Source organism: Halomarina oriensis, from assembly GCF_009791395.1.
Classification (GTDB): Archaea; Halobacteriota; Halobacteria; order Halobacteriales; family Haloarculaceae; genus Halomarina; species Halomarina oriensis.
Window position 1 is genome coordinate 1 of sequence record NZ_WSZK01000017.1, and the last position, 53960, is coordinate 53960.

62 protein-coding genes (1 of these 62 running past the window's edge) are annotated in these 53960 nt (G+C 68.4%); 28 read left to right on the plus strand and 34 right to left on the minus strand.

The features are described from left to right. Positions 1-108: cold-shock protein (locus GQS65_RS11140; protein WP_158204725.1), on the plus strand; the 108-nt coding region annotated here is incomplete at its 5' end. Positions 109-238: 130 nt separating this feature from the next. Then, a complete protein-coding gene (locus GQS65_RS11145; RefSeq protein WP_158204726.1) occupies positions 239-634 on the plus strand; it encodes a DUF5778 family protein in 396 nt (131 codons plus the stop codon). A 380-nt stretch (positions 635-1014) separates the two neighbouring features. Here the strand turns inward: GQS65_RS11145 and GQS65_RS11150 are convergent, their stop codons facing one another. After that, entirely contained in the window at positions 1015-1173 is a 159-nt protein-coding gene (locus GQS65_RS11150) for a hypothetical protein (protein ID WP_158204727.1), read from the minus strand. Positions 1174-1279: 106 nt separating this feature from the next. Here GQS65_RS11150 and ahbB point away from each other — a divergent pair, with 106 nt between their 5' ends. From ahbB to GQS65_RS11170, 4 genes are all read left to right on the plus strand, one after another. Then, positions 1280-2341: a siroheme decarboxylase subunit beta gene (gene ahbB / locus GQS65_RS11155; protein WP_158204728.1), complete on the plus strand. Its 1062-nt coding sequence runs from the start codon at positions 1280-1282 to the stop codon at positions 2339-2341. 87 nt (positions 2342-2428) lie between these two features. After that, positions 2429-3067, plus strand: a complete 639-nt coding sequence (locus GQS65_RS11160; protein WP_368280098.1) for an NAD(P)-dependent oxidoreductase — start codon at positions 2429-2431, stop codon at positions 3065-3067. After that, the gene (gene hemA / locus GQS65_RS11165; RefSeq protein WP_368280078.1) at positions 3064-4407 is read left to right on the plus strand and encodes a glutamyl-tRNA reductase; all 1344 of its coding nucleotides are present in this window, start codon (positions 3064-3066) and stop codon (positions 4405-4407) included. Before GQS65_RS11160 ends, hemA begins: the two co-directional genes overlap by 4 nt. 90 nt (positions 4408-4497) lie before the next feature. Beyond that, positions 4498-5763 (plus strand): DNA double-strand break repair nuclease NurA, encoded by a 1266-nt coding sequence (locus GQS65_RS11170; RefSeq protein ID WP_158204729.1) that lies wholly within the window; start codon positions 4498-4500, stop codon positions 5761-5763. 213 nt (positions 5764-5976) lie between these two features. On the opposite strand, the gene GQS65_RS11175 is transcribed toward GQS65_RS11170, so the two are convergent. Beyond that, positions 5977-6318 carry a DUF7113 family protein gene (locus GQS65_RS11175; protein ID WP_158204730.1) on the minus strand — a complete coding sequence of 114 codons (342 nt, stop codon included), beginning with the start codon at positions 6316-6318 and terminating at the stop codon, positions 5977-5979. Positions 6319-6447: 129 nt separating this feature from the next. On the opposite strand from GQS65_RS11175, the gene GQS65_RS11180 reads away from it, so the two are divergent. The 3 genes from GQS65_RS11180 to GQS65_RS11190 all read left to right on the plus strand — a co-directional run bounded on the left by GQS65_RS11180 (position 6448) and on the right by GQS65_RS11190 (position 11125). Then, positions 6448-8310: an ATP-binding protein gene (locus tag GQS65_RS11180; RefSeq protein ID WP_158204731.1), complete on the plus strand. Its 1863-nt coding sequence runs from the start codon at positions 6448-6450 to the stop codon at positions 8308-8310. 72 nt (positions 8311-8382) lie between these two features. Next, positions 8383-8802 carry a universal stress protein gene (locus GQS65_RS11185; RefSeq protein WP_158204732.1) on the plus strand — a complete coding sequence of 140 codons (420 nt, stop codon included), beginning with the start codon at positions 8383-8385 and terminating at the stop codon, positions 8800-8802. A gap of 172 nt (positions 8803-8974) precedes the next feature. After that, positions 8975-11125, plus strand: coding sequence for a right-handed parallel beta-helix repeat-containing protein (locus GQS65_RS11190; RefSeq protein ID WP_158204733.1), 2151 nt, complete (start codon positions 8975-8977; stop codon positions 11123-11125). 67 nt (positions 11126-11192) lie between these two features. Here the strand turns inward: GQS65_RS11190 and GQS65_RS11195 are convergent, their stop codons facing one another. After that, positions 11193-12149: an EamA family transporter gene (locus GQS65_RS11195; protein ID WP_368280079.1), complete on the minus strand. Its 957-nt coding sequence runs from the start codon at positions 12147-12149 to the stop codon at positions 11193-11195. Positions 12150-12279: 130 nt separating this feature from the next. On the opposite strand from GQS65_RS11195, the gene GQS65_RS11200 reads away from it, so the two are divergent. Next, positions 12280-12915, plus strand: a complete 636-nt coding sequence (locus GQS65_RS11200; protein WP_158204734.1) for a ribonuclease H — start codon at positions 12280-12282, stop codon at positions 12913-12915. Positions 12916-13101: 186 nt separating this feature from the next. Here the strand turns inward: GQS65_RS11200 and GQS65_RS11205 are convergent, their stop codons facing one another. The 3 genes from GQS65_RS11205 to GQS65_RS11215 form a co-directional block, all read right to left on the minus strand. Continuing rightward, positions 13102-14112, minus strand: a complete 1011-nt coding sequence (locus GQS65_RS11205) for a hypothetical protein (RefSeq protein ID WP_158204735.1) — start codon at positions 14110-14112, stop codon at positions 13102-13104. 197 nt (positions 14113-14309) lie between these two features. Beyond that, entirely contained in the window at positions 14310-15266 is a 957-nt protein-coding gene (locus tag GQS65_RS11210) for a beta-ribofuranosylaminobenzene 5'-phosphate synthase family protein (protein ID WP_158204736.1), read from the minus strand. Between the two features lie 89 nt (positions 15267-15355). Then, on the minus strand, positions 15356-16078 hold the full coding sequence (locus GQS65_RS11215; RefSeq protein WP_158204737.1) for a glycosyltransferase: 723 nt from the start codon (positions 16076-16078) through the stop codon (positions 15356-15358). A gap of 147 nt (positions 16079-16225) precedes the next feature. Here GQS65_RS11215 and GQS65_RS11220 point away from each other — a divergent pair, with 147 nt between their 5' ends. After that, positions 16226-17602 carry an NAD-dependent succinate-semialdehyde dehydrogenase gene (locus GQS65_RS11220; RefSeq protein ID WP_158204738.1) on the plus strand — a complete coding sequence of 459 codons (1377 nt, stop codon included), beginning with the start codon at positions 16226-16228 and terminating at the stop codon, positions 17600-17602. 69 nt (positions 17603-17671) lie between these two features. Here the strand turns inward: GQS65_RS11220 and GQS65_RS11225 are convergent, their stop codons facing one another. The 3 genes from GQS65_RS11225 to GQS65_RS11235 all read right to left on the minus strand — a co-directional run bounded on the left by GQS65_RS11225 (position 17672) and on the right by GQS65_RS11235 (position 19326). Continuing rightward, positions 17672-18526, minus strand: a complete 855-nt coding sequence (locus GQS65_RS11225) for a DUF2182 domain-containing protein (protein WP_158204739.1) — start codon at positions 18524-18526, stop codon at positions 17672-17674. 223 nt (positions 18527-18749) lie between these two features. Beyond that, entirely contained in the window at positions 18750-18854 is a 105-nt protein-coding gene (locus tag GQS65_RS11230; protein ID WP_158204740.1) for a rubrerythrin-like domain-containing protein, read from the minus strand. Between the two features lie 7 nt (positions 18855-18861). After that, a complete protein-coding gene (locus GQS65_RS11235; protein WP_158204741.1) occupies positions 18862-19326 on the minus strand; it encodes an SRPBCC family protein in 465 nt (154 codons plus the stop codon). A 113-nt stretch (positions 19327-19439) separates the two neighbouring features. Between GQS65_RS11235 and GQS65_RS11240 the strand changes: the two genes are divergently transcribed. Continuing rightward, on the plus strand, positions 19440-21089 hold the full coding sequence (locus GQS65_RS11240; protein WP_158204742.1) for a thiamine pyrophosphate-binding protein: 1650 nt from the start codon (positions 19440-19442) through the stop codon (positions 21087-21089). A 24-nt stretch (positions 21090-21113) separates the two neighbouring features. Here the strand turns inward: GQS65_RS11240 and GQS65_RS11245 are convergent, their stop codons facing one another. The 4 genes from GQS65_RS11245 to GQS65_RS11260 form a co-directional block, all read right to left on the minus strand. Then, positions 21114-21377: a hypothetical protein gene (locus GQS65_RS11245; RefSeq protein ID WP_158204743.1), complete on the minus strand. Its 264-nt coding sequence runs from the start codon at positions 21375-21377 to the stop codon at positions 21114-21116. Positions 21378-21472: 95 nt separating this feature from the next. Next, positions 21473-21961, minus strand: a complete 489-nt coding sequence (locus GQS65_RS11250) for an amphi-Trp domain-containing protein (protein ID WP_158204744.1) — start codon at positions 21959-21961, stop codon at positions 21473-21475. A 51-nt stretch (positions 21962-22012) separates the two neighbouring features. Beyond that, complete coding sequence (locus tag GQS65_RS11255) at positions 22013-22363, minus strand: hypothetical protein (protein ID WP_158204745.1); 351 nt, start codon at positions 22361-22363, stop codon at positions 22013-22015. Continuing rightward, the gene (locus GQS65_RS11260; RefSeq protein WP_158204746.1) at positions 22356-23402 is read right to left on the minus strand and encodes a zinc-binding dehydrogenase; all 1047 of its coding nucleotides are present in this window, start codon (positions 23400-23402) and stop codon (positions 22356-22358) included. The genes GQS65_RS11255 and GQS65_RS11260 overlap by 8 nt, the downstream gene beginning before the upstream one ends. A gap of 96 nt (positions 23403-23498) precedes the next feature. Here GQS65_RS11260 and GQS65_RS11265 point away from each other — a divergent pair, with 96 nt between their 5' ends. Continuing rightward, positions 23499-24122 carry a MogA/MoaB family molybdenum cofactor biosynthesis protein gene (locus GQS65_RS11265; RefSeq protein ID WP_158204747.1) on the plus strand — a complete coding sequence of 208 codons (624 nt, stop codon included), beginning with the start codon at positions 23499-23501 and terminating at the stop codon, positions 24120-24122. Next, positions 24119-24934 (plus strand): NAD-dependent epimerase/dehydratase family protein, encoded by an 816-nt coding sequence (locus GQS65_RS11270; RefSeq protein WP_158204748.1) that lies wholly within the window; start codon positions 24119-24121, stop codon positions 24932-24934. Before GQS65_RS11265 ends, GQS65_RS11270 begins: the two co-directional genes overlap by 4 nt. On the opposite strand, the gene GQS65_RS11275 is transcribed toward GQS65_RS11270, so the two are convergent. From GQS65_RS11275 to GQS65_RS11285, 3 genes are all read right to left on the minus strand, one after another. Further along, positions 24915-25352, minus strand: a complete 438-nt coding sequence (locus GQS65_RS11275) for a hypothetical protein (RefSeq protein WP_158204749.1) — start codon at positions 25350-25352, stop codon at positions 24915-24917. The genes GQS65_RS11270 and GQS65_RS11275 overlap by 20 nt on opposite strands. 67 nt (positions 25353-25419) lie before the next feature. Continuing rightward, positions 25420-25734: a cupin domain-containing protein gene (locus GQS65_RS11280; protein ID WP_158204750.1), complete on the minus strand. Its 315-nt coding sequence runs from the start codon at positions 25732-25734 to the stop codon at positions 25420-25422. Between the two features lie 26 nt (positions 25735-25760). Further along, positions 25761-26582: a hypothetical protein gene (locus GQS65_RS11285; protein ID WP_158204751.1), complete on the minus strand. Its 822-nt coding sequence runs from the start codon at positions 26580-26582 to the stop codon at positions 25761-25763. Positions 26583-26680: 98 nt separating this feature from the next. On the opposite strand from GQS65_RS11285, the gene GQS65_RS11290 reads away from it, so the two are divergent. From GQS65_RS11290 to GQS65_RS11300, 3 genes are all read left to right on the plus strand, one after another. Beyond that, positions 26681-27499, plus strand: a complete 819-nt coding sequence (locus GQS65_RS11290) for an aldo/keto reductase (RefSeq protein ID WP_158204862.1) — start codon at positions 26681-26683, stop codon at positions 27497-27499. Between the two features lie 65 nt (positions 27500-27564). After that, positions 27565-28419 carry an MBL fold metallo-hydrolase gene (locus tag GQS65_RS11295; RefSeq protein ID WP_158204752.1) on the plus strand — a complete coding sequence of 285 codons (855 nt, stop codon included), beginning with the start codon at positions 27565-27567 and terminating at the stop codon, positions 28417-28419. Between the two features lie 114 nt (positions 28420-28533). Then, complete coding sequence (locus GQS65_RS11300; protein WP_158204753.1) at positions 28534-28866, plus strand: hypothetical protein; 333 nt, start codon at positions 28534-28536, stop codon at positions 28864-28866. A 9-nt stretch (positions 28867-28875) separates the two neighbouring features. Here GQS65_RS11300 and GQS65_RS11305 read toward each other — a convergent pair whose 3' ends face one another. From GQS65_RS11305 to GQS65_RS11315, 3 genes are read right to left on the minus strand one after another with little or no spacing between them, the layout of a single operon-like run. Then, positions 28876-29205, minus strand: a complete 330-nt coding sequence (locus tag GQS65_RS11305) for a DUF7126 family protein (protein ID WP_158204754.1) — start codon at positions 29203-29205, stop codon at positions 28876-28878. Positions 29206-29210: 5 nt separating this feature from the next. Further along, a complete protein-coding gene (gene guaA, locus GQS65_RS11310; RefSeq protein WP_158204755.1) occupies positions 29211-30128 on the minus strand; it encodes a glutamine-hydrolyzing GMP synthase in 918 nt (305 codons plus the stop codon). After that, complete coding sequence (locus GQS65_RS11315) at positions 30128-31771, minus strand: CTP synthase (protein WP_158204756.1); 1644 nt, start codon at positions 31769-31771, stop codon at positions 30128-30130. Before GQS65_RS11315 ends, guaA begins: the two co-directional genes overlap by 1 nt. Positions 31772-31934: 163 nt before the next feature. On the opposite strand from GQS65_RS11315, the gene GQS65_RS11320 reads away from it, so the two are divergent. After that, positions 31935-32411: a group I truncated hemoglobin gene (locus tag GQS65_RS11320; RefSeq protein ID WP_158204757.1), complete on the plus strand. Its 477-nt coding sequence runs from the start codon at positions 31935-31937 to the stop codon at positions 32409-32411. Between the two features lie 49 nt (positions 32412-32460). Here GQS65_RS11320 and GQS65_RS11325 read toward each other — a convergent pair whose 3' ends face one another. Continuing rightward, positions 32461-32859: a DUF5788 family protein gene (locus GQS65_RS11325; protein ID WP_158204758.1), complete on the minus strand. Its 399-nt coding sequence runs from the start codon at positions 32857-32859 to the stop codon at positions 32461-32463. A 104-nt stretch (positions 32860-32963) separates the two neighbouring features. On the opposite strand from GQS65_RS11325, the gene GQS65_RS11330 reads away from it, so the two are divergent. Next, positions 32964-33374 carry a hypothetical protein gene (locus tag GQS65_RS11330; RefSeq protein WP_158204759.1) on the plus strand — a complete coding sequence of 137 codons (411 nt, stop codon included), beginning with the start codon at positions 32964-32966 and terminating at the stop codon, positions 33372-33374. Positions 33375-33718: 344 nt separating this feature from the next. Here GQS65_RS11330 and GQS65_RS11335 read toward each other — a convergent pair whose 3' ends face one another. Further along, positions 33719-34306, minus strand: a complete 588-nt coding sequence (locus tag GQS65_RS11335) for an alpha/beta hydrolase (RefSeq protein ID WP_158204760.1) — start codon at positions 34304-34306, stop codon at positions 33719-33721. 118 nt (positions 34307-34424) lie between these two features. Between GQS65_RS11335 and GQS65_RS11340 the strand changes: the two genes are divergently transcribed. The 3 genes from GQS65_RS11340 to GQS65_RS11350 all read left to right on the plus strand — a co-directional run bounded on the left by GQS65_RS11340 (position 34425) and on the right by GQS65_RS11350 (position 36896). Then, positions 34425-35291 carry a PspA/IM30 family protein gene (locus GQS65_RS11340; protein WP_158204761.1) on the plus strand — a complete coding sequence of 289 codons (867 nt, stop codon included), beginning with the start codon at positions 34425-34427 and terminating at the stop codon, positions 35289-35291. Between the two features lie 77 nt (positions 35292-35368). Beyond that, a complete protein-coding gene (locus GQS65_RS11345; RefSeq protein WP_158204762.1) occupies positions 35369-35791 on the plus strand; it encodes a hypothetical protein in 423 nt (140 codons plus the stop codon). A 49-nt stretch (positions 35792-35840) separates the two neighbouring features. Further along, complete coding sequence (locus GQS65_RS11350) at positions 35841-36896, plus strand: hypothetical protein (RefSeq protein WP_158204763.1); 1056 nt, start codon at positions 35841-35843, stop codon at positions 36894-36896. 138 nt (positions 36897-37034) lie between these two features. Here the strand turns inward: GQS65_RS11350 and thrS are convergent, their stop codons facing one another. From thrS to GQS65_RS11380, 6 genes are all read right to left on the minus strand, one after another. After that, on the minus strand, positions 37035-38960 hold the full coding sequence (gene thrS, locus GQS65_RS11355; protein ID WP_158204764.1) for a threonine--tRNA ligase: 1926 nt from the start codon (positions 38958-38960) through the stop codon (positions 37035-37037). Between the two features lie 187 nt (positions 38961-39147). Further along, positions 39148-40188, minus strand: a complete 1041-nt coding sequence (locus tag GQS65_RS11360; RefSeq protein WP_158204765.1) for a dipeptide epimerase — start codon at positions 40186-40188, stop codon at positions 39148-39150. Next, positions 40185-41192 (minus strand): DUF1611 domain-containing protein, encoded by a 1008-nt coding sequence (locus GQS65_RS11365; RefSeq protein ID WP_158204766.1) that lies wholly within the window; start codon positions 41190-41192, stop codon positions 40185-40187. Before GQS65_RS11365 ends, GQS65_RS11360 begins: the two co-directional genes overlap by 4 nt. A gap of 58 nt (positions 41193-41250) precedes the next feature. Beyond that, positions 41251-41697 carry a universal stress protein gene (locus GQS65_RS11370; RefSeq protein ID WP_158204767.1) on the minus strand — a complete coding sequence of 149 codons (447 nt, stop codon included), beginning with the start codon at positions 41695-41697 and terminating at the stop codon, positions 41251-41253. 42 nt (positions 41698-41739) lie between these two features. Next, the gene (locus tag GQS65_RS11375) at positions 41740-42624 is read right to left on the minus strand and encodes a Vms1/Ankzf1 family peptidyl-tRNA hydrolase (RefSeq protein WP_158204768.1); all 885 of its coding nucleotides are present in this window, start codon (positions 42622-42624) and stop codon (positions 41740-41742) included. A gap of 22 nt (positions 42625-42646) precedes the next feature. Then, entirely contained in the window at positions 42647-43012 is a 366-nt protein-coding gene (locus GQS65_RS11380) for a DUF5802 family protein (protein WP_158204769.1), read from the minus strand. Between the two features lie 142 nt (positions 43013-43154). Between GQS65_RS11380 and GQS65_RS11385 the strand changes: the two genes are divergently transcribed. The 3 genes from GQS65_RS11385 to GQS65_RS11395 all read left to right on the plus strand — a co-directional run bounded on the left by GQS65_RS11385 (position 43155) and on the right by GQS65_RS11395 (position 45459). Continuing rightward, a complete protein-coding gene (locus tag GQS65_RS11385; RefSeq protein WP_158204770.1) occupies positions 43155-43823 on the plus strand; it encodes a DUF1405 domain-containing protein in 669 nt (222 codons plus the stop codon). A gap of 106 nt (positions 43824-43929) precedes the next feature. Beyond that, on the plus strand, positions 43930-44715 hold the full coding sequence (locus GQS65_RS11390) for a hypothetical protein (protein WP_158204771.1): 786 nt from the start codon (positions 43930-43932) through the stop codon (positions 44713-44715). Between the two features lie 63 nt (positions 44716-44778). Further along, positions 44779-45459, plus strand: a complete 681-nt coding sequence (locus GQS65_RS11395; RefSeq protein WP_158204772.1) for an ArsR/SmtB family transcription factor — start codon at positions 44779-44781, stop codon at positions 45457-45459. A gap of 34 nt (positions 45460-45493) precedes the next feature. Here the strand turns inward: GQS65_RS11395 and GQS65_RS11400 are convergent, their stop codons facing one another. From GQS65_RS11400 to GQS65_RS11410, 3 genes are all read right to left on the minus strand, one after another. Next, positions 45494-46366 (minus strand): rhodanese-like domain-containing protein, encoded by an 873-nt coding sequence (locus tag GQS65_RS11400; RefSeq protein WP_368280084.1) that lies wholly within the window; start codon positions 46364-46366, stop codon positions 45494-45496. Positions 46367-46453: 87 nt separating this feature from the next. Continuing rightward, a complete protein-coding gene (locus GQS65_RS11405; protein WP_158204773.1) occupies positions 46454-46936 on the minus strand; it encodes a hypothetical protein in 483 nt (160 codons plus the stop codon). Positions 46937-46977: 41 nt separating this feature from the next. Beyond that, positions 46978-47253: a hypothetical protein gene (locus GQS65_RS11410; RefSeq protein ID WP_158204774.1), complete on the minus strand. Its 276-nt coding sequence runs from the start codon at positions 47251-47253 to the stop codon at positions 46978-46980. A gap of 205 nt (positions 47254-47458) precedes the next feature. Between GQS65_RS11410 and gatD the strand changes: the two genes are divergently transcribed. Next, positions 47459-48742 (plus strand): Glu-tRNA(Gln) amidotransferase subunit GatD, encoded by a 1284-nt coding sequence (gene gatD / locus GQS65_RS11415; RefSeq protein ID WP_158204775.1) that lies wholly within the window; start codon positions 47459-47461, stop codon positions 48740-48742. After that, positions 48739-49656 carry a GNAT family N-acetyltransferase gene (locus tag GQS65_RS11420; protein ID WP_368280087.1) on the plus strand — a complete coding sequence of 306 codons (918 nt, stop codon included), beginning with the start codon at positions 48739-48741 and terminating at the stop codon, positions 49654-49656. The genes gatD and GQS65_RS11420 overlap by 4 nt, the downstream gene beginning before the upstream one ends. Positions 49657-49699: 43 nt before the next feature. Here the strand turns inward: GQS65_RS11420 and GQS65_RS11425 are convergent, their stop codons facing one another. The 4 genes from GQS65_RS11425 to GQS65_RS11440 form a co-directional block, all read right to left on the minus strand. Then, positions 49700-50164 (minus strand): hypothetical protein, encoded by a 465-nt coding sequence (locus tag GQS65_RS11425; RefSeq protein ID WP_158204776.1) that lies wholly within the window; start codon positions 50162-50164, stop codon positions 49700-49702. Positions 50165-50234: 70 nt separating this feature from the next. Further along, positions 50235-50513, minus strand: coding sequence for a ubiquitin-like small modifier protein 1 (locus tag GQS65_RS11430; protein ID WP_158204777.1), 279 nt, complete (start codon positions 50511-50513; stop codon positions 50235-50237). Positions 50514-50573: 60 nt separating this feature from the next. Beyond that, the gene (locus GQS65_RS11435; RefSeq protein ID WP_158204778.1) at positions 50574-51743 is read right to left on the minus strand and encodes a hypothetical protein; all 1170 of its coding nucleotides are present in this window, start codon (positions 51741-51743) and stop codon (positions 50574-50576) included. After that, a complete protein-coding gene (locus GQS65_RS11440; protein ID WP_158204779.1) occupies positions 51740-52945 on the minus strand; it encodes a cation:proton antiporter regulatory subunit in 1206 nt (401 codons plus the stop codon). The genes GQS65_RS11435 and GQS65_RS11440 overlap by 4 nt, the downstream gene beginning before the upstream one ends. A gap of 97 nt (positions 52946-53042) precedes the next feature. Here GQS65_RS11440 and GQS65_RS11445 point away from each other — a divergent pair, with 97 nt between their 5' ends. Beyond that, a protein-coding gene (locus GQS65_RS11445) for an NAD-binding protein (RefSeq protein WP_158204780.1) crosses the window boundary here: on the plus strand, positions 53043-53960 show its 5' portion. The gene runs 261 nt beyond the window's last position; 918 of the gene's 1179 nt are visible here — the first part of the coding sequence; the start codon lies at positions 53043-53045; its stop codon lies off the right edge, out of view.

Here is a 53960-nt window from a genome sequence, read left to right on the forward strand (position 1 = left end):
CACATGGAGGACGTCGGCGGCCCGGACCTCGAAGAGGGCCAGGAAGTCGAGTTCGACATCGAGCAGGCGGACAAGGGTCCGCGTGCGACGAACCTCACCCGTCTGTAAGGCCGTCGTTCACACGACGAACAACGATTCCCGGTTTATCACGCCACCCAGCGGCGCACCTCGGCGGGCCGGCACCGCGACGGCGTCAGCAGACCGTGAGAGGTAACACCGTCGGCAGTGAGTGGGATGTATGGAAACCGTCGATAAGGACCTCTACGAGCGGACGAAGGCGCTGCTCGAACCCGGTGACATCCGGTTGAACGGCGTCGTCGTCCATACCGGACTGGGCGACGACGACGAGGCACGCCTCCACCAGGCGACCCTCGACATCGGCGACGTCGTCGCCGAGGAGTCGAGCAAGGGCGAGTGGTACGTCTACTCGGGCAACGACGACTCGCGGTTCGGCCTCAACCAGCACCAGGGGCTGACCATCGCCGAAGACGAGTTCGTCTGGGAGTGTCAGCAACTGCTCCGGGAGGGGACGTTCAAGATCGTGTTCTACTACGAGGCCGACGCCGACCAGGAGGCGGTCGTCGCCGGCATCGAGGACCTCGGGTTCCGCGCCGACAGCGTCGAAGGCGAGTAGGAAGCGGAAAACACCCCGACAGCGCCGCTGTTGCCGGATGTGGTGTATCGTTCCCGGCTATCCAACGCTGAGATACGGCACCGAGGTGAAGTCCGTGAGCCACCGACGAGAACGTGACAGTAGGAGTGAACCCTCGGTGCGGAGTCGGTCGAACGAACGGGCGTCGTCTCCTCGCTGACGCACACCCACCTTCCGGGCCGCGCGGACGCCGGTGTGGTGACGCACCACCGCGAGACGGGCGTGGTGCCGGGGACGCCCGAGACCGGACGGCTGGCGGAACTGCTGGCGTCGGTCTCGGCGTACCGTCCCCACGGTGTCGTGCTCACGTCCCGTTCGTTCGCCACACGCGCCGAGCGGAGCGACTCCGAACCGTCGAGGGTTCAGGCGTGGTCCGGACAGCACCCACGGTACTCCGACTGGTCGGCCGGGCCGACGACGCCGTCGATGCTCAGGTCCGCCCACCCGTCGGCGCGGGCGGCGTGCTCGTCGTCGTACATCTCGCTTCTCGAACAGCGTTCGCAGGAGACGAAGACGCTCATGGCTGGTGCTAGCTCGTCGGGGCATATCAAGCCGCCGCCGGCACGAGAGTCCGGGCTCGCGGCCGCGAACGCGGTTCTTATCACCCGGTGGGCCCGACCGACTGGCATGAACGCGGCCGCGCAGTTGGACCGGCTCGACCGGGCCGTCGTCAACGCCTTCCAGGGGGGGTTCCCCGTCTGTGAGCGACCGTTCGACCCCGCCAGCGAGGCGCTCCGCGAACGCGGTGTCGACGTCACCGCCGAGGCGTTGCTCGAACGGGTCCGAACGCTCGACGAGGAGGGCGTCCTGACGCGCTTCGGAGCGCTCGTGAACGCCGAGGCCATCGGTGGGACGGCGACGCTCGTCGCCATGCACGCACCGCCCGAACGCTACGACGAGGTGGCGGAACTGGTCAACGCCCACCGCGAGGTGGCGCACAACTACGAGCGCGAACACCCCCACCTCAACATGTGGTTCGTCGTCTCGGTCGCCGAGGAAGACGAGGTCGAACGTGTCCTCGCCGACATCGAAGCCGAGACGGGCCAGGAGACGTACGACATGCCCAAAGAACGAGAGTTCCGCGTCGAGGCGAAGTTCCTGCTCGACGGCCCGATTCCCGACGGCGACGTGGACCTGTCGCATCTCGGCCCCGAGGTGACGCCGACCGAACGGACGACGCTCACGCCCGCCGAGCGCGACCTGGTGGTGGAGATTCAGGGTGGCCTGCCCATCACCGGGACGCCGTACGCCGACGTGGCCGACGCTATCGGGCAGGACACCGGGTGGGTCCTCGAGACGATCAAGCGCTTCGACGTGGAGGGGAAGGTTCGCCGCGTCGGCGTCATCCCGAACCACTACGCGCTTGGCTACACCGAGAACGGGATGACCGTCTGGAACGTCCCCGACGAACTGGTCGAGGAGGTGGGGCCGGCCGTCGCCTCGCTGGACTTCGTCACGCACTGCTACCAGCGCCCGCGCCACGAACCCGTCTGGCCGTACAACTTCTTCGCCATGACCCACGGGCGCAGCGAGGCCGAGAGTCGCGAGCGTATCGAGCAGGTCCGCCAGCGCATGAGCGAGTTCTGGGTGGTGGGCGACGACGACTGGGACTCGCTGTTCTCGACGCGTATCCTGAAGAAGACCGGTATCCGGATGACCGAGCGTGCGGACGCGAATACCGAGCAATAGCGATGTACGTCCAGTCGAGAGTCGTCGGACGTGATGGGAGGTGCGGCCAGCGAGGCGTGCGGGCCGGCCGTCGGGGGCGCTGAGACCGTGCTTCCGCTCCTCCACGACCTGGCCGGCGAGTCCGTCCTCGTCTTCGGTGGTGGTCGCGTCGGTGCCCGCCGTGCCCGGACGTTCGCCGTCGAGAGCGACGTCGTCGTCGTGAGTCCGACGTTCTCCGAGCACGGCTTCGGCGACGCGCGACGGGTGCGGGCGGCCCCGTCTCCCGACGCGGTGGCCGAGTGGGTCGACCGGGTCGACCCCGTCCTCGTCGTCGCCGCGACGGACGACACGGCTGTCAACGCCACGGTCGAACGAGTCGCCGCCGAGCGAGGCCTGCTCTACAACCGCGCCGACCGGGCGGGAGCGCGCGACCCGTGTCACGTGGCGATCCCCTCGATGGTCCGGGACGGCGACGTGGTCGTCGGCCTCTCGACGGGCGTGCCGGCGCTGACGAAGGTGCTCCGACAGCGAATCGAGGCCGACGTCGACGGTGCCGGTGAACTCGCCGCGCTCACGGCCGAACTCCGCCGAGAACTGCGCGACGTGCACCCTCCGGAACGACGGCGAGCGGCCCTGCGTGCGGTGGTTCGTTCGGACCGGGTTTGGAAGGCTTTAGGTGATGGAGTCGCTAACCCCAGACAGATAGTGGACGAAATCGTCTCCGAGGAGTTGGGTGAGTCGCCGTGACGACCGCGAGTGTCATCTCCGGTGTCAGCGTCGCCCACCAGCACGCGGACCTCGACGCCATCGACGCCGCGGCGGCCGAGGACGCCCGGACCCTCGTCGCGGACCTGCTCGCCGTCCCCGAGGTCGACGAGGCGTTCGCGCTCCAGACGTGCAACCGCGTCGAGGCGTACGTCGTCACCGACGACGAGGCCGACGGCCGGACCGCACTGGCCGGCGTCGTCGCCGACGTCCCTGCCGAGGGCGTGGTGCCGATGGACCACGAGACGAGTCTGCGCCACCTCATGCGCGTCGCCTGCGGCCTCGAATCGCTCGTCGTCGGCGAGGACCAGATTCTCGGCCAGTTCCGCGACGCCTACCTCGCCTCGCGGGCGGCCGGTGGGGTCGGTCCGGTCCTCGAAGAGGCGTTGACGAAGGCCATCCACGTCGGCGAACGCGCCCGCACCGAGACGGCCATCAACGAGGGCGTCGTCTCGCTCGGGAGCGCGGCCGTCCGACTCGCCGAGACGGACCTCGACGCCCTCGACGACGCGACGGCACTGGTCGTCGGCACCGGCGAGATGGGGACGCTCGCCGCACGGTCGCTCGCCGACCGTGTCGCACACGTCGTCGTCGCCAACCGGACGCTCGCCACCGCCGAACACGTCGCACGAACGCTCGACGGCGTCGAGTCCAGCGCCGTCGGTCTCGGTGCGCTCTCGCCGGCGCTCGAAGCCGCCGACGTCGTCGTCTCGGCGACCGGCGCGCCGACGACGGTCATCGACGCCGGCCACCTCTCGACGGCCGGCGAGACGTACCTCGTCGACCTCGCGCGACCGCGTGACGTCGACGCCGGGGTCGAGTCGCTGGCGGACGTGACCGTCGTCGACCTCGACACGCTGGAGGACGTCACCGACGCCACCGCCGAACGGCGAGCGGTCGCCGCCCGCGAGGTGGAGGCGATGATCGACCGCGAGTTCGAGAACCTGCTGGCCCAGTACAAACGTAAGCGTGCCGACGAGGCCATCGGCGCGATGTACGAGGGCGCAGAGCGCATCAAGACCCGAGAGGTCGGGAAGGCGCTCTCACGGCTCGACGCGGCGGAGAGCGACGAGGAGCGCCACGAAGTGGTCGAGTCGCTCGCGGACGCGCTGGTCGGGCAGTTGCTCGCCGCGCCGACCAAGAGCCTCCGTGACGCCGCCGAGCGCGACGACTGGTCGACCATCCACACCGCGTTGCGCCTGTTCGACCCGAGCGAGGACGCCGGGGCCGTCCCGCCGATTCCCGCCAACGCCGCCGAGGACATCCCCGAATCCGTCCGCGACGGGATGCCAAACGCCGTGCTCGAACAGCTCGACGACTGAACCGGGAGACGTCTCACAGTCGAGGCCGCGTCGCTCCCGTGGACGGCCGCGCCACGATGCCTTTTTGCCGACACGCTCACGTCCTCCGGTATGACACTCGACCCGGTGCACTTCGAGGGCATCACCCGTCTCGCCGGCCGCATCCGGCAGGACGTGGACGCGAGCGACCACCGGGCGTTCGCCCAGGAGGTGTGGGCCGACTGGCTCGACCCCCTACGTCTCGACGGCGACGTGGTGCTCGAACCGCTCGACGAGCACCGCCGCCGGATGATGCCCGTCGACGAGGCCGCCCTCCAACCCGACCGTTTCGAGACGCGCCACGGCCTCGACTCGGGCACCATCAACCCGACGACGTTCAAGAACGGCGTCGTCCTCGACGTGGCGCAGGCGGCGATGAGCGCCGTCCCCTCCGACCTCGACCTCCACCGGGGCCGAACGACCGTGATGACCGTCCACACGAACGACGCGATGGCCGACCTCAACGGCGAGTGGACCATGTTCGACGAGGGCTACACCCGTGGCCGGGTGCTCCACGCCCCGCGCGTCGACCGCTACGAGACCGCGGTCGTCCACGACCTCGCGCTGTTCCTCGCCGAGAGTTCCCACGCGCTGGAGAACGCCGAGGTAGTCTCCGACCTGCTGGTGATGGACGGCCCCGTCTACCCGAAGGGCCTGCTCAACTGGGCGAACCGCGAACCCGAACTCCGTGACCTGCTCGCCGAGGACGAGCGCCCGCGTGACGTCATCGAGAACTACATCCGCCTCGTCGAGTCGTTCGCCGACCGCGACGTGCCGCTGTGTGGGTTCGTCAAGACGCCCATCACCCGCGCCATCACCCGGACCGTGCGCCGCCAGCGCGGAAACGCGCCGTGGGTCAACGACGCCGCGTTCTTCTCGCAGGTGCTCGAACGCCGCGAACGGGTCGACGGCGAGGACGGCGTCGAGTACGACCGGGTCACCGACGCCCTGACGTTCACCAGTTGGTTCGTCTCGCGTGGCGGCGCGGACTACGAACTCTCGACGCTCAGCGACGCGTTCGGCATCGACCGGGAACTCCCGCCGGAAGCCTACGAGGTCACCTTCTGTGTCGTCTACGACCCGCGGACGGACGTGGTCTACCGCCTCGAAGCTCCCGCCGTCTTCACCGCCGACGCCGAGCAGCGCGAGGCCATCACGATGCAGGCGCTCAAAGGGGTGGCCGTCGAGAAGGGGCCGCCGATGGCCGTCGCCAAGGCCGACGGTCTCGCCCAAATCGGTCGTGCCGAGACCGACGCGCTCCGCGAGGCGCTCGAGCGTGCGTTCGACACCGAGGCCGACACCACCTACGACGACGAGCGCTGGGGCCTGCTGGAGTAGCGACGACCGGCGACACGAATCGGGAGGCGACGACCCGCGACACGAGCCACGGGTGGGACTGAAAGGGGCCGCGCTCAGGGCGAAGGCGGCCGACGTAAGCACTGGAACGAACGTAGTGAGTGAAGGGCGAAACGAGGCCCCCGAGTCGTGAGCGCGGGGGCTTTCGAGGTTGCCTCTACTGATTCACCGACTCCACTGAAAACAGCTCCTTCGCTACCGAGCGCCGGGTTGGGTCTTGACGACCTCTATCTCCACGTCGGCCTCTCGAACGCCCACGCGGGCGAACTGCGTGCGGATGTGGTCTTCGGCAGCCGCCATCCCCTGGTCGCGCGTCTCGAACCCGCGGGGCATCGGCGTCTCGAACGCGACCTGGACCTCCTGGCCGTCGATGGTCTGGGTCTGGCCGCCGCTCTCGACCTGGTAGAACTCGTCGCAGACCCAGACGTACGGCGCGTCCTCGTCGGGTGCGCCCTTGAACTCCGGGGCACGCTCGCCGCGTTCGTACAGCGTGCCGGTGAGCGTGGTCCCCCCGCCGTGACCACTGATGAGTAACATTGTACGAGATACGGCGTCACGTCGGAAAAGGCTGTCCGGACGGGGACGACGGCTGTCAGACGACGCGGCCGACGGGCCGCCAGCGCCACGCAGGGAAACCGGTTTGTACACGCGCACCAACCGCCCGACATGACCGACCTCGGGGACTTCTCTGGTTTCTCGGCGGACGACCCGGACGCCGACCTCTCGACCGACGGCGAGGCCGACGGTGACGCCTCCCAGCGCGACGGTCCGAACGCCGACGCTTCGACCGACACCGCGGCCGATGCCACCGACTCGACCGTCGAACCCGACGACTTCCAGCGCGTCGACCGGCCCGACATCGGGCAGGACCGCGGTATCGGGACGCTCTCGGCCTCCGCGGGCCTCGTCGTCAGCGAGGACGACCGCGACACCTGCCTGCGGGCGTACGTCACCGTCTCGAACCGCTCGGCGGTACGAATCGGCTCGTACTTGCTGGCGCAGTATCCCGACGGCGAACGGCTGTTCTGTCGCATCACCGCGCTGGAGTACGTCCAGGAGTTCCGGTCGGACGACGCCAACGAGATCCACGCCCGCCGGGCGATGCGGACACAGGGAATCGACGAGCAGGACTACAAGTTCATGGCGACGCTCGACCCCGTCGCGGTGCTGTACGACGACGGCGGCGACCTCAAGCGCCGGATGACCGACCGCGTGCCGAAACCCGAGACGGTGGTCCGACCGGCGACCGACCCCGAGGAGATAAAGACGGGCCTGAAGATGCCCGAGGAGGGCGTCTTCCTCGGCCACCTCGCGGTCGGGGGCGAGAAGGTCCGGGCGGCGACGACTCCGCCGACCGTCGACTACCGCCTCAAGGACGACTACGACTCGGGCGACCCCCTCGTCTTCCGGCACACGCTGGTCGCCGGGGGGACCGGGTCGGGGAAGACCCACGCCGCGAAGAACGTGCTCCGGCAGTATCTCGGGCGGACCTACGAGATGAGCGACGGGCGCTCCCCCGAGACGGCGGTGGTCCAGTTCGACCCGCAGGACGAGTACGCCCAGATGCACGACGACAACCCGAACTTGCCCGACGAGACGGCCCGCGCCTACGAGGCCGAGGGCGTCGAACACGGCGGCTACGACGACACCGTCGCGTTCGTGCCACGCGTCGGGAACGCGACGTACGCCGCCAGTCACCACCGCGCCGAGCAGGTCGAGTTCACCATCCCGTTCTCGATGGTCTGGGACTCGAAGTGGCTCGTCGCCGGGTCGTCGCTCAACGACAACCAGTACGGGGCGCTGCGAGACCTGCTCGACCGGTTCTTCCGCCAGCACGGCGACTCGGGCACCTACCGCGAGTTCTGTTCGTTCGTCGACGACCCAGGTCTGCGCGAGGAACTCCACGAGTCCGGTCGGGTCCACGAGGCGACGTTCGACGCCGTCAAACGCCGTATCCGTGGGTTCGGGAACGTCTTCGACCAGGACGCCCCGCCCATCACCGAGCAGATTCACCAGTTCGTCCGGCCCGGCGGACTCACCGTCGTCCCCACCTACCACATCAACGACACGCGGGCGAAAGAGACCGTCGTGCTGGCGCTCTCCTCGCTGCTCATCGACCAGAAACTGTCGAACGACCCCGTCTACGACCGTATCAAGGAGACGCCGCTCGTCGTCGGGATGGACGAGGCGCACAACTTCCTCACCGACGCCGAGAGCGTGCAGGCGCGGAAGGTCATCGGGAAGTTCACCGACGCCGCCAAGCAGGGCCGAAAGGAACGACTGGGTCTGTTCCTCATCACGCAGGACCCACAGGACGTCGCGGACCCGGTGTTCAAACAGGTCAACACGAGTGTCGTCCTCAACCTCGGCGACGAGGACGCCATCAGGTCCGTCAACCTCCCGTCGTCGCTGGAGGGGAAGGTGCCGTACTTCGAGAAGGGTCAGATGGCGGTCTACTCCCCGGACAACTCCGAACCCGTCGAGATAATCGGCCTCCCCCACTGTCTGACACGTCACGGCCGGGACTGAGTCGTCGCCGCGTCGCCGCCCTCACCGTGTTCTCGCCACAACGGTTTTATCGACGAACGGACGACTCTCGGTATGACACACGTTCTCGTGCCACTCGACGGGTCGGAGGGGGCCGAGGCGGCGCTGTCGTACGCGCTGGACCTCTTTCCCGACGCCCGGTTCACGCTCCTGGCGGCCATCGACCCGTCGGCGGGGTTCGCCGACGTCGGCGCGCCGGGGACCTCCGAGGTCTGGTACCGGAACGCGCGCGAGGAGGCGGCCGAACACCTCGGCCAGGGCCGGACGAACGCCGAGGCCCGCGGTGTCGACGTGTCGACGGTCGTCGAAGCGGGGCGGCCGGCCAGGGTCATCGTCGACTACGCCGAGGACTACGGGGTGGACCACGTCGTCCTCGGGAGTCACAGTCGTGAGGGGGTGTCGCGGCTCATCCTCGGGAGCGTCGCCGAGGCGGTCGTCCGACGGTCCTCGGTCCCCATCACCGTCGTCAGGTGAGTCGATACGCGCTCGCACTCTCGTCACCTCGCCGCCAGTCGCCACTGTTCTCGGTGTGACACGCCCCGTGACTGTCGGCGAACGGTTCTACGGTTTCGTCCCATTAGTTCGTGCATTACGACCGTCAGGACCGGGTAACAATACCCCGACCCTGTCAAAACCCGTCCGCGGAATGAAATCAAAACGATTCCTCGCGGTCGCGTTCGCCGCCCTGACGGTCCTCTCCGGTATGGCTACCGGCGTCGTCGTCACCGGCAGTGCGCAGGCTGCGCCACAGACCATCTCGTCGTGTACCACTATCGAGGAGCCCGGCACCTACGAACTGACCGGGAACGTCACGAACGACACCGATGGCGTGTGTATCGGTATCTCCGCCGAGAACGTCAGTATCGACGGCAACGGCTACACGCTCAGCGGTGGCGACGAAGACGCCACGAACCGGGCCGGGACCGGTATCACCACCTTCGGAGCGACGGCGAGCTACACCGTCGAGAACCTCACCGTCAGCGGGTGGAGCGACGGTCTCAACCCCGAGTCCGGGACGGTCCGGGACAGCCGCATCGTCGACAACGACGTCGGCGTCTACTCCATCGGGGACGCCGGCACCTTCACGAACACCGTGGTCGCCGACAACGGACAGGGCATCGTCTTCCAGATGTCCAGCGGGACGTTCGTCGGGAACGAGATCGTGAACAACGAGGAGAACGGCTTCTCCGCCATCGAGGGGGAGGGTCCGGTCACGTTCCGTGACAACCTCGTGGCGAACAACGGTGAGGGCGGTATCGTCTCCGAGGACACCGCACTCGTCACCGAGAACAACACGATTCGGAACAACGGCGGGACGGGGCTGGGTGTCGTCGGTGTCTTCGGCGGCGACCTCGACTCGACCGGTGACGTCGTCGAGAACAACACCGGCGACGGCATCTCCGTGTTCGGAGAACTCGTCGTGACCGACACCGAGGTCCGGGACAACGCCGGCACGGGTATCGAAGTGCTTGGTGACTCGAACGCACCGGAGGGCTACGGCGACGCCACGGTTCGGAACGTGGTCGTCGAGAACAACGGCGGGGACGGCATCTACGTCCGCGGCGGTGACGCCGTCGTCACCGATACCGTGGCGACCGACAACGGCCGGGACGGCGTGCTGGCATCGACCGGCAGCACCCTGACCATCACCGACAGCGTCCTCGCGGGCAACGAGCGCAACGGTGTGTTCACTCCCGACGGCTACACGGAGAGCCAGCGGAACGTCTACCGGAACAACACCGGCGACGGGTTCCACTCCAACTACGGCGGTCTCTACTCGACCGACGACACGTTCGTCGACAACGGGAACTACGGCGTCTACACCGCCGGCGAGACGACCGTCACTCGCGCGACCATCGAGGACAACGGCGACGACGGGATTCAGTACATCGAACTCGTCGACGTCGACTCGGACGTCGAGGTGCGGCAGGGCGGTCTCACCGTCACCGAGAGCAGCATCCGGAACAACGCCAGAGACGGCGTCGCGGTCGGTGACGCCGACGGTGTCGCCGCCGAGATTCACGGGTCGGTCGTCGCCGACAACGGTGGACTCGGCGTGAACAACGAGGGCGACACCGTCGTCGACGCGACGGGCAACTACTGGGGAGCCAGCGACGGTCCGTCCAGCCTGACCGCCGAACCGCTCGCAGACCCCGTGACGGGCGCACTCGCGGACGGTAGCGGCGACGCCGTCAGCGAGAACGAGTCGATGGCGGGGGTCTCGAACGTCCAGTTCGACTCGTTCCTCGCCGAGAACCCGTTCGCCGACGACGGTGACGATTCGGACGACGGTGACGATTCGGAGGACTCCGACGACTCCGACGACTCCGACGACTCCGACGACGTACCCGCCTACCAGATCGACCTGGCCAACAGCGAGGTCATCGAGACGCTGGGTGTCGACGGCGACGACGACGGCCGCCCCGACTTCTACGGGAACGTCAACGGCAACCTCATGCAGGCGACGACGCTCCTGCAGGACGGCACCGTCACCGGCACCCACCAGGTGCCGGAGGGCGAGACCACCGAGTCCATCCAGGGTTGTACGGTCACCTACGACGCGACGAGCTACGACCCCGAGACGGGCGAAGTGAGCGTCACGGTCAGTGTCGCCGACGGTCCGAACTGTTACGACGTGCTGGTCACGCTCGCGGGCTACGAACTGCCCGGCGACGAGACGACGTTCGACTACGCGAGCGCGTCCGAGCAGGAACTGCTCGACCACCGGACCGTCACCATCGACGCCGGTGAGGAGCGCACGCTCACCATCGACCTCACGGAAGACGGCGACGACTGAGCGCCACCGACGCGGCTCTCTTTCGCAGTTCGCCACCGACGCCGAGCGTCGGCCACGGACGGGGGCCTCAGTCGTCGCCGTGAGTCGGGCCACCGCGAACCGACCGCACCTCCGCGCGAATCGCGTCACGCTTGAGCAGGACGAAGCCGACGACGATGACGAGGAAGCCGACGACGGTGGTCCCGTCGATGGTCTCGCTCAGGAAGAGGTAGCCGGCGGCGGCGGCGAACACCGGCGCGACGTAGGAGACGAGGTTGATCTCGACCGGTCCGAGGCGGTCGAGCAGGTCGAAGTAGACGAGGAAGCCGAGCGCACTGGCGACCACAGAGAGATAGCCCAGTGCGAGCAGCGCCCCTGTCGTGAGTTCGACCGAGGCGACCGGTTCGCCGAGCGCGAAACTCACCGCGTGCATCAACAGCGCACCGCCGAGCATCGACCACGCCTCCATCGCCTCGATGTCGAGGTCGGAGTCGAGTCGCCGTGTGAGGACACTCCCGAACGCGAACGAGAGCGTGGCGGCGAAGACGAGCAGTTTCCCGACGACGTTCGCGCTCAGCAGGTTCGTCTGGCCGAACGGGTCGGCGATGACGACGGCCCCGACCAGCCCCAACAGGAGGCCCACGAGCCCCGCGAGGTCCAGTCGCTCGCTGGGGAGCAGACCACGGGCGATGGCCGTCGTGAGGACGGGCGACAGCGAGACGATGGTGGCGGCGGCGGCGCTCGTCGTGTTCAACTCGCCGACGAAGAGGAAGGCGTGGTAGGCGGCGATGAGGAACGTCGCGCCGACGGCCACCTCGGCGACCTGTCTGCGGGTGCGAGGGAGCGGGTCGTCGAGGACGACGACGGCGTACGCGAGCATGAGGACGCCGGCGACGTCGTAGCGGACGGCGGCGAACAGGACGGGCGTCTCGAAGAACGGGCCGGGGGCGCTCGGGTCGCCGAGGCCGGCCTTGATAGCCATGAACGCCGACCCCCACGCCGCGGCGAGGAGCACGAACAGCACGACGTTCCGATAGCGGGTCACGCCGTGAGTCGGCACAGCGCCCGCGTCAACCTTTCGCTCTGGAGTGCTATCGTGAGCAACGGTCCGGGATTTCTGCCGATAGCGGTAGTTCTACCCGCAAAGTTAAGTCGATTCGTGAGAACGTACTGGCATGGCCGCTTACGGTCGGCCGACCCTGCGTGACCTGTTCGACGAGTCCCCCACGCCGCACATCGCGCACCCCCCGCGCACCCATCACCGAGACTACTACGTCGCTACCGATGGGTCCTTCCGGGAGGCCAGCGGCGGACTCGGCGTCGTCATCGAGACCCGCGACGGTGAGACCGTCGCGCGACGCTCCGTGACCGACGCCGTCCCCGACAACAACGTCGCCGAGTACCGGGCGCTCCACCTCGGACTCGACCTGCTGGCGACGCGCGCACCCCGTGACGCGAGCGTGGGTATCGTCCTGGACCACGACGACCTCGCCGCCAACGTCAACCGGGCGGCGCTGGCCGCTCGACAACCCGCTCACGGCCCACCGCACCCCTATCGCGTGCCGGTGACCACCCAGTACCACTGGCGGGGTATCCGCGCCCGAATCGCGGGCTTCCGGGAGATTCGGGCCGCACGCATCGACAGCGGCGTCAACCCGGCGCACTGTCTCGCGAACGCCCCCGACCAGTACGCGTTCGTCAACGACGAACCCGCCCGCTGCGTCCTGCCGTCGCTGACCACCGAGTCGCCCGGCCCGCAGTACCCACCGCCGTCGCGGGCGAACCGCAACACCGGCAACGCCAGCGACTGAACGCGTACTTCTCGGCTCTTTCATCACACTCTCGCAGAGGCGACGCTAGACGTTGCGATTGGCACGTTCGGTGTACGAACGTAATCGAGGCAGATCAGCTACTGTGCGGATTGTCGGCAACGATAGACAGAGAGCGTGAGTCTATCGAGTCGAGAATAGTGAGTTGCGGAGTCGTAGCCGCTCCGTTTAGTCGTCGTTACTCTTGATCTGGAACTCGGTGTCAGGAGTCACAAGGACTGCACCGGCAGGATTCGTTTCTACGATACTGAATACTTTGTCACGTGGACTCAACCGGCTTTCCTTATCCGAGATCGTGAGGAGGAACCCCTCAACGAGCGTTCGGCCCCGCAGTTGCTGCTTCACGACTGCTTGGGGATCTGCGTCGAACTGAACCGGCGTCTCCTCCGACGGGCTAACCGTGATAGTCTGCGCTTCGCGGGCACCCGCGTGGCGGATTCGGATGTAGTCCTCAACGTCGACACCCGCTTTCTCGCGGAGGGTGCCGTTGAGGTGGATCGTCTCTGGGTTCCAGTGTTTCCGGTCGGAGCGATAGAGTCGTGCAAACACACTGTCGGCTCCCGTAATCTCGACGAAGTCACCTGGCTCTGCGTCAAGTTGGTCGAATACGTCCGGCGAAATCCGAGCGATTGGTCGTCCCTCGTCATTCGGATTTCCCTTCTCGACGCGCAATCGGAGTGGCTCGGGGATTCTCGTTGGTGGTGATTTCACCGAAGGAGTCTCATGTGGCTCACGGTCGGGTTGGCCCTCGATACGGATGTCGAGGTCGTAGTCGTGTAGACCACCGCCAGACATGATGTCGCTCAGATGCATCTCGAACTCGGTGAGTACCTGGCTGGATTCGTCTTCAGCCGCACTGAGGTCTGTGTTGGGAACGACAATGGTCGTTCGATACTCATCGACCTGAACGACAACTACCTGCGTGAACGGTGCTCCCCGGTAGAGTACGCGAATCATGTTCAACGAGAACGTGGAGTCGGGAAACACGGAAGTCCACGACGACCGGTCAAGTTTCTCGTTTTCCATCTCTGTCGGATAGAGCATCGCGATGGAGTAGTCCCGGTTGGTCGTGAGCACCCACGTCTCGGGAATGTCGAAAAACTCCCAGTCAGCGGGACTGCTTTGCATAATTACCTCGCGGTGCTCGTCGGGAGGGTCGGTGATTGGTCGGACAGGCATACCTGGCTATCAGTTCGCATAATCTTGAAAACTCGCCTACGTGTTCGGCAGAACCCGCTGCCTCACCTCAAAACCAGTCAGCACTGAAACCGTCACACACGTGGCACATGGCTAACAGCTGAAGCACGGAGTAGTTACTCGGAACAAAACCGTCGCAAGTTCGGGGGACTCTCGCTCTTCTGTCTGGGTCACGCGCGCTACCGCACCGTCGCGCCCTCGTTGCGTCCGCGGACGACCCTGACTGCCCCCTCGACGCCGGCCGCGTCGAGCGCCCGTTCACCGGCCTCGTGGGCGGCGTCGGCGTTCGCCCGGTCGGTGACGCCGTACACCGTCGGTCCCCACGAGGACTGCCCGACACCCGTGACCGACGGTTCGTCGCCGAGCGTGGCGACGAGTTCGCCGACTGGCGGGCGGTACACCCCGCCCTGTTCGTCGGCGTACCACGCGCCGTTGAGGCGACCGAACTCGCCGACGGCGTGGCCGAACCGCTCGCGGTCGCCCGCCGCCAGCGCCGGGAGCAACTGCCGAACCAGCAGCGCCGAGAGGTCGTCCGCGATGGCGGGGTCCGCGCGTTCGACGACGGCACGCATGCTGTCGTCCTCGCTCGACCCGGACTTCCCCTCGCCTTCCGGGACGACCAGCAGGACCCGCCAGTCGTCGGGAACCGGGTGGCGACTCACGACAGGCGGGACCGTCCACTCACCGCGAGCGGGTGGTGTCGTGGTGAACCGCTCGGTGGGGTGGCCGGCGTCGACGACGGCACCGCCCGTCTCGAAGGTGGCGACGCCGACGCCCGAGCGCCCGCCACGGCCCAGTTCGGGGGCACGCTCGCGGATTCGTGGCTCGCGGTCGTAGGCGCGAGCGACCGCCCCTAGGGTGGCGAGTGCGTGCTGGGTGCCGCTCCCGAGGCCGACGTGTCGTGGGAGTCCCTCGACCAGTCGGACCCGAGCGCCCGGCACGCCGAGTGCCTCGCAGGCCGCTCGGGTCGCGTCGCGGAGCACCGGGTCGGCGTCGACTGCCTCGGCGCGGGTCGCCTCGACGACGACGTGCGGTTCGTCGAGCGCGAGGCCGACGCCGCCGTAGAGGCGCTCGTGGGCCAGCGAGAGGTTCGTGAACCCGACGTGGAGGCGTGCGCCAGTCTCGACCCGGACCATACCGGACGCTCGCGGGGCGGGTGGTTGGCCGTTTCGTCACCGGAAACGTTCGCCTGCCGTCGGTCGGTCGTCCCGAGTGCTCGTCGCGTTCAGAGTCGCCGGAAGTACCCGCCGTCCCCGTCGTCGTCGCCCGCGTCCGGGTCGGGGTTCAGCCCCAGCGCGTACCGAGCGTAGCCGACGGCGTACTGGGCGAACAGTCCCGCGTAGCCCTCCTCGTGTTGGCGACGGGGCGACGTCTCGACGTACGCCAGTGGGTCGTAGACCATCCGGCCGTGGTGGCGCATCCGCAGCGAGCAGTCGGTGTCCTCCATGAACGGCAGGGCCTCGTCGAACCCGCCGGCGTCGAGCAGCGCCACGCGGCGGTACGAGCAGTTGTTCGTCGACGCCTGGACGAAGCCGACGGGCCAGGAGACACGATACCAGTAATCGGAGAGCAGTTTGAACAGCGCCCGGTCCCGTAGCGACCCCTCGTAGGGACGGAGCGGGCCGCCGACGCCGACGACACGCTTATCGTGGTAGCTGCTGAGGTGGCGGGCGACCCACCCCGGCGGGACGACGGTGTCGGCGTCGGTGAAACAGACCACCTCGGCGTCGACGGCGCGTGCGCCCTGGTTCCGGGCGGCGGCGGGGCCGGTCTCGGTCTCGTCGTCGAGCACCCGGTCGGTGGCGGGGTGGGCGTCGGCGACGACGGCGGTGTCGTCGGTGCCGCCGGCGACGACCACCACCTCGCAGTCGGCGTGGGCGAGGCTGTCGAGCGTCTGGGCGATGGTCTCTGCCTCGTCGTAGGCGGGGACGACGACGGCCGCGTTCATGCCCCGTGGTACTCACGCCGTGCGGTAAATCGCTCGGTATCGGGGTGCCGTCGGACACTGGTCGTCACGGCTCGCGTCGTTCCGGGCGCTGTCGGGGCCGCACTCGCGGGGTCAACACCTATCGGCGAGGGACGAGTGGCCCGCTGTATGGAGAGAGAGAATCCGGCGACAGCGGAGTCACTCGACCCTATCGAGGGCGACACCGAGGCGGACGTGGAGGACGCGCTCGCGCTGGCCGACGAGGTGTACCCCGCGTGGAGCGAGCGCCGACTGGAAGAACGGCGCCAACTGCTGAACGACGCCGCCGAGGTACTCCGGGAGAACGCCGAGGAGTACGCCGAACTGATGGCCCGCGAGATGGGCAAACCCATCGCTGGCGGGCGCTCGGAGGTCGAGAAGTGCGCGTGGGTCTGTGAGCACTACGCCGAGTACGCCGAGACGTACCTCGCCGACGAGGTACTCCAGAGCGCTCCCGAGGCGAAGGCGTTCGTCTCCTCCGAACCGCTCGGCCCCGTCCTCGCGGTGATGCCCTGGAACTACCCGTTCTGGCAGGTGTTCCGGTTCGCAGCGCCGAACCTCGTCGCGGGCAACGTCGGCCTCCTGAAACACGCCTCGAACGTGCCGGGGTGTGCACAGGCCATCGAGGAGGTGTTCCTCGAAGCGGGCCTCCCCGAGGGAGCGTTCCAGAGTCTCCTCGTCGGCTCGGACGCCATCGAGGACGTCGTCACCGACAAGCGGATTCGCGGTGTCACGCTCACCGGAAGCGAATCCGCGGGCCGCGCCGTCGCCGAGACCGCCGGGAAGGAACTGAAACCCTCCGTGCTCGAACTCGGCGGCTCCGACCCGTTCGTCGTGCTGGACGACGCGGACGTTGAGACGGCCGCGGAAGTGGGGATGCAGGCCCGAACGCTGAACTCGGGTCAGTCGTGTATCGCCGCCAAACGGTTCATCGTCCACGACGCGGTGTACGACGAGTTCGTCTCGGCGTTCGTCGACGAGATGGCGGCACAGGACATCGGCGACCCGACGGACGACGACACCGACATCGGTCCGCAGGCCCGCGAGGACCTCATGGAGGACCTCCACGAGCAGGTCACCGAGACGCTCGACGCGGGCGCGACGCTGGAGACGGGTGGCGAACCGCTCGACCGGGAGGGCTACTTCTACCCGCCGACGGTCGTCACGGACGTGCCACGCGATTCGACGATGGCGACCGACGAGGTGTTCGGCCCCGCCGCCGCGGTGTTCCGCGTCGAGAGCGAGGACGAGGCGGTCGAACTCGCCAACGACTCCACGTACGGTCTGGGCGGGTCGGTGTGGACGGAGGACTTAGAGCGTGGCGAACGGGTCGCGCGGCGCGTCGAGTCGGGGTGTGTCTTCGTCAACGAACTCACGAAATCGGACCCACGCATCCCGTTCGGCGGCGTGAAGAACTCGGGGTACGGCCGCGAACTCTCCGAACACGGGATGAAGGAGTTCCTCAACGAGAAGACGGTCTGGGTGCAGTCGGCGGCCGACCAGTGAGGAGCCGAGTCGACCGACCGGGCCGTGGCGTGTGGAGAGAGAAGCAACGTCAGCGGGGGACTCGCCGTCTCACATCGACGTCACCGCCTCGAAGGCGACGGGGAGGGCGGGCCGGACGACCAGGACTACTACGCCCGCGACCAGCGAGACGACGCCCGTCGCCGCCGATATCTCCTCGCCCCACGTCGGGATGCGTTCCATCGTGACGACGGCCGTCAGCACGACCATCCAGAAGAAGTTCATCTCGCCGAAAAACGGCATCACGAGGAAGAACAGGCCGAAGCAGATGACGACGCACTCGACGCCGTGGTCGACGCCGTGCCGAAACCCGTCGAGCAGGCCGTCGGTGTGGTCCTCGACGGCCGCACAGCAACTCCGCAGGAGGCCCCGTTTGGGCGCGCTCAACTGGAACAGCCCCGCCAGGACGAGGACACCGCCGACGACGAGGTGCGGGTTCGACCGTGTGAACCCGTAGACGCCGCCGGGGAGGACGGCGTGGACGGACAGCGGAATCACGGCCGAGAGCGCCCAGACGAGGTGGTAGGTCGTCAGGAACCCCGCGAGCGCCGTCGTCGCCTCCAGGGCGCTCCCCTGGTGTGCGTCGGCGTAATCGCGGGCGAACCGCGTCATCGCGGGATGCATCATCGCCCACATCATCACGCCCCACATCACGGTGTAGCCGAGGACGGCTTCCAGCGTCCCGACGTGGAAGACGCCGAGTTCCATCGCGCCGGGCGCGGCCGCCGGGACGCCCTGCTCCATCAGCCACGCCATGCCCGGCATCGGGACGTGGCCGTCGAACAGCGCCACCCACCAGACGGCGTCGAGACCGAGCATCATCACGACGACCACCGCGGTCCGGGTCACGTCCACGTCGAAGGCTGCCTCGAACAGTTCCAGCGGGCCGTCGACGCTCGTACTCATCGGTCGGCCCCCCGTCCCGTCACCTCCGGTAACGACGACCGGACTCGTTCGCGTGCAGTCTCGTAGGCGTCTCTGACCGAATCGGGCAGGAGTGTCGGGAGCTCCATACCCCACCGGACGGGCGGCTTCGACTTTATTCGGGAACTATCTAAAAAGCAATTATCTATCGGGCTGGACCGTCTCCCGTCGTCGGGCACGGCCCGTCGGTGGAGCAGTCCCCGGTTCAGTCGCGCAGGACGCTGATGTTCTGCATCCGACCGCCACAGACCGAACAACGACCGGGCGTCTCTGAGCGCCGCTCGCAGTCGTTACACTCGTACAGAGCCATGCTAACACTACGCAGCGTCGGTAGATGAACCTGTCGCGGCCGGCGACTCCGCCCGGTCGCGGACGGCGGTCATCACCTCGGGGAGCGCTCGCCGGTAGCGACGACCGAGCGTCCGCGAGTAGACCCCTCGGAGCGCCCCCTCGAACCAGACCTCGTGAGTGAACGTCGTCCCGCCGTCGTGACCGTGCAGCGACCGCCGGACGTGGAGGCGACCGAGCGGCATCTCGACCGTGTAGCTGTACGACCGGCCGGGGTCGACCTCGGTGACGACGAACTCGGCGGTCGGGCCGAACCGCGGGTCGAGGAAGCCACGCGTCCCGACCTCGACCGCGCAGTGGGCGGTTCGGTCGTCCCCGCCGAGCGACGCCTCGCGCAGTTCGCCGTCCCACGTCGGCCACGCCTCGACGTCGGTCCAGACCTCCCAGACACGGCGTGGCGGAGCCGTCGTCTCCATCCTGTGACTGAACCACATGGCGTCTCGTAGGAAGCGCGTGACGATGAGGTGTGCGCGTCCCCGAGAGCGGGCCGGTCGGTCGGTGACTGGCCGGGTCGGGGTTGATGTGTCGTCCCCGCGTGGCTCCGGGCATGAAGACCGCCGACCTGCTCGTCTCCTGTCTCGAAGCGGAGGGCGTCGACTACGTGTTCGGGCTTCCCGGCGAGGAACTCGAAGACCTCCTGTTCGCGCTGGCTGACTCGCCGGTCGACTTCGTCCCCGTCCGCCACGAACAGGGTGCGGCGTTCATGGCCGACGTCCACGGCCGCCTCACCGGTGACGCCGGCGTCTGCCTCTCGACGCTCGGTCCCGGAGCGACCAACCTCCTGACCGGTGTCGCGGACGCCCACCTCGACAAGTCACCGCTCGTCGCCATCACCGGGCAGGGCGGCCGCGAGCGGCTCCACCAGGAGAGCCACCAGCTCATCGACGTGGTCGACATGTTCGGGCCGATAACGAAGTGGAACACGCGCCTCGACGACCCGGACGTTGTCCACGAGTCCGTGCGCAAGGCGTTCAAACTCGCCGAGTACGAGAAACCGGGAGCGACCCACCTCGAACTCCCGGAGGACGTCGCAGCAGCGGAGTCCTCGGCGACGGTCATCGAACCGACCGACCGGCACGTCCATCGCCCCGCGCCCGACCCGGAGAGCGTCGCGGAGGCCGCCGCGGTGCTCGGTGCGGTCGACCGGCCGCTGATTCTGGCGGGCAACGGGGCGGTCCGGTCACGCGCCTCCGAGCAGTTGCGCACGTTCGTCGACGAGACGGCCATCCCCGTCGTCGCCACCTACATGGGGAAGGGGGCGGTGTCGGACCGCGACGACCACTCGTTGCTGACGCTCGACTCGGGCAGTGGCGAGGTCGACCGGGTCATCGAGCGCGCCGACGCCGTCCTCACCGTCGGCTACGACGTCGCCGAACACGACCCCGAGAGCTGGAACCCCGACGGTGACAAGCGCGTGGTCCACCTCGACTCCGAACCCGCGGAGGTGTACGAACACTACGTCCCCGACGTGGAGATGGTCTGTGACGTCGCCGCCGGCATCGAGGCGCTCTGTGACGTCTCGCTCGACCCCGTCGAGACCGACTGGTACGTGGACCTCCGGACCGACCTCGTCGAGTCGGTGACCGACCACCCCGACGAGGGCGACCCGTTCACCGTCGCCGACACGCTCCCTATCCTCCGCGAGGCGATGGCCGACCACGACGTCCTGCTATCCGACGTGGGGAGTCACAAGATGGCCATCGCCCAGTCGTACCCCACCTACGAGCCGAACACCTGTCTCATCTCGAACGGCCTGGCGACGATGGGCATCGCCGTTCCGGGGGCGGTCGCGGCGGACGTCGCGCTCTCCGGGGGTGACGGCGTCTCCGGTGAGGACGACACCCAACCCGACGGCGAGGGAGGGGATGTCTCCGAGCCGCCGAACGTCGTCGCCGCGACGGGCGACGGCGGCTTCCTGATGAACGCCGCCGAGTTGGAGACCGCCCAGCGGTTGGACTGTTCGTTCACCGTCGTCCTGTTCGTCGACGACGACTACGGTCTCATCTCGGAGAAACAGGAGGAACACCGCGGGTCGTCGACCGGGACCCGACTCGGGAACCCCGACTTCGTGCGGTTCGCCGAGTCGTTCGGGGTCGAGGCGCGTCGGCCCGAGACGTGGGCGGAGGTCCGGACCGCTATCGACGAGGCGGTGGGGAGCGAGGACCTGTCGCTCGTCGAGGTCCGAATCGAGCGGTAGGGGACCGACGGTCGAACGGGCACGTCAGCGTTCGTCGGCAGTCATCCGTACGCGGTGGAGCAGCCAGGGACCGACCCAGCCACGGACGAGGAGCAAGAGGAGGAACGTACAGAAGAACGCCGCCGCCAACAGGCCGATGTTCAGGGCTTGCCCGACCATCCCCCGTCGCCAGCCGTAGAGACTCATCGCTGCGAACAGCGCCGTCGCTGCCAACAGCACTCGCCCGGCCGCGCCGACCGCACCGACCCCCCGGCGAACGCTCGGTGTGTACTCGAACAGTCGAGTCATGCGCTCGTCTTACGCGTCCGTCCGGAAAAGTCTCCCCACTTCGGCGACAGTCTCCGAGCGGGGTGACTCCTACGGGGACGGACCGTTCGACGGCGCTACTCGATACGCAGTTCGTCGGACTCGGGGACGGCCTCCTTGTCCCAGCGTAGCGAGAACGTCACCGTCTCCGCGCCGCTGGACATCATCGAGGAGTCCTCGCCGACGGAGACGTCGAGGGTCACCTCCTCGGGCGGGTTGACCGTCGCGCTGTCGTTGCCGACGAGGAACGTCACCTTCCCGGCGCTCGGGACGCTCGTCCCCTCGTGTCCGTCGGTCGTGTCGGTCTGTGACTGGTCGACCGTCTCGCTCGACGTCGTGCCGTCCGCTCCTCCCTGTCGTCGCGTCTCCGTCTCCCGGTCGCTCCGCTGGCCCGTGTCGGTGGTCGTCGTCTCGGTGGTGTTCGCACCGGTCACCCCGGTGTCGGCCGTCGTCCCGGCGTTCGTCGCACCGGCGTGGCCGTCGCCGGCGAGTTTGTCGGCGAACTCGCGCAGGTAGTCGGCGGCTTCGGCACGCGTCACGACTCGTTCGGTGTTGAGACCGGACATGGGTGGGCCGACACGTCCTCCCGGTAGCCCGGTTGTGCTTGCCTGTGCGTGTCAGTCGCGCACCGCGACCAGCACCGCCAGCGCCGCGAGCAGCATCGCCGGGAACAGTGGCAGCGTCAGGTAGGCGTCGCGCCACGTCAGGCCCAGCGACCGCAAGAACGGGTCGGAGTACGGCACCAGCAGGATGGCCACCGGGACGACGACGAACGCGAGGAAGATGGCCGCGACCAGTCCCCAGCCGCTCGCGCCGAACTCCTCGGACTGTGGCACCTCCGGGTGGTAGGCGCGGGTCGTCCGTCGCCCGTCGTCCTCGTCGTCTCCCTCGTGAAACTCCGTTGGCTCGTGGACGTAGCCACCGCTGGAGCCGCCTCCAGCCCGGTCGCTCGTCGCGTCCTCAGCCATCGTACTCGCTGTCCGGGACGACGACGACCTTCCCGAACCCCTCGCGCTCCTGGAGCATCTCGTGGGCGCGCTGGGCCTCGCTCATCGGGAGGACCTCCCGGACGCGGGGTTCGAAGGTGCCGTCCCAGACGAGCGGGAGGACGTCGTCTATCTCGCCCGGCGTCGCCATCGTCGACCCGAGCAGTTCCAGCTGGTTCCAGAACAGGCGGTTGATGTTGGTCTCGGCTTTCGGGCCGGTCGTCGCCCCGCAGGTGACCAGGCGGCCGCCCTTGGCGAGACACTTCGTCGAGTCGTCCCACGTCGCCGGGCCGATGTGGTCGACGACGACGTCCACACCACGGCCGTCGGTGTGTTCACGGACGAACTGTGCGAACGACTCCGTCTCGTAGTTGACGACGTGGTCCGCGCCACACTCCTTGGCGTACTCCAACTTCTCCTCGGTACTGGCGGTGGCGTACACCTCCGCGCCCGCGTGGTCGGCGATCTGGACGGCGGCGTGACCGACCCCACCCGACGCGCCGAGGACGAGGATGGACTCGCCCTGCGTGAGTTCGGCCTGGGTCATCAGCATCCGCCACGCCGTCTGGAAGACGAGCGAGGAACTCGCGGCCGTCACCCAGTCGACGTCCTCGGGGACGGGCACGAGGTTCTCGGCGGGGACGGCGGCCTGCTCGGCGTGGACGCCCCTGACGTGCTCGCCGATGAGGTGATAGGAGTCGCACTCGGGTTCCCGACCGTCGCGGCAGGCCTCACACTCGCCGCAGTACTTGCCCGCGCAGACGGCGACGTGGTCGCCCTCCTCGAACCGGGTCACGTCGGCACCCACGTCGGTCACGACGCCGGCCGCGTCGCTGCCGGGGATGTGTGGCATGTCGAGTTCGACGCCGGGCAGGCCGCGGCGCGTCCACACGTCGAGGTGGTTCAGCGCCCCGGCCTTGATGTCGACGAGTACCTCGTCGTCACCGGCCTCGGGGTCCGGGAACTCGTCGTACTCCAGCACACTCGTCTCGCCGTGCTCGCCGAACTGGACTGCTTGCATGGTCGTGGCTCCGAGCGGACGGCGCAAAACCCTGCCGATGAGTGGCACGGCCTCCTCCGTCGGAGGTTTATATCACTACCCGCCGAACGACCTCCCATGAGCGACGAGGCCGACGGGAACGACGGACGAAGAGAGGGCCGAGCGGACGGCGGGGACGACGACCACCACGCCGGTCACGAACACGGCGAGGCGGGCACGCACGACCACCACCACCACGACCTGAGCCACCTCTCGATGGCCGTCGTCACCGTCTCCTCGACCCGCGAGGAGACTGAGGACGCCGCCGGCGACGCCATCGAAGCCGAACTCCGCGCCGCCGACAACGAGGTGGCGACGCGCGTGGTCGTCCCCGACGACTTCGCGGCCGTCCAGGAGGCGGTCCGCGAAGCGGTCGCCGACGAGTCGGTCGACGCCGTCGTCACGACCGGTGGGACCGGCGTCACCCCCGACGACGTCACCGTCGAGGCCGTCGAGGCGCTGTTCGAGAAACGACTCCCCGGCTTCGGCGAACTGTTCCGTGACTTCTCCAGAGAGGAGGTCGGGACGCGCGTCGTCGGCACGCGAGCGACGGCGGGTATCGTCGCCCGCGACCCCGACACACCCGACGCCGGTGGCGTTCCGGTGTTCTCGCTGCCGGGGAGCGAGAACGCCGCCCGACTCGGCACGCGGGACGTCATCGTCCCCGAAGCACCGCATCTCGCGGGGTTGGCCCGTCGGTGACGGTGCTGGTCGTCGGCGCGAGCGGCTACCTCGGCCGGTCGGTCGTCGACGCGTTCGCCGCTCGGGGCGTCGACAGCCTCGGGACCTACTACAGCAACCCCATCGAGGGGGCGACGCGCCGCTACGACTTCTTCGCCGACGACCCGGCCGACCTCCCGTTAGACGCCGTCGAGAGCGTCGTCTTCGCGGCACACGTCGAACGCACCGACCACGACTTCGAGACGTTCGCGGCGGCGGCCGAGCGGTTCGTCGCCGCCGTCCGGTCGGCCGGCCCGCGACTCGTCTACACGTCCAGTGCGGGCGTCTTCGACGGGAGCGGCAGTCGATACGACGAGGCGACACCCGCGACACCGAAGTCGAAGTACGGTCGACGACTCCGACGGTTCGAGCGGTTCGTCGCCGCCCACGACGACTCGTCTGTCCTCCGGGCAGACTACCTGTTCGGTCGGTCGCGGGGGAGCCTCGACCGTCGACTCGCCCGGACGCGACGGCTGGTCCGGGAGGGTCGGCGGGTCCCGTACTACGCCGACATGTGGAAGAGTCCCTGCCACGTCCGCGAGGCGGGGCGTGCGCTGGCGGTGCTCGCCGGTTCTGACGTACAGGGGGTCGTCCACGCGCCGACGCCACGGACGAGCGCGTGGGCGTTCCACCGCGCCGGGATGGCCGCCCTCGGCGAGCGCCCGCGCCTCGTGGTTCCCGAACCGATGCCCGACGACCCGACGCTCCACCGCGACACCTCGCTCTCGTCGTCGCGGTTCGAGCGGGTCTGTGGCTTCCGGCCCCGGTCGGTGGTCAGGGCGCTACGGGGCTGACGGTCCGCCGGTACATCCGCCGTGCGCCGTGTTCGAGGAACGCGACGAAGACGACGAGCGGTGCGAGCAGCCACGAGTACAGCACGACGACGGCCGGTACCGCGTCGAACCCGGCGGGCGCACGCAGACCGACGGTCCACGCGAACCAGCCGAACGCGAGGACGGCGACGAGCAGCGGCGTGACCAGCCCCAGTCGTTCGTAGAACGCGACCGGTGCGCCGACGACGACGAACGACGTGGCCACAGTGACGACGGCTAGCCCACCCGTCGTGGCGAGCCAGTCGGTCGTCGGTTCGGGGACTGTCGGGACGGTCCAACCGCCGAACGTGAACCCCAGCAGGGCCGTGAACAGCAGGAACGCCAGCCAGACCGTGACGCCGTCGACCAGCGACTGCCGGAGCGAGCGTGGAGGGCGCATAGCTGTCAGTCGGGCGGTCGGTCACAAAAACCTACGCACGGACCGTGGCGTGTCGACGCGTCTGCCCTCAGTTCGGGAGCGGACAGAGCGACGCGGTGAACACCGCTACGTCGTCGCTCTCGTTGCGCGCGCCGTGTGGTTCGCCCCGCTCGTGGAGGACGACGCCCGGTGCCTCGACGGTCTCCTCGCTGTCGCCCTGCACCACCACGACCTCACCCTGGAGGACGTGGAACACGTTCGTCGCGTCGTCGTGTTCGTGAGTCGAGAGCTCCGCGCCCGGCCCGAGCGCGAAGTACTTCACCAGCACGTCGTCGGTGACGACGAGTTCGCCGGACGTTCGCTCACCCTCCGCGGGCTCCTCGAAGTCGAATCGGTCGAGCATGGCCGGGAGTTGGGCGGCCGACGGCTTCAATCGTCGGCCGTCAGGACGGTGAGTTCGTAGTACTCCTCGAACGCGACGAAGTCGTAGTCGGTGACGAGCGCTTCGAGTTCGTCGCGGACGCGCCCGGAGCGGTCGAGCGTCATGCGTCCGGAACTGGTCGTCTCTCGCAGCACCTCGTGGGTCTCCGAAGCGAGTCGCGGAAACGCGACGTCGTGAACCGGTCCCGTAGCCGTGTCGGGGGCTTTGCGGGCCCACACCGTCGTGTGCGGCGGCGGGTCGCCGACCCACCCGGCCTCGAACTCGTAGACCGACCCCTCGTGGCGGACCGGCGGGAGACGGTTCGGCCAGTCGGCTCCCCACGGGGGTTCGACGTGCCCGCCGCTCTCGAACCGGCCGACGTCGAGGGCGTGGTCGAACGCCGCCCGTCCACCGGCGGAGAGGTCGGCGTACGCGACGACCGCTCGTCCGTCGTCGGGCGTCCACGAGCCGTCGTGTCGGACGAACTCGGCACCGTACTCGGCGTGGAGGGCCGTCTCGACGACCACCTCGTAGGTCGCGTCCCCGCGTTGGACGAGCGTCTCACCGACCGTCGTCTCGACGGGGTCGTCGACCGTCTCCCACTCGATGTCCGCGACTCCGCCGTCGAACGCGTCGACGAACGCCTCCCGAATCGCGGTCGGAACCACGGCGACACCGGCCGCGTCGGGGAACTCCTCGGGGGGTACACGGGTCGCACGGAGTTCGTCGGGAACCGGCGTCGACCCGGCGCTGTCGTCGCTCACACACCCGGCGAGCGCGCTCGCACCGAGCGCACCCACTCCGGCGAGCAGTCGTCGTCTGGAGGGCATCGTCCGGACTGGTCGGCGAGACGGAATAAGCTTTCAGTCAATCGGGCGAGGGCGGCGGTAAGCTATACCCACGAGGCGACCCTACGCCGGGTATGGACATGGAGTACGCCACGGTACAGGGCGTCGACGTCCCGAAACTCGGTCTCGGCACGTGGCGACTGACCGGCGACGACTGTCGCAACGCCGTCTCGACGGCCCTCGAACTCGGCTATCGGCACGTCGATACCGCACAGGCGTACGGCAACGAGCGGCAGGTCGGGGCGGCCATCGCCGGCAGCGACGTCGACCGCGAGGACGTGTTCCTGACGACGAAACTCGAGGGCGGCAACCGAGACTACGACGGCGTGTTGCGCTCGACGGACGAGAGCCTCGCCAAACTCCGGACGGACCACCTCGACCTCCTGCTGATTCACTGGCCGAACCGCCGGGTTCCGACCCGCGAGACGCTCGACGCGATGACCGAACTCGTCGAGAGCGGGAAGGTCGAGCACATCGGCGTGAGCAACTTCGACCGGGAGAGACTCGACGACGCCCGCGAGGACGCCGACGTCCCCATCTTCACCGACCAGGTGCAGTTCCACCCCTACTGGGACCAGACGGACCTGCTCGACTACTGCGCCATCCACGACGTCTTGCTGACGGCGTACAGTCCGCTCGGTCACGGGGGCGTCCTCACCGACCCGGTGTTGAAGGAGGTCGGCGAGCGCCACGGGAAGTCGGCCGCACAGGTCGCGCTCCGGTGGGTGATCCAGCACGACGAGGTCGTGACCGTCCCCAAAGCGACCAGCCGTGACCACCTCGAGGCCAACCTCCAGCTGTTCGACTTCGAGTTGACCGCCGAGGAGATGGACCGCATCAGCCAGCCGTCGAAGCTCAAGACCCTGTCGGGCGTGCTCCGGTCGCGCTCGCCGCTGTGACACCGGGCGATTCCGACCCTCGGGAGTCGTCATAGCTTTTCACCCTCGGCGCGCTACGTGTAGCCATGCCGACGCAACTACGACCTGGCTGCTGGCTCATCGAGTTGACCGGTGTCAACGCCTACCTCGTCGAGGACGTGGTGGGGGAGACGCCGAACGGCGAGACGACCGCCGCCCGGGAGGAGCCGATTTCGGTCGACCTCTCCGAGGACGGAGCGACCGAGGCGGCCGACGAGGACGACTCCGGGGACGACGGCGAGTCGAGCGTCGAGGCGGGCACCGACGAGGAGGTCACGGACGACACCGAGGGCGACGTGCGCACCGTCCTCACGCTCGTCGACGCCGGGATGCCGTTCGACGCCGACGCCGTCCGGGAGGCCATCGAGGAGACCGGCCACACGCTCGCGGACGTCGAGCGAGTCCTCGTCACCCACTACGACGTCGACCACGTCGGCGGCCTCTCCCGACTCGACCTCCCGAACGCGACGGTCTACATGGGGTCGCCCGACGCCGAGTATCTCACCGGGCGGCGCAGTCCGCCGCTCGACGGCCACAAGACGGCGCTCCAGCGGCTCTCCAAACCGTTCGTCTCGACGGACCTCGACGTCGAAGTCGTCGGTGACGGCGACCGGGTGGGGAGTTTCACCGTCTACGAGACGCCCGGGCACACCGAGGGGCACGTCGCCTACGTCAGCAGCGACCTCTCGGTGGCGTTCGTCGGTGACCTCGTCCGGGAGTCCGACGGCGAACTCACGCCCTCGCCGTGGGTCATCAGCCACGACACCGACGCCGTCGCCGAGTCCATCCACGACCTCGCGGACCGCGAACCGGCCGTCGAGGTGCTGGGGATGGGCCACGGCGTCCCGTTCCTGCGCGGCGGGGCCGTGCGACTCGCGCAGTTGGGTCAGAAGGTCGATTAGGACGCTCGACGGTCCGGCGAGTGAAGCGCCCGGTCGAGTCCGGCCGGCCGGAGAAACCCGCAAGGACGTCGCTCGGCGGCGGTTTCTTGATGGGTGGGGGCGTAGCCGGGCGTGATGACCGAGACCGACTCGCTGCCCGAGGGCTGGACGGAACGCGACCACGACCCGCAGGTCGTCGACAAGTACGACCCTCGCCAGCCGTCGCTGTACGAGTCCGACGACGGCCACTGCGTCCAGGTCGTCCCCGACGCCGGCAACCAGGCGACGGGCGGCGAGGACCACTGGCGCGTCGACGCCATCGAGGGCGACCCGAAGGCTCCCGAACACACGCGGACGCTCGGCGTGCGCGAGGGCCGGAGCGCCGCGCTCGACTTCGCTCGGGAGGCGATGACCGAGTACGGCGAGACCGGGAGTTTCGACGCCGTCGACGAGGAGACGGCGCGGTAGGGCGGCGACTCAGTGCTCGGCGGTCAGTTCCTCCGCGACCGTCTCGACGTCGAGCAGGTCGGGGTCGACGACCAGGCCCGCGCTGGCGCGGGCGAACTCGGGGATCGAATCGTGCGAGTAGACGACGACCCTGAAGCGGTCGTTGAGTTCGCGGGCGACCGGAATCGACGTGGCGAGGCCGACGTCGGTGACGACGAGGGCGTCGGTCTCCTCGATTCCGGCGTCGACGAGCGAGTCGCGGTCGGCGGTGCCGGTCGCGCGACTCACGGTCACACCGTGCTCTTCGAGGGCTTCGCCCAGTCCGTCGGGGTCGGAGCCGATGACGACAGCGTGGTCCATGGTGTTCACTCGTACTCGATTGTCGCGGGGGGTTTATGTGTGACGTCGTAGACCACGCGGGCGACGTTCGGCAACTGCCCCGTGATACGACTCTGGATGCGCTGGAGCGTCTCCCAGTCGAGTTCCTGGGCACGGGCGGTCATCCCGTCGCGCGATTCGACGGAGCGCACCGAGACGACCCAGCCGTGGACGCGGTTGTCACCCTTGACGCCCGTCGCCTTCCCGACGACGGCGGCGAACGCCTGCCACGGGTCGTACTCCTCCAGTTCCTCTTCGACGACGTGACAGGACTCGCGGGCCACCTCGACCTTCTCCTCGGTCACCTCACCGACGATACGGACGGCGAGGCCCGGTCCCGGAAACGGCATCCGCTCGGCGACGAGGTCAGCGAGGCCGAGTTCGCGGGCCACCTCCCGGACCTCGTCCTTGTAGAGGTCCCGGACGGGTTCGACGAGGCCGTCGAAGTCGACGACGTCGGGGAGGCCGCCGACGTTGTGGTGGGACTTGATGTTCCCCTCGCTCTCGATGCGGTCGGGGTAGATGGTGCCCTGCACCAGGCACGAGGCCTCCACCTCGGTGGCGACCGTCTCGAACTCGCGGATGAACTGCTCGCCGATGACCTTGCGCTTCTCCTCGGGGTCGGTGACGCCCGAGAGCGCGTCGAGGAACCGACCCTGCGCCTCGACGACGCGCAGGCTCTCCATGTAGTCGAACGTCTCGCGTATCTGGTCGGTCTCGCCTTTGCGCATCAGGCCGGTGTCGACGTAGACGGGGGTGAGTCGGTCGCCGATGGCCTCGTAGGCTAGCGCCGCGGCGACCGAGGAGTCGACGCCGCCCGACAGCGCGATGAGCGCCCGGTCGTCGCCGACCTGCTCTCGAATCTCCTCGACGGCCTCGGTCACGAACGTGCTCGCGTCGACCATCAGGCGCTCACCTCCGTCCGTTCGGCTTCGGTGTCCAGCGCGGCGTCGACCAGGCCGAGGAACGGTGGCGACGCCCGGCCGGGGCGCGACCGGAACTCGGGGTGGAACTGCGTCCCGACGAAGTACGGGTGGTCGGGCAGTTCGAGTATCTCCATACGGTTGTTGACCCGCCCGGAGAACGTGAGACCTGCGGCTTCGATGCGGTCGATGTACTCGGGGTTGACCTCGTAGCGGTGCCGGTGGCGCTCCGTACAGGACGTGCCGCCGTAGAGGTCGGCGGCGAGCGTCCCCGGCGAGATGTCCGTCTCGTAGGCTCCGAGACGCATCGTGCCGCCCATGTCCTCGACTTCGTACTGCTCGGGCAGCAGGTCGATGACCGGGTTCTCGGGGTCGTCGGTGAGTTCACTGGAGTGAGCGTCGTCCAGGTCGAGGACGTTCTGAGCGAACTCCACGACCGCCAGTTGGAAGCCCAGACAGAGGCCGAGGAACGGGACGTCCGCCTCGCGGGCGTAGCGGATGGCGTCGAGTTTCCCGTTCGTGCCACGGACGCCGAACCCGCCGGGGACGACGACGGCGTCGGCACGTTCGAGGCGTTCGGCGTGGTCGCCGTCCATCTCCTCGGCGTCGACCCACAGCACGTCGACGTCGACGCCGCGGGCGAGACCGGCGTGTTTCAGCGCCTCGTTGACCGAGAGGTAGGCGTCTTCGAGCGCGTACTTCCCGACGAGGGCGACGGCTATCTCGCCGGTCGTCTCCTGGGTGACGAGTTCGCGCCACTCGTTGTTGCGTTCGGTCGAGGGGAGCGCCCGCTCGTCGAGACCCAACTCCTGCATCACGTACCGGTCGAGGCCCTCCTCCTCGACCGTGAGGGGGACGTGATAGATGTCCTCGACGTCCGGGTTCGAGAACACGGCGTCGGTCGGGACGTCACAGAACAGCGCGATCTTCTCTTTGGTGTCCGGGTCGAGTGGCTGTTCACACCGTCCGACGAGGACGTCCGGTTGCAGACCGATAGAGCGCAGTTCCTTGACGCTGTGCTGGGTGGGTTTGGTCTTCTGCTCGCCGTTCTTCGAGAACGGGACGAGCGTGACGTGGGTGAGCAGGAAGTCGTCCTCGTCCTGTTCGTGGACGAACTGGCGCAGGGCTTCGAGGAACGGCATCCCCTCGATGTCACCGACGGTGCCACCGACCTCGACGAGACAGACGTCGTGGCCCTCGGCGGCCTCGCGGATGCGTCGCTTGATGTCGTCGGTGATGTGGGGGATTATCTGGACGGTCTTCCCGAGGTAGTCGCCCGACCGCTCTTTCTGGATGACCTGCTGGTAGACCTTCCCGGTGGTGACGTTGTGATCCGAGGTCATGTCGATGTCGAGGAACCGCTCGTAGTTCCCCAGGTCGAGATCGACCTCCCCCCCGTCTTTGAGGACGTACACCTCGCCGTGCTGGAAGGGGTTCATCGTCCCCGCGTCGACGTTCAGGTACGGGTCTATCTTGACCGCGGTCACGTCGAACCCGGCGTTGGACAGCAGACGGCCCGTCGACGCCGCCGTGATGCCCTTCCCGAGGCCCGACATGACCCCGCCCGTGACGAAGATGAACTTGTTCCCCAGTGATGGGTCGTAGCCCGTGGGCGCTGTCGGCATACTGACGGTGTGCAGGTGTGGAGGAAAACCGTTTCGGGGTCGGCCAGCTTCGCCACGGGTTCACACACGCGTCGAATCGCCCACTCCTCTCTCCGGCTGACAACGTTACATCGCAGCGCACAACCGCTTAACAATTATTAACATCTACTCGTTCTTGATTTCCATGAGTCAGGGTGACGAGGTGACGTACGACACGACCCCGACCGGCGACGAGGACCGGATCCCCGAGTACGAGGGCGAGACACTGTACGAGCGGCTGGGAGGTGTCTACGGCATCGCCGGTGCCGTCGACGACCTCGTCGACCGCCTCTACGAGAACGACACCGCCAACCAGAACCCCGCGGTGCGGGAGTTCCACGAGGAGTTCCCCAAGCCCGGCTTCAAGTATCTCGTGACCGCGTGGTCCATCGAGCACTCCGGTGGTCCCGCCGTCTATCCCGGCCGCGGGATGGTCGAGGCACACGAGGACCTGGAGGTCACCGAACTGGAGTTCGACGTCGTGCGCACGGAGATCAAGACCACGCTCTACCAGGTGGGCGTCCCCGAGCAGGAACTCCGGGAGTTCATGGACATCATCGACGTGTTCCGCGACCGGGTCGTCGCCGACGAGCACTACGAGGAGGACTGGGAAGCGCCGTAGCGACGACACGTCGGGCGAACCGACCGAGGCCGCGATGGGCGGGGCTCGACTACAGTCGGACCAGCGCCAGCAGTTCGCGCGCATCGTCGAGTTTCTTCTGGCGCAGTTCCTCACCGAAACTCGGCGTGTCGAGTTCCTCCAGCGCGTTCAGCGCCCGGTCGAGACCGTGAATCTGTGTGGCGAGGGCCTCGCCCTCCTCGACGGTGACGTCCCCGTCGGCGATGCGCTGTTTCCGACGCAGACGCTCGCGGCGGAGTGTCTTTTTCGCCGACTCCAACTGCTCGCGTTCGGCGTCGGGAATCGTCTCTAGCTTGCTACACTCGAAGACGAGTTCGTTCGGGTCGATGGTCGTTCCGTCGACGGTGAGTTCGTCGGGCATCGCCACGCCGACGGTCTTGGAGGGCCGCCCGATACGGTCGAGGAGTCGCTGGCGGGTCAACTCGTCCATCCCGTCTACACGTCGGACTGCCCGCGAGAAAAACACTCTGTGCGGACACTCGCGGGGAACGGAGTCTCCCGAAGGACTTTCACGTCACTCTCCGAACACGAACTATGGGCGAAGACACGCTCCGCGGCTGGTCCCCGTTCGACTCCGACGTCGACGAACGAGCGAGAATTCGTCGGTCGTTGCTGTCCTCGTTCGCACTGACACCGCTGTTGTTCGCCAACGAACTGACGCGCCATGTCGTCTCGGTGGAGGCGACGGCCGCCGCCGTCGCGCTGGGCGTCGTCCTCGGCGTCGTCGCCGCCGTCGGACTGGCGGACGTCGATTACAGTCACGTCGACGGTGTCGTCGCCTCGTTCGTGGCGCTCGTCTTCATCGTCGTGGTGACCGTCGCCGTGTGGGCCGTCGTTCCACACCGGTACGTCGGGACGATGATGCAGTTCGCCGTCGCGTTCACGTGGGCGATGCCGGCGACGGAACTGCTCCACTATCGCCACCGGTCGTCCGGTCAGGACTGACGACACGACACGTGACGGTCGGACGCGTCTCGGTGACCGTCGCTCGTCTTCGGGCCGTCGGTGGCGACTCGACCGTTCGGCAGCGCTCCGCGTTCGGTGCGCTCCGTGTTGTCGCTCGTCTGCGAGCACAGCCGTCGCTCGTCGATGTGTAGAGACAGACGGGGTAGGTCAGCGACGAAGACGCGCGTGGAGACCACGTGCGTCGAAAGGTCGCCCCTGACCGTGCCGTCTATGATTCCGTCGCTCCCGCCGTCGTAAAACCCCTCCGGTACTCCGGCGACGGCATCCCGACTCGTCGGTCGCCCCGACCAGAGGCGGTCCCGATAGACCGACGACGCTGTCGGCTACAGGTGGTCGGCCAGGAACTCGGCACACCGTCCCGCCACCTTCGCCTCCTGCCCGATGAAGAAGTGGTCGCCGCTGAACCCCTCGACGTCGAGTCCCAGCGCACGCGCCCGCTCGACGACCGGTTCCCACTCCGCCGTCGAATCGCGTTCGCCGTAGACGACCTGTGTCGGCGCGTCGATAGCGTCGAGTGCGGCCACCGCGTCGACGTCCTCGGAGATACGGGCCGCGGGGGCGAGCGAACTCACACACGCGAGGGCCTCACGCTCGCTCCCGACGACGAGCGCCAGACAGCCACCGAACGAGAACCCGAACAGGCCGACACGGTCGTATCGCTCGTCGGCCCAGTCCAGCGCGGCGTGTACGTCGGTTCGCTCACCGCGTCCCCCGTCCCACGCGCCGTAGTCGAAGCGCAGGCAGTCCACGTCGGGAGCGAGCGTCTCGCCGAGCGCGGTGAGTCGGGCGTCGGAACGAGAGCCGCCCATCTGGGGGTGCGGTGGGCAGGCGACGACACACGTCTCGGCGTCGGCCCCGTCGAGTGTCGCACGGACGTCGCGGGCGTGTGGAACGACGATGGCGTCGGTCATGTCGGGCGGAGGTGCGGTGTGGACTTGAACGCCGGTGGTCGCCGTCGGCCGCCCCACGAGGTGACTGCCCTCTGTCAATCCCCTGTGCGTTTAAGCCTCCGGACACTAATCGTGCGATATGGGAATCCTCTCACGCACCTCGTACGTCATCCGGTCGAAAATCAACTCGATTCTCGACCGGGCCGAGGACCCCACCGAGACCCTCGATTACTCCTACGAGCAGTTGCGCGACGAACTCCAGAACGTCAAACGCGGCATCGCGGACCTGACGACCCAGAAGAAACGACTGGAGATTCAGAAGCGCCGTCTCGAAGAGAACGTCTCCAAGCACAACGAGCAGGCGCGACAGGCGGTCAAGCAGGACCGCGACGACCTGGCCCGGAAGGCGCTCGAACGCAAGAAACAGAAGATGACCCAGATAGAGGAACTCGAAGGGCAGATAGCGGACCTCCAGCAGACCCAGGACCAACTCGTCGACAAGAAGGACACCCTCGAACAGCGCATCGAGGAGTTCCGCACCAAGAAAGAGTCGATGAAGGCCCGCTACGAGGCCGCCGAGGCCAGCACCCGCGTCAGCGAAGCGATGACCGGCGCGGGCGACGACATGGCCGACATCAGCCGCTCCATCGAACGCGCCGAGGAGCGCACCGAGGACATGGAGGCACGCGCGGCGGCGATGGACGAACTGCAGGAGTCTGGTGCGTTCGACGACGCGCTCTCCGACAAGGACTCGCTCGACCGCGAACTCGACCAGCTCTCGACCGACAGCGAGGTGGAGGCCGAACTCGACACGCTCCGCACGGAGATGGGCAAACCCAGCGCCGACGGCGGCGAGGGCGAGACGGAGGCCGAGAGCGACGCCGACATCGAGGCCGAACTCGCCGAACTCGAGACGGAGACCGAGTCCGCTTCCGGGTCGGACGGTGGCGACGGCGAGGAAGCGACCGACGCCGAACTCGAAGAGCTGAAAGACGACGACCAGTAGGCCCCATCGTTCAGTATCGACGGTCGGCACTCACTGGCGTGCCACAACTCTATTATCGGTCCCCGTGTCGTCCCGGTATGAACGACGAGGACGGTTCGAGCCGTCTCCCGCGACGTCGTCTCCTCACAGGTGTCGCCGCCGTCGGCACGACCGCGCTCGCCGGTTGTGTGACGACCGGTCTCTCGGTCTCCGCGCCGGAGGTAGACGAATCGCCCGTGTTCGACTCCTTCTCCATCGGCAGCGGAGTCGTCTGGGGTAGTGACGCCGCACGGGTGAGCGCGACGCTGACCGAGCAGGCGACGACGACGCGGAAGGTCCGGGAGTTGAGTGCCATCACCGCCTCGGGAAGCGACGCGTGGACCGGGACGGTGGCGGGCGGTCAGACGAGTGTGACGATGCATCTCCCCGTGGGGACGGACCTGACGGTCCACGCCTTCGACTCCTCCGCGGAACCGGTCGACGCTCAGCCGCTGCGTATCACGGGGGACCGATTCCCGTGACGTCGGTCTCCCACTCTATTTTTATCACTCTCGGGCGTCGTCTGGTCCGATGAGCGAGGCGACGGAGTCCGACAGTGCCGAAGCGGGCGACCAGCCCGAAGACAAGATGCGCCAGCGGTCCAATCGGAGTACCATCGTCCTTCGGCTGTTGCTCGAGACCGACCGTCGGCTGTTCGCCGCCGGACTGTTCGCCGTCATCCTCGTCGCCATCCTCCTCGTGGGCATCGCCCACCCGACGTCCGCGACCATCCTGCGCACGGGCGACCCCGTCGAGACGCTGTTCAACGCACTCATCTCGGCGACCATCACCGGCGTCACCGTCGTCCTGACGCTGAACCAGCTCGTGCTCTCACAGGAGCTGGGAGCGGTGGGTGATCAGCGCGAGCGCATGGAGGGGGCGATGGAGTTCCGAGAGGACGTCGAAACCCTGCTCGACACGCCGGTCGCGCCGGCGGACCCGTCAGCGTTCCTCCGCGCACTCATCGAGGTGACCGCGGAGCGTGCCGAGGACATCAGGGAGACGCTCGACACGGACAACGAGGACCTGCACGACTACGTCGACGAACTCGTCTCCTCGACGACCGGAAACGCCACACAGGTGAGTCAGAGCCTCGAAGGCGAGCAGTTCGGTCGGTACTCGGTGCTCTCGGCCGCGCTCAACTTCAACTACTCCTGGAAGCTGTACGCCGCCCGACGCATCCGCAACCAGTTCGCCGACGAGTTGAGCGAGGAGGCCGACGAGGCGCTCGCCGAGTTCGTCGAGACGCTCCGACTGTTCGGCCCCGGCCGCGAACACTTCAAGACGCTCTACTTCCAGTGGGAACTCATCAACCTCTCGCGGGCCATCGTCGCCACGGCGATTCCCGCGCTGGTCGTCGCTATCGCCACGCTGGTCTACTACGACCCGGGGGTCTACGGCGGCATCCTGTTCGGAGTCGACCAACTGGTCGTCTTCGTCGCCGTCGCGGCGTCCATCGCCGTCGCACCGTTCGTCGTGTTGCTGTCGTACGTACTCCGCATCGCCACCGTCACCAAGCGGACGCTCTCCATCGGCCCGTTCATCCTCCGGGACACCGACCGCGACGAGGACCTCGACTGGCGGTGACGGCTGGACGCCCGTCTCGGAGCCATCGCTGATGCTGTTCGCGCTCGTTCGGGTCTCGCTACTCCTCTACGACTCGCTCCGCTCACTGTTCGGTGGAGGGAGGTTCGACCGGACGAGCGTGTCGGTGAGCGAGCCCCCCTACTTCAGGAAGTCGACGGTGACGTGCTTCTCGTCGCGTTCGCGTTCGACGTGGTCGCGGAACGTCTCGACGGGAACGTCCTGTCGTTCGCGCTCCTCGCGGTCACGAACGGAGACGGTGCCGTCGGCCTCCTCGTTGTCGCCGACGACGAGCATGTAGGGGACCCGGTCGTCGTGGGCCTGTTGAATCTTCTTGCCGACCGTCCACGAGCGGTCTTCTATCTCGACGCGGAAGTCGCCGAGTTCGGCGGCGACGGCCTCGGCGTACTCCAGGTTGTCGTCCGTGATGGGGAGGATGCGGACCTGCTCGGGGGCGAGCCACAGCGGGAACTTCCCGTTGAAGTGCTCTATCATGACGCCCATGAACCGCTCGAACGTGCCGAGCAGTGCGCGGTGGACCATCACCGGGCGGTGCTCGTCGTTGTCCTCGCCGATGTAGGTGAGGTCGAGGCGCTCGGGGATGTTGAAGTCGAGTTGGACCGTCCCGATGGTCCACTCCCGACCGATGGCGTCGACGGCGTTGATACCGATTTTCGGACCGTAGAAGGCGGCTTCCCCCTCGTCGACCTCGTACTCCAACCCCTCGGATTCGAGGGCGTCGCGCAGTGATTCGGTCGCCTCCGCCCAGATGTCGTCCGACCCGACGGCGTTGTCCCCCTGCGTCTCCAGGACGTACTCCATCTCGAAGTCGAAGTGGCCGAGAATCTCGTCGATGGCCTCCAGCACGTCGACGATTTCGCCCTGAATCTGGTCCTTCCGGATGAACGCGTGGCCGTCGTCCTGGGTCATCCCGCGAACGCGGAGCAGACCCGACAACTCACCGGACTGCTCGTTGCGATACACCGTGCCGAACTCCGAGAACCGAATCGGGAGGTCGCGGTACGAGCGTTTCTCCCGACCGTAGATGTACGCGTGGTTCGCGCAGTTCATCGGCTTCAGGCCGTACTCGGTGTCGTCCTGTTCCCAGTTGAACATCTCGCCTTCGGCCGTGAAGTTGTCGTAGTGGCCCGTCGGTTTCCAGAGGTCGGCCTTGTTGAGTTCGGGCGTCCAGACCTCCTCGTAGCCCAGCGACTCGTTCTGCTCGCGGATGTAGTCCTCCAGTTCACGGCGCATCGTCATGCCGTTGGGGTGGTAGTGGGGACACCCCGGCGAGTGGGCGGGGATGGAAAAGAGGTCCATCTCCCTGCCGATCTTCCGGTGGTCGCGCTCTTTGGCCGCCTCGCGGCGTTCGAGGAACTCCTCCAGTTGGGACTCGTTCGGGAAGGCCGTCCCGTAGACGCGCGTGAGCGTCTCGTTCTCTTCGTCGCCACGCCAGTACGCCGCCGAGATGTCGAGCAGTTTGAAGCCGCCGATGTCGCCCGTCGACTCGACGTGCGGTCCCTTACAGAGGTCCTCGAACTCGCCCTGTCGGTAGAACGAGATGGGGTCGTCGCCGGCCGCTTCGGTTTCGAGGATGTCGCGTTTGAACTCGTTGTCCTCGTAGAAGTCGAGCGCCTCCTCACGGGAGCGTTCGAACCGCTCGATGTCGAGGTCCTCCTCGACGATGGCGGCCATCTCGCTCTCGATGTCCCGGAGGTCGGCCTCGTCGAGGTCGACGTTCGTGACGTCGTAGTAGAACCCGTCGTCCGTCCACGGGCCGATGGTGAGTTTCGCCTCGGGGTGGCGGCGCTGGAGGGCCTGTGCGAACAGGTGTGCACCGGAGTGCCGGAGGACGTCGAGGTACTCGTCGGACTGGTCGGTGACGATCTCGATACGGACGCCGTCGTAGACGGGCGATGCCTTGTCGACGAGGTCGCCGTCGAGGACGCCCGCGACCGTGTCTCGACCGAGTCCGGGACCGATGGAGTACGCGACGTCCTCCACGGTGGCTCCCTCGTCGACGGAGAGTTCGGAGCCGTCCGGGAGTTCGACGGTGATGTCGCTCATGTCGCGGGGTTGCCGCCATGCAGGGAAAAGCGTAGCCATCCCACGTCGACCGCAGTCACCCCTCCGCAAGCGTTAGGTGGCCGGACACCGGCCGTCGGCGAACGGGCGTCATCGCTCCCCTCTCCGGAACGCTGGGGGAGCGACCGACGATGCGGTCGGTAACTACCGACGTGTCCGGGTGGTCGCTTCAGGCGCGTCGAGCACCGGTCCCCGGCCGGTCGAGGGCCGAGCAGTCGACGAGGCCGGTGGGCATCGGGACGCCCTCGTAGGGGTCCGAGTCGAGCAGTAACGACCCGTCGAGGTCCGCGTAGTCGAGCAGCGGTGCGAGGTGGGCGGCCGCCGCGATGGCGGCGTTCGTCTCTATCATACAGCCGAGCATCGTCTCCAGACCGTGGGCCCGGGCGGCGTGGAACATCTCGACGGCCTGTCGCGGCCCACCGCACTTCATCAGTTTCACGTTGGCGACGTCACAGGCGTCGGCGATTCGCGGGAGGTCGGCGAGCGTCACGCAGGACTCGTCGGCCGCGATGGGGACCGCCGAGCGTTCGTAGACGTAGCGCAGTCCGTCGGGGTCCTCGGCCGGGACGGGTTGCTCACAGAACTCCACGTCGTAGCTCGCCAGCCACTCGCAGTTGTCGACGGCCTCGCGTGGGGTCCACGCCTCGTTGGCGTCGACACGGATGCGGGCGTCGGGGGCCGCCTCCCGCACCGCCGCGAGTCGCGCCTCGTCGTCGTCGGTGCCCAACTTGGTCTTCAGGACGGTGTAGCCCGCGTCGACTGCCGTCCGAGTCTTCTCGCCCATCCGCTCGGGGTCGTCGATACCGACGGTGAACGAGGAGGTGACGGTCCGCTCGCCGTCGAGGCCGAACAGCCGGTAGAGAGGGACGTCGAGACGCTTCGCGGCGAGGTCACAGCAGGCGATGCGGACGGCCGCCTTCGCCGCGGGGTTGTCGCCGATTCGTCCGTCGATACGGGCGTCGATTCGGTCCAGCGCCAGCGGGTCGCCGGCCTCCTCGACCACGTCGAGCAGTTCGGGCAGGACGGCCTCGACGGTGGCCGCCGTCTCGCCGTAGTGTCGGGACGGCGCGGCCGCGCCCACGCCGACGTGCTCGCCGTCCTCGATACGGACGACGACGTTCGCGGCGGTGTGCTGTGTCCCCCGCGAGATGGTGAACGGCGTCTCCAGGGGCAACTCGACGCGCTCGAACGCGGTGGTGAGGTCGGTCATAGCGCGTCGAGAATCTCGTCACAGCCGTACCGGACGGCGTCCGTCGCGGGCGCGTCGAGCGCCGTCGAGAACTCCTCGACGGCCTCCCGTGCCGCAGTGTCGTCCAGTTTCGACGTGTTGAGCGACCCCGCGACGACGCTCGTCGGCTGGACCGGTTCGGCCAGCGACTCGTACAGCGAGGCGTGCTCGCCCACGTCCGGGATGGAGAACGACTCGTAGCCGTGGACCGCCCCTCGATTCGCCTCGTGGCAGTAGACCAGCGCGTCGGGCATCGACCCGTGGAGGATGCCACAGGTCACGGCGGAGTACGCGGGATGTGTGATGGCTCCCTGCCCCTCGACGAACAGGTAGTCGTACTCCTCGGCGCGTTCGACGAGCATCCGCTCGACCGCACCGGCCGTGAAGTCCGAGACGACGCGGTCGATGGGCAGGCCCCATCCCTCTATCATGATGCCCGTCTGTCCCGTCGGGACGAACCCGGCGCTCATCCCGCGTTCGCGGGCGGCTTCGACGAGTTCGCACGTCGCGGTCATCTTCCCCGTCGAGCAGTCGCTGCCGACGGTGGTGACGACGGTCGCGTCCAGGTCGCGGGCGACCCCGTCCGCGACGGTGAGGTCGTCGGGCGGGTTCCGGACGTCCCAGAGACGCGCGTCGTGTTCCTCCGCGAGGGCGGCGAACTCCGCGTCGTCTTCGAGGAAGGAGTGGAGACCCGACCACACCTCGACGCCGCGTTCGAGCGCACCGCGCACGTCGTCGCGCCACGTCTCGTCGAACCCGCCGCCGATGGGGGCGATGCCGACGACGAACGCGTCGATGTCCGGTACGTCGTCGATACCGGCGACGATGGGGGCGTCCTGCACGTCCCGGACGTGGTCGGCGACGTGGTCGCCGGCGTGGTCCCGGTCGAGGACGGCGACGACCTCGTGGTCGGTGTACCTGAGGAGACCGACGGCCGTCTTCGCCCGGTCGGGGAACTTCTCGTGTGCTAAGATGGCGAGTCGCATACCCACTCGACCGTGGCGCGACGACATAAACGATAGTGGGTCGGTGGGGTCGCTCGTGTCATTCCTCGGGCATTCTGACGGCGAGGACGGGGACGGTCGAGAGCCTGAGGACCTTCTCGGTCACGCTGCCCATCAGCAGGCGGCCGAGTCCGCGGCGACCGTGCGTCGCCATCACGACGAGGTCTACGTCCGCTTCCGTCGCGTCGGCGATGGCGCTGTGTGGCGTCCGGCCGACGGTCACCTCCGTCTCGCAGTCGACGCCCGCCTCGCGGGCACGGTCGGCGGCCGCCGCGACGACGCGGTCCCCTCGGTCCTGGAGGTGCTGTTCGACGGCGGTGTAGTCGAAGTCCACGCCTTCGGGTTCGCCGGTGGGGTACCACACGTCCGCGACGACGTGGAGGACGTGGAGCGTCGCGTCGTAGCGTCCCGCGAGGTCGATGGCGTGGTCGAGCGCGTACTCCGCGCCGTCGCTGCCATCGGTCGGAAAGAGGATGTCCTGGTACATCGTCGGGGGTACAGCGTCGACCGACAAGAAACGGGAGGCCGTTCAGAACGTCGACAGTCTCGTCGTCCAGAACTCCCGCGTGGCCTCGTCGAGCGCCGCCTCGGTGTCGCCCGTCGCGTCGACCGACCGGGTCGCCGCCGCCCGGTCCTCGAACTCGCCGACGACGGTCCGTTCGCCGACGACGTACAGCGGGTCGGGCGCGTCTGCGAGTGCCTGCGTACAGCGCTCCAGGTGGTCGGCGATCTGGCCGTCGCGGATACGCTCGAACCGACCCTGGGAGAACCCGCCCTTCGAGTGCTGCTCTTTGACGTCGCTCTCGAACCCCTCGAACGAGACGCGTTCGGTCCCCTCGTAGACGCCGAGCGCGAACGTGTCCGAGCGGACGAGCGCCAGCGCGTGCTCCTCGTCGTCGCCGGGAGCGAACCACGACCGGTCGACCCGGAACGAGTCGTCCCACTCGCAGAACGCTTCGGGCGGGCGCGGTGGCGCGAGCGCGACGCTCACCAGTTCGGCGTCGTCGACGTAGACGAGACACGGTCTGGCCCGCGAGACGAGTCCGGCCCGGTCGCCGAGCAAATCCGCGAGAGTGTCGGGCGTCTCGCCGTCGACCATCGCCGAGAGCGCCCCCTCCCGGTCGGTCCGGACCGAGTCGAGTCGGTCGAGGACGGTGTCTCGACGCGACCCACGGAGTCGTTCACGGCGGCCGAAGGTGGGGTCGGCGGTCGTTTCGGTGTGGTCTTCCCCCTCCATGCCGGCGATGCGGTCCTCCAGCCGGTTGACCCGCTCTTCGGCGTCCTGCCTGTCCGTGACGGCGTCGCTCCGACGGCGCTGTTCGGCCTCCAACTGGCGTTCGAGGTGGCGGTTCTCCTCTTCCAACGACGCGACCCGTTCGCGGAGTTCCTCGCGGCCGAGCAACCGGTCGAGCATATCGGCACGACGGAGCGGGGAGTTAAATACCGACGGGAGCGCCGAGTTCGATGAGTCGCTCGGCCTGTGGCGCTTTCGCCAGCAGCACCTCCCGGAGGTCCGGGAGCGCGTCGCCGTCGTCGACGAGGTCGAAGGGGACGGCGAGCGTTCGGTCGGGCACCTCGTCGCGGCCACGCACCGCGAGGTGTCGCGTTCCGAGTTTCATCACCAGCGGTCGGGTGCCGTCCGCGACGGGGTCGACGGCGGTCGCGGGACGCTCTGCCGTCGGCGTGTACAGTTGTCGTGCCACCTGCTCGTGGTCGAGACGGCTCATCGCCGGCCGCTCGCCCTCGTACGGCTCGACGTAGAGCCGCCCGAGATAGTATCCTCCTGAGAACTGTTCGAACATCGGTACGGATGTGCGTTTGTCATTGTGTAGCATAAATCTTCCGCGCAACGGCTTTGTCGTCGGGCATTCACACCCGTCTCGGCGTGAGTCGGTGTCGTCTCGAGGCGACACGGCTTTGGCCGGCCCCGCCGCCCGTTCCGGTATGATTCCAGAGCGGTGGGCGGAGTACTACCTCTCGAACGCCCCCAGTCTCGTCTGGCTGCTGGTGGCGAACGTCGCCGCCGTCCTCGTCGGCGTTCGCTACTACGTCGAGACGATGCCCGCCGTCGACACGTTCGCGTGGCCGCTCTACGCCGACTCGCCGACGGCGGTGTTCGTCGCCACGCTCTCCATCGCCACGCTCCTGCCGAACCTGGGGCGGCGACTCCGAGACGCCCCGACGAACCTGCCGCTGGCGTACCTCCACACGCTCGCGTTCGCGCTCCTCGTGAAGTACGGCCTCTGGACCGTACTCGCGCTCAACCTCCGGGTCTCGCTGTACTTCCCCGAGGTGTGGGCGTACTTCGGCATCATCCTCACCCACCTCGCGTTCGTCGGCGAGGCGTACCTCATCCCGCACTACGGGAAGACGACGCGCGGTGCGCTCGCGTTCGCACTGGTGGTCATGCTCGTCGGGGACTTCGTCGACTACGGCCTGGGGGCGACGTTCGGGTGTGTCCTCGGGTCGCCGGAGGGTCGGTGTAGCATCTATCCGCCGCTTCGATACGAACCGGAACTCCTCCTGCCAGCACTGACCGTCCTGACGACCGTTCTCACGGTCTGGTTGGCCGCCCGCGCGTTCGACCACTACCCCGCTCCCGACGGTCGGTAAAGCCGACCGTTCTCTGGGTTAGGACCACCGTAGTTCCGGCGTGGACGGTCTGAACGGAACGAACGGAGTCGAGTCCTTTTACGAAGTGGTGTCGCAGTATCACGCGATGAACCGGCAGGTGGTGTCCGTGGTGGCCGTGTTGGCACTGGTGGTCCTCGCCGCCCCGACGGGCGGCGTCGCCCCACCGGCAGCGGGGCCGTCGGACGACTCGACGCTCGGGTCGGAGGTGTCGTCGTTCATGCAGGTCAGCGCCGTCGAGGCCGAGAGCGAACTCGACCGGGGGATGTTCTCGGCGAAACTGGCGAACGCGCCGAACGACACCGTCCGCCAGCGCCTCGTCGAGCGCCGCGCGGACCGCCTGTCGAAGCGACTCGACACCGTCGAACGCAGCGTCGAAGCGGCCGAGAACGGTGGCGTGGTCGACCGGACCGTCGCCGACGCGCTCGTCGACGCGCTCGAACGGAGCGTCGCCGACGTGGACGCGCTCGCCACCCGTATCGGCGTCTCGCTGCCCGGTCTGGACGGCCTCCGTGAGACCGCCCGCGGCCTCGGTGAGCCGTCCGTCCCGTCCGTCCTCGACGCGGGCGACGAGGTGGAGTTAGACCCCTCCGGGGACGGGTCCGAGAGCGACGGCGAGGACGGCGGTGTCCCCGCCGACCCGAACGAGAACGACGGTGGTGGTGACGACGGCGCGGCCGGTCAGGACGGGGCCGACGGTGACGGTGACGGGGGCGTCTCCGTCGACGGTGGCGACACTCCCGAGTCGGGCACGAGCGGCGTGAACGCCGGCCAGGACGGTGACAGCGAGGGTCCGTCGCTTCAGCAGAACTCGAACACGACGACCACCGACTCCCCCGAGTCCGTCCCGTTCGACGCCGGCCTCTCGGCCTGAGACGCGGCCCCACGGCTACTCCGTGGCGTCACCGTTTTACCCGCCGACCACTAACCTCTGGTAATGGACTCCGCGGCGTTGCTGGATTTACTCGGCAACGAGAACCGCCGACGCATTCTCAGACTCCTCGCACGCAAACCGTGTTACGTCACCGAAATCAGCGAGTACCTCGGGGTCAGTCCGAAGGCGGTCATCGACCACCTCCGGCGACTCGAAGACGCCGGGTTGATCGAGTCACGCGTCGACGACCAGCGCCGCAAGTACTTCTCTATCGCCCGGAACCTCCGTCTGGAGGTGAACGTCTCGCCGTACGGCTTCGGCGCGAAGTCGGCGTATCCGGCGAGTCGCGGCCTCGACATGTCCCGGTGTCAGTACCTCACCATCGAGTGTTCGACGCCCGACGAGGCCGCCCAACTCGCGGAACTCGCCAGCGAACTCCGGCGACTCGAACGCCTGTCGAGCGAACTCTCGATGGCCCAGCGCTGGGTGCAGGGCCGTCTGACGGAGGTGATGGACGGCATCTCCGACCGGGTCGGCGAGACGCCCTCGCTCGGCGCACCCGGCGGTGCCGACACCCGGTTCTACGCCGAGGTGCTGGCCGCACTCGCGAACGGCGCGGAGACGGTCCGAGCGGTCGCCCACCGCGCCGACGCGCCGCCGGAACTCACCGAGGAGGCGCTGGAGCGACTCGCGGACCACAGCGTCGTCGTGCGCGACGGCCAGCGCTGGTCGCTCGTCGAGTGAGCGCGGCGGCCGCCGGGACTGTCCGGTGGGTCGGCTACGGTGCCGGGTCGTCGACGTCCGCCTCGACGGGCGCACGGATGAGGCTCCCCCACTCGGTCCACGACCCGTCGTAGTTGCGTACCGCCTCGAAGTCGAGCAGTTCGTGGAGTGCGAACCACGTCAGTGACGACCGCTCCCCGATGCGACAGTACGTGACGACTTCACGGTCGTCCTCGACGCCGTACTCTCGGTAGAGGTCGCGCAGTTCGTCGGCCGACTTGAACCGCCCCTCGTCGTCGTAGTTCTCCGTCCACGAGACGTGAGTCGCGCCGGGGATGTGCCCGGCCCGTCTGGCCGTCTCGGCGCTCCCCTCCGGCGCGACGATTTCACCACGGAACTCCTCGGCCGAGCGCACGTCGACCATCGGGACGTCCTGGTCGAGCGCCTCGCGCACGCCGTCACGGAAGATTCGGAACGTGCCGTACGGACCGCTCGCGTCGTACTCGCGGGTCGTGTACTCCGGCACCGCGTCGGTCAGCGGGAGGTCGTTGTCCGTCCAGTACGGTCGGCCGCCGTCGAGCAGGCGGACGTCGTCGTGACCCCAGTAGCGGAACTGCCAGTAGGTGTAGGCCGCCCACTGGTTGGACTCGTCGCCGTAGAGGACGACGGTCGTGTCCTCGGTGATGCCCGCTTCACCGAGCGTCTCCTCGAACGCCTCGCGTTTCAGCAGGTCGCGTTCGAGCGAGTCCTGCAGGTCGTCGTCCCAGTCGACCCCGACCGCGCCGGGGACGTGCGACTCGGCGTACGCCGTCTCGAACTCGCGGTCCGCTTCGACGAGACGGTAGTCGGGGTCGTCGCTCTCGAAGCGGTCGAGGTTCGATTCGAGCCACTCGGGCGAGACGAGGACGTCGCTGTCGTGGTCGGTCACACCGGAGACGCGAGCGGCGCGTGCAAAGCCGACCGGCCGGCGTGGGCAGGGACCGGTGGAGGCCGGTCGCACGGTGGGGGCGTGTCGTTACTGCTCCCCGATATCGGCGGTCAGGCCCGCCCGCAGGTCGCGGCCGAAGTAGGTCCCGACGACGCCGGCGAGGAAGCCCACGACGCCGATGGCGGCGAGTGCGACCTGTGGCCCGACACCGTCGAAGAGGCCGACGAACACCGCGCCGAAGTTGAACAGCGCGAAACTGACGGTGAAGACGAGTGCGCTCGCTACCCCGGATTCGAGGTAGCGCCGGTCGCTGACGACGAGTCCGTAGACGAACGCGGCGAACGCGATACCGAGCAGTCCCGTCCCCGGAACCAGCGGGACGGCACTCCCGAGGACGAGGCCGCCGGCGGCGAACGCGAGGGCGGCGAGGAACTTCTTGGGCGAGAACACGCCCACGGCGCGACGTCTCGCTCGCGCCCGGCGCGTGTCCTGTGCGGGGGTCTCCGACGAGGTCGACCGGGTGGAGGAGTCCTCCTCTAACTCGCGGAGGAGTTCGTCGGTGCTAGACATGTTCCAGTCTCGGACGTGGGGCGCAATGGCTCTTGTGGCGCTCAGTCTGCCCACTGCGCGACGGTCCAGCGGTCGACGCTCCCGCCGGGCGCACAGCGGAGGGCGATAGCACCCCAGAGCACGCCCGTCATCAGCGACCCGACCGCCGAGAACGTCAGGCCGAGCGTGAGGAAGGCGACGGTGTAGACGAACGCGACGAGCGCGGACGGGACGCTGGTCGTCCGGGGGACCGAGGAGCGAACGTCGGTGAGGGTGGGGGCGAGCGTGACGATTGCGAGCAGCGAACCGGCGGTGAAGACGAGGTCGTGCCACGGCATGGACCCACCTCGGAGACGCGACGTGCTGAGGTGCGTGGCTTCAGGTGGTCATCTGTCACGGGCTGACAGCACTACGTCTGTAGCCACCGTGAACGAGCGACCGGCGGTCGGTTACCAGTGTACGACCCTTCGGGCGGTGGACGGACACGGGCGGTCGCTCGTCGCTACCGTCGGCTTGAAGTCGGGGCGGCGGGAATCCGCGAGTATGAATCCCGGAGACCGCGTACGCGTGGAGAGGGCGGCCGCTGCCGCCGAGGGTGCGGACGACGCTCCCACCTACGAGGGTATCCTGCTGCCCTCCACGACGGCCACGGAGGTCGTCGTGAAACTCGACGGCGGCTACAACGTCGGTATCGACCGCGAGGGGAGCGACGTCGACGTCCTCGAAGAGGGTGTCTTCGAGGTCGGCGAGAGCGAGAGCGACGACGCCTCGACCGTCGAGTTCGACGACGACCTGCCGACCGTCGCGCTCATCTCGACGGGGGGGACCATCGCCTCCACCGTCGACTACCGTACCGGCGCGGTAACCGCCCAGTTCGACGCCGAGGACGTCCTGCGAGCGGTGCCGGATCTCGCCGGCCGGGCGAACTACCGGGGGCGCGTCGTCGCCAACATCCTCTCGGAGAACATGACGCCCGACGTCTGGCAGGACCTCGCTCGGGCGGTGAGAGCGGAGGTCGAGGCGGGCGCGGACGGCGTCGTCGTCATGCACGGCACCGACACGATGCAGTACACCGCGAGTGCGCTGTCGTTCATGCTCGATACGCCCGTCCCCGTCGTCTTCACGGGGTCGCAGCGCTCGGCGGACCGCCCCTCCTCGGACAACGTGATGAACGCGGTCTGTGCGGTCGAAGCCGCCAAGAGCGACTGCGTGGAGGTCATGGTCTGCATGCACGCCACCGAGTCCGACGACCGCTGTGCGCTCCACCGCGGCACGCGCGTCCGCAAGAACCACACCTCGCGGCGCGACGCCTTCGAGACGGTCGGCGCGGAACCGCTCGGGACGGTCGACTACTCCGGGATCGACGACGAGTCCGTCGCGGTCTCGTTCCGCCGTCCGCACGTCGAACGCGACGAGCGTGTCCTCGCCCTGCGCGACGACCTGGAGACGGACGTGGAACTGCTGAAGTTCGTCCCCGGCATGGACCCGCAGTTCCTCGACGTCCTCGAAGGGAAGGCGGGCGTCGTCCTCGAAGGGACGGGCCTCGGCCACGTCCACACCGACTTCGTCGAACGTATCGAGGAACTGGTCGAGGACGGAACCACCGTCGTCATGACCAGCCAGTGCATCGAGGGACGGGTCTGTGACCGCGTCTACGACACCGGTCGTGACCTGCTCGACGCGGGCGTCGTCGAGGGCGAGGACACCCTCCCCGAGACGGCGCTCGTCAAACTGATGTGGGTGCTTGCGAACGAAGACGACCCGGAGACGGCGATGGGCCGACCGCTCGCGGGAGAGTTGACCGAACGGTCGGTGCCGTGGACGTGAGCACGAGTATCGACCTCCGACAGGTTCGCCCCGACGACAAGGAGGCCGTCGTCGCGTTCACGCAGGACACCTGGGCCGAACGCGGCGGGAGCGACTACATCCCGACCGTCTTCGACGACTGGATTGCGGGCGACGGCGAGCGCCAGCGCACGTTCGTCCTCGACGTGGACGACGGCGAGGACGTCGCCGGCATCTGTCAGGGCGTGCTCCTCAGCGACGAGGAGGCGTGGGCACAGGGGATGCGCGTCAACCCCGACTACCGGGGCCACGGCGTCAGCCTCGACCTGACTCACGGCCTCTTTCGCTGGGCGGCGGACGCGGGTGCCACCGTCTGCAGGAACATGGTGTTCTCGTGGAACGTCGCGGGACTCGGCCAGTCTCGGGCCTCCGGGTTCGACGCCGCGACGGAGTTCCGCTGGGCACACCCCACCCCCGACGCCGACGCGGAGAGCGACCACGAGGTGACGACGGACCCCGCCGCCGCGTGGCGCTGCTGGCAGGACTCCCACGCCCGCGACCACCTCCGCGGCCTCGCCCTCGACATGGACGAGTCGTGGGCCGTCTCGGAACTCACCCGTGACCGACTCCACCGGGCGGCCGACGAGACGACCACCGTCGCCGTCCACGACGAGGGGGCGCGCGCGATGGCGTTCCGCACCCGGACCTACGAGCGCCCCAACGACGAGGGCGAATCGGTCCGCTGGGCGGAGTACGGCGTCGGCGCGTGGGAACACGTCGACCACGCACGCTCGCTGTTCGCGGCCATCGCCCGCGACGCAGCGAGCGTGGACGCCGACGAGACCCGCGTGCTCATCCCGGAGACGGTCCACCACGTCACGGACGTGGCGTACGCTCGGGCGGGCATCTCCGACGAACCGGACTTCGTGATGGCCGCCGACCTGACCGACTGGTAACCCGACCGAGCGTCCCCACCGAACGAATCGCCCCGCCCGACGGTTATCCCGCGTTGGCCGTCGGTTCGTCGCTCCCCCCGCCGACGGTGAGCACGACGACCCCTTCGACGACCAGGAGCGTCGGCAGGACGCCGAGGACGACCACGGAGAACGGGTCCGCGGGCGTCGCGTCGGTGACGACGGGGACCAGCGCGAACACGGCGAGCGCCGCCAGCGCCGTGAGTCGGCGGGTCCGGGGCGTGTCCCGCCCGGTGTCGAGACGCGGGAGCCACCGCCGGATGGCGCGGACCTGCGCGTAGACGACGAGGACGAAGACGACGAGCAGACCGAGGCTGACGAGGTTGGCGTAGAGCGTGCGGGGGATGCCGGCCCCGACGAGGAACTCCGGGAGGAAGCCGGCGGCGACGGCGAACAGGCCGGTCGCTATCCAGCCGTTCAGCCAGCAGCAGAACAGCACCCAGGCGAGGACGTAGGGGCGCTCGACGGAGGTACGGGCGAGCCAGGACATACCACACGTCGTGTCGTCGACCGACAAGAAACTACCTCATGGGTCGGCCGCGACGTCACGTGACCGGCGTTCAGCCCCCCGAGACGGGTGGGAACATCGCCAACTCGTCGCCCTCCTCCAGCGTCGTCTCGTAGCCCGCGTCGCTGACGAACGGGTTGTGTGAGTTCCGCAGGACGCGGATGTGGTCTCGGAGGTTGCCCTCCTCGTCGGTGACCTGTTCGCGGAGGTCGGGGTGGCGCTCGAACAGGGCGTCGAGGGCGTCGCGGAACGTCGCCCCCGATTCGAGGTCCAGGTCGACGTCGCGTTCGCCCGCCGTCTCGGCGAGGTTGGCGAACAGCTTCCAGCGCATACCCGGACTACGGTGTCGGGGGGCAAAGAATCGCCCGCTCGCCGGCGACGCGGGTCGGGGTCAGTCGTCGCTCGGCGTCGCCGCGACGGAGCCCTCGCCGGCGTCCAGTTTCCGGAGCACGTCGGGGCGAGCGACGACGAACAGCGTCTCGCCGGGGGCGAGCGCCCGCGAGTCGTCCGGGAGCGTCTCGACGCTGCCGTCGGCCGCCCGGACGGCGACGACGGCGACGGGCAGCGACCCGACGGTCCGACCCGCGAGCGTGCCGTCGTCGGTGACGCCGACGACGGCGAGCGTCTCGTCGGCCGCCCGGAACAGCGCGGCGAACTCCCGGTCCACCCGCGCCTGCGAGGGCAGGGTCACCAGCCGATAGCTCGTCTCGCCGTCGAGGGCCGCCGCGTCCGCGTCGTCCACCGCGAGCGTCGCCACGTCGCCGGCGACCCCCCTGAGCTCTCCGGTCACGACCCGCTCCGGCGGGTCCCACACCTGCACGAGGTCGCCCGGACTGGCCGTACTCGCGGGGTCCGCCCGGACCGCCACGGCGGCCTGTCCCGGCGGGAGCGTCGGGCCGATACCTGCCGCCCGACTGCCGAGCGCGAGGTACTCGACCGTGCCGTCGTCGGCGAGATCCACGTCGACGTGGCCCACCTCGTAGTCGGTCGTCAGCCGCTCGACCAGCCGCGACCGGAGTTCGTCGACGGTCAACCGACGCGGGAAGCCGAACGACGCGCCTTCCAGTCGCGTCCTCGTCTCCGGGGCGACGGGGTCGTAGTCGGGCATATCGTCGATGGTCTCGGGGAGCGTGACCGTTATCTGGCGGCCGACGGCCCGGACGATGTCGCGGGCGTCGGGGGCGTCGTCGAAGACCGACTGGGCGACCCGGTCGCCCGCGCGGCCCGCGAGGAGGGTGGCGACGGTGGCGACGAGGAACGTCCCGACGTTGAGGAGGACCGCGTTCGGTTCGACCTCGCCCCCTCTGCTGGTCGTGTTCGTCAGGACCTCCTGTGTGCTCAGGCCGATGGCGACGACACTGATGCCCGCGAGCACCGAGAGGCCGTCCGGAACTCGCGTCCGTGCGTACCAGCGGTGGAGGCCGCCGACGCCCCCGGCGACGAGCACGCCGCCGAGAACGAGACCGCCCAGTCTGACGAGCGTGAAGCCGTCGTCCGCGAGCGCCTGTCGCTGGACCTGTGAGACGAGGAGTGCCGTCTCGAACACGGTGGCGCTGCTCACGCCACGACCTCCGAGAACCGGTCGAGCGCGCCGTTCGTCCCGACGGCGAACAGTTCGTCACCCGACTCGACCCGCGTCTCACCGCGCGGTGCGAACCGCCAGCGCCCCTCGTGGCGGACGGCGAGTACGGTCACGTCGTGGGCCTCGCGGACGTTCACCTCGCCGAGTGTCGACCCCGCGAGGTCGCCCCCCGCGACCGAGTACCGCCGGACCCGCCGGCCGGCACGACGCAAGAGCGAGAGCAGTTCGAACTCCCGGCGTTCGCCACGCGCGCCGACGACCAGCGTCGGCGAGTCGGCAGCCAGCACCGTCGCCGCGTCGCTTCGGGGGACCGCCAGCGTCACCCGGCCCTCGCCACCCGTCGCCCGAATCGACCGTGGCCGGGGGGTGTCGTCGGCGGACGTCGCGTCGTCGTCCACGGTGTCGGCCGCGCCGTCGTCGGTCGTCGGGTCGGGCGGGACCCCGAGGACGGTCGAGTCGACGGGTCGCTCGGCCGTCCGGACGCTCACCTCGTCGCCCGGCGCGAGACCGGTCGGGACGAGCGTGTCGACGCTGACCGCTCGCTCGCCGTCGGGGACGCGCTTCGAGAGTCCCGACAGCGGCGGGGCCGCCGCGACGGTCGCTCGCCCGCGTTCGTCGACGCGGACCGTCACCTCCGCGAGGTCGAACTCCGCACGCAGGCGGTCGGCAAAGCGCGTCTCCAGTTCGCCGAGCGAGAGGTCCGCGGGCAACGACGCGCCGAACTCACCGACGCGCTCGCGCAGGTCGTTCCCCAGGGCGGGGTAGCCCTCGATGTCCTCGACGGTGCCGTGGACGCGGACGCGCGCCTCGCCGCTGACACGGTCGACGAGTTCCGAGGAGAGCGTCCGCTCGCGGAGCGACCGGAACGAGACTCGCTTCGGGAACGACGTCCCCATCGCGTCGCCCTTCGCGTGCGTGTAGAGCGTCATCATCACGATGACGACGATGGCGACCGGGATGCGCGCCCCGGCGCTGATGACCGACTGGTCGGACAGTGCGAGCAGGCCACCCTGGACCCCCGCGACGGCGAGTCCGAGGACGACCACACCGAAGCCGGGGATGGAGATGCCGGTGAAGTACCGGACGGTGAACCCGAGAATCCACGAGATGAGCGCCGGGATGACCCCCGTGAGCAGGCCGAGATAGATTCCCACGAGGAGTTCGACGGGGAACGAAGCCATGAACGCGGCTTGGAACCGAGGGACAAAGCGTTGACGGAGTGCGAAACGACGCGCGGGGAACGGGATGGTTTTTGTCCCCCTGCGTCCACGGCCCGGTATGGTCGACGAACAGCCACAGACGACGCGCCTGCTGCGGGTCCGGTTCGCCGTCCTGCTGGTGTTCGTCACCGCGCTCATCTCGTTCGTCACGGGGTTGGCCGCCATCGGCTTCGAGTCACTGGACCTCCAGTTGCGACTCTCCGACTCCGTCCCGCAGGCAGTGACCGACACCGTCTCGTTCACCGCCGTGCTGACGGGGTTCTTGCTGCTCGTGACGGTCTACCTGCTGCGACACCGGTACGAGGCCGGCTGGTACGCCGCGCTCCTGTTGCTCCCGCTGTCGGCACTCCAGGGCGTGTTGCTCGTGAGCGCGTACTCGCTCCCGCTGGTCGTCCTCTCGCTGGCGGCGCTCCCCGGTCTCTACTTCAACCGGTCGGCGTTCGACCGCGAGGAGTGGCTGACGACGAGCCAGCAGGCCGCACTCGGGGCGCTCGTCGGCAGTCTCGCGTACGGGACCGCGGGGTCGTGGTTCCTCCGCGAGGAGTTCTCCCAGGGGTCCATCACGGCCCCCATCGACGCGCTCTACTTCGCCGTCGTCACCGCCAGCACGGTCGGCTACGGCGACGTGACACCCGTACCGGGGTCGATAGTCGCCCGTCTGTTCACCCTCTCGTATCTCGTCGTCGGTATCGCCAGTTTCACCGTCGCGCTCGGGACGTTGCTCGGTCCCGCGCTCGAAGCCCGCTTCGCCAGAGCCCTCGGAACCATGACAGACTCCACCCTCGAACTGCTGGACGACCACGTCATCGTGGTCGGCTTCAGCGACCTGACCGAACCCATCGTCTCGGAACTCGACCGCAACGACGTCCCGTTCGTCGTCATCACGCGCCACCCGGAGCGGGCGACCGCGCTCCGCGAGCGGGGTGTCGACGTCTACACGGGCGACCCGAGCAGCGAGGAACCGCTTCACGCCGTC

Coding starts and splice junctions, on each gene's coding strand:
- GQS65_RS11285 (WP_158204751.1), bottom strand. CDS start 26,582: ATGCCCTCCAGACGACGACTGCTCGCCGGAGTGGGTGCGCTCGGTGCG.
- GQS65_RS11190 (WP_158204733.1), top strand. CDS start 8,975: ATGAAATCAAAACGATTCCTCGCGGTCGCGTTCGCCGCCCTGACGGTC.
- GQS65_RS11410 (WP_158204774.1), bottom strand. CDS start 47,253: ATGCCGTGGCACGACCTCGTCTTCACCGCCGGTTCGCTGCTCGCAATC.
- GQS65_RS11390 (WP_158204771.1), top strand. CDS start 43,930: ATGAACCGGCAGGTGGTGTCCGTGGTGGCCGTGTTGGCACTGGTGGTC.
- GQS65_RS11380 (WP_158204769.1), bottom strand. CDS start 43,012: ATGTTCGAACAGTTCTCAGGAGGATACTATCTCGGGCGGCTCTACGTC.
- GQS65_RS11365 (WP_158204766.1), bottom strand. CDS start 41,192: ATGCGACTCGCCATCTTAGCACACGAGAAGTTCCCCGACCGGGCGAAG.
- GQS65_RS11350 (WP_158204763.1), top strand. CDS start 35,841: ATGAGCGAGGCGACGGAGTCCGACAGTGCCGAAGCGGGCGACCAGCCC.
- GQS65_RS11280 (WP_158204750.1), bottom strand. CDS start 25,734: ATGCTCGACCGATTCGACTTCGAGGAGCCCGCGGAGGGTGAGCGAACG.
- GQS65_RS11260 (WP_158204746.1), bottom strand. CDS start 23,402: ATGCAAGCAGTCCAGTTCGGCGAGCACGGCGAGACGAGTGTGCTGGAG.
- GQS65_RS11180 (WP_158204731.1), top strand. CDS start 6,448: ATGACCGACCTCGGGGACTTCTCTGGTTTCTCGGCGGACGACCCGGAC.
- GQS65_RS11250 (WP_158204744.1), bottom strand. CDS start 21,961: ATGTCCGGTCTCAACACCGAACGAGTCGTGACGCGTGCCGAAGCCGCC.
- GQS65_RS11210 (WP_158204736.1), bottom strand. CDS start 15,266: ATGGTCCGGGTCGAGACTGGCGCACGCCTCCACGTCGGGTTCACGAAC.
- GQS65_RS11395 (WP_158204772.1), top strand. CDS start 44,779: ATGGACTCCGCGGCGTTGCTGGATTTACTCGGCAACGAGAACCGCCGA.
- GQS65_RS11320 (WP_158204757.1), top strand. CDS start 31,935: ATGAGTCAGGGTGACGAGGTGACGTACGACACGACCCCGACCGGCGAC.
- GQS65_RS11440 (WP_158204779.1), bottom strand. CDS start 52,945: ATGGCTTCGTTCCCCGTCGAACTCCTCGTGGGAATCTATCTCGGCCTG.
- GQS65_RS11150 (WP_158204727.1), bottom strand. CDS start 1,173: ATGAGCGTCTTCGTCTCCTGCGAACGCTGTTCGAGAAGCGAGATGTAC.
- GQS65_RS11185 (WP_158204732.1), top strand. CDS start 8,383: ATGACACACGTTCTCGTGCCACTCGACGGGTCGGAGGGGGCCGAGGCG.
- GQS65_RS11245 (WP_158204743.1), bottom strand. CDS start 21,377: ATGACTCGACTGTTCGAGTACACACCGAGCGTTCGCCGGGGGGTCGGT.
- GQS65_RS11205 (WP_158204735.1), bottom strand. CDS start 14,112: ATGCCTGTCCGACCAATCACCGACCCTCCCGACGAGCACCGCGAGGTA.
- GQS65_RS11275 (WP_158204749.1), bottom strand. CDS start 25,352: ATGCGCCCTCCACGCTCGCTCCGGCAGTCGCTGGTCGACGGCGTCACG.
- GQS65_RS11405 (WP_158204773.1), bottom strand. CDS start 46,936: ATGTCTAGCACCGACGAACTCCTCCGCGAGTTAGAGGAGGACTCCTCC.
- GQS65_RS11325 (WP_158204758.1), bottom strand. CDS start 32,859: ATGGACGAGTTGACCCGCCAGCGACTCCTCGACCGTATCGGGCGGCCC.
- GQS65_RS11345 (WP_158204762.1), top strand. CDS start 35,369: ATGAACGACGAGGACGGTTCGAGCCGTCTCCCGCGACGTCGTCTCCTC.
- GQS65_RS11305 (WP_158204754.1), bottom strand. CDS start 29,205: ATGGACCACGCTGTCGTCATCGGCTCCGACCCCGACGGACTGGGCGAA.
- GQS65_RS11385 (WP_158204770.1), top strand. CDS start 43,155: ATGATTCCAGAGCGGTGGGCGGAGTACTACCTCTCGAACGCCCCCAGT.
- GQS65_RS11360 (WP_158204765.1), bottom strand. CDS start 40,188: ATGACCGACCTCACCACCGCGTTCGAGCGCGTCGAGTTGCCCCTGGAG.
- GQS65_RS11340 (WP_158204761.1), top strand. CDS start 34,425: ATGGGAATCCTCTCACGCACCTCGTACGTCATCCGGTCGAAAATCAAC.
- GQS65_RS11370 (WP_158204767.1), bottom strand. CDS start 41,697: ATGTACCAGGACATCCTCTTTCCGACCGATGGCAGCGACGGCGCGGAG.
- GQS65_RS11295 (WP_158204752.1), top strand. CDS start 27,565: ATGCCGACGCAACTACGACCTGGCTGCTGGCTCATCGAGTTGACCGGT.
- GQS65_RS11220 (WP_158204738.1), top strand. CDS start 16,226: ATGGAGAGAGAGAATCCGGCGACAGCGGAGTCACTCGACCCTATCGAG.
- thrS (WP_158204764.1), bottom strand. CDS start 38,960: ATGAGCGACATCACCGTCGAACTCCCGGACGGCTCCGAACTCTCCGTC.
- GQS65_RS11265 (WP_158204747.1), top strand. CDS start 23,499: ATGAGCGACGAGGCCGACGGGAACGACGGACGAAGAGAGGGCCGAGCG.
- GQS65_RS11215 (WP_158204737.1), bottom strand. CDS start 16,078: ATGAACGCGGCCGTCGTCGTCCCCGCCTACGACGAGGCAGAGACCATC.
- GQS65_RS11170 (WP_158204729.1), top strand. CDS start 4,498: ATGACACTCGACCCGGTGCACTTCGAGGGCATCACCCGTCTCGCCGGC.
- GQS65_RS11255 (WP_158204745.1), bottom strand. CDS start 22,363: ATGGCTGAGGACGCGACGAGCGACCGGGCTGGAGGCGGCTCCAGCGGT.
- GQS65_RS11425 (WP_158204776.1), bottom strand. CDS start 50,164: ATGTCCTGGCTCGCCCGTACCTCCGTCGAGCGCCCCTACGTCCTCGCC.
- GQS65_RS11200 (WP_158204734.1), top strand. CDS start 12,280: ATGGCCGCTTACGGTCGGCCGACCCTGCGTGACCTGTTCGACGAGTCC.
- GQS65_RS11330 (WP_158204759.1), top strand. CDS start 32,964: ATGGGCGAAGACACGCTCCGCGGCTGGTCCCCGTTCGACTCCGACGTC.
- ahbB (WP_158204728.1), top strand. CDS start 1,280: ATGAACGCGGCCGCGCAGTTGGACCGGCTCGACCGGGCCGTCGTCAAC.
- guaA (WP_158204755.1), bottom strand. CDS start 30,128: ATGGTCGACGCGAGCACGTTCGTGACCGAGGCCGTCGAGGAGATTCGA.
- GQS65_RS11300 (WP_158204753.1), top strand. CDS start 28,534: ATGACCGAGACCGACTCGCTGCCCGAGGGCTGGACGGAACGCGACCAC.
- GQS65_RS11335 (WP_158204760.1), bottom strand. CDS start 34,306: ATGACCGACGCCATCGTCGTTCCACACGCCCGCGACGTCCGTGCGACA.
- GQS65_RS11225 (WP_158204739.1), bottom strand. CDS start 18,526: ATGAGTACGAGCGTCGACGGCCCGCTGGAACTGTTCGAGGCAGCCTTC.
- GQS65_RS11230 (WP_158204740.1), bottom strand. CDS start 18,854: ATGGCTCTGTACGAGTGTAACGACTGCGAGCGGCGCTCAGAGACGCCC.
- GQS65_RS11235 (WP_158204741.1), bottom strand. CDS start 19,326: ATGTGGTTCAGTCACAGGATGGAGACGACGGCTCCGCCACGCCGTGTC.
- GQS65_RS11290 (WP_158204862.1), top strand. CDS start 26,681: ATGGAGTACGCCACGGTACAGGGCGTCGACGTCCCGAAACTCGGTCTC.
- gatD (WP_158204775.1), top strand. CDS start 47,459: ATGAATCCCGGAGACCGCGTACGCGTGGAGAGGGCGGCCGCTGCCGCC.
- GQS65_RS11375 (WP_158204768.1), bottom strand. CDS start 42,624: ATGCTCGACCGGTTGCTCGGCCGCGAGGAACTCCGCGAACGGGTCGCG.
- GQS65_RS11430 (WP_158204777.1), bottom strand. CDS start 50,513: ATGCGCTGGAAGCTGTTCGCCAACCTCGCCGAGACGGCGGGCGAACGC.
- GQS65_RS11240 (WP_158204742.1), top strand. CDS start 19,440: ATGAAGACCGCCGACCTGCTCGTCTCCTGTCTCGAAGCGGAGGGCGTC.
- GQS65_RS11145 (WP_158204726.1), top strand. CDS start 239: ATGGAAACCGTCGATAAGGACCTCTACGAGCGGACGAAGGCGCTGCTC.
- GQS65_RS11175 (WP_158204730.1), bottom strand. CDS start 6,318: ATGTTACTCATCAGTGGTCACGGCGGGGGGACCACGCTCACCGGCACG.
- GQS65_RS11315 (WP_158204756.1), bottom strand. CDS start 31,771: ATGCCGACAGCGCCCACGGGCTACGACCCATCACTGGGGAACAAGTTC.